This window comes from Xanthomonas campestris pv. asclepiadis (assembly GCF_020784175.1).
Lineage (GTDB): Bacteria > Pseudomonadota > Gammaproteobacteria > Xanthomonadales > Xanthomonadaceae > Xanthomonas > Xanthomonas campestris_D.
Genome location: NZ_JAJGQM010000043.1, coordinates 1 through 41,420 on the forward strand (window position 1 = coordinate 1; position 41,420 = coordinate 41,420).

The following is a 41,420-nucleotide window of genomic DNA, read 5'->3' on the forward strand; positions in this document are numbered from 1 at the left end:
CTTCATGGAACCTCCTCGGGAAAGGGGACGAGAAAATTCCACTTCTGGCGTCAGCTAATGGGCGGGGGGATTACCCATCCCTCTCCGTTTGAGCGCGCCTTGTTGTGGTCATGCTTCCAGCACGCCCGATGCTTGATGGCCTCCCCGCCAGCCAGTTCCAGCTCCCGTCCGGCCCCTGGTCCACGGTGTTGGAGGCGTTATGCGCGTGCTTTCCGGGTGTGGATGCCGCCATCTGGCAGGACCGCTTCGCGCGTGGGCGTGTGCTGGATGTCGAAGGCAGCGCGCTTGATGTATCTGCGCCGTATAGCTTAGGTGCCGAGATTCTGTACTTCCGCGAGGTAGTGGACGAGCCGGTCATTCCATTTGCCGAGACGGTGGTGCATGCGGATGCGCATCTGGTGGTGGCGTGCAAGCCGCACTTTCTGCCAGTGGTGCCCGCGGGCGCATATGTGCGCGAGACGCTGCTGACGCGATTGGTGCGACGCTTCGATAATCCCGCATTGGTGCCGCTGCACCGCATCGATCGCGACACTGCGGGGTTGGTGTTGTTCTCGGCCAACCCGTCCACGCGCGGGATCTACCAGGCGCTGTTCCGCGAGCGGCGTATCCGCAAGCACTATCTGGCAGTGGCACCGCCGCTGCCGGGGCTGACGTTTCCGTATGTGCATCGCAGCCGGCTGGAGCCAGGCGAGCCGTTCTTCCGTATGCGCGAGGGCGTGGGCGAGCCGAATAGCGAGACGGTGATCGATGTGGTCGCGCGCGGCGAAGACATGTGGACGTACCGGCTGGAACCGGTCACCGGGCGCAAGCACCAGTTGCGCGTGCACATGGCCGCGCTGGGCGCGCCGATCCTGCATGACCGTTTCTATCCAGAACTGGAAGATCAGCGGCCCGATGATCCGGAGCGGCCGCTGCAGTTGTTCGCGCATACGTTGGCGTTCGATGACCCGATCACTGGTAAGCATCGGCGCTTCACCGCGACGATCGAACCGACAAAATCGGCTTGAGACGCAAACCTGTGTTTCGCTAAAAAATCAGGCGAATATCTGGTTTTCAGATATCCGAAAAAGCGCGCTACGGTGGCTTTGCGGACATCCCGTCCGCTCACGTCGAGGACGGAGGCCATGACTACTTCGAGAGCCCTTACGACCAATAGCCGGCAGCGCGTGCGAGCAGCGGCCAAGATACAAACGCACGCAGAGGCTTTTACCTTCGGCGTCACCCTGCAGCAGATCGACCAGTTCCATACGCTGCTGCGCACGATCACTGCGCAGAGCGATATGGTGGCGGTGTGCAGCGGCAATCCGCTGGATGCCACCAGTCTGTCGGTTCTGGGCGAAAGCATCTTCAACGCTGCCCGCGCGGTGCGCAGTGTGGTCGACGAGATTTACGAGCAGCGGCTCGGTGTTGATGGCCCGGCCGATGCGGACGAAGCGAGCAGGTAGCGCGGCGCCAGGGTCTGACTGGGCGCCGCGTGCAATCGCGTCAGCCTCAACGCACCTTGTACAACACCGCCGCACCCGGCCTGGGCTCGAACATCGGCACGGTCTGCTGCTTGAGCGCGGTGCCCTTGGCGTCCCACACCAGGGTCTCGACGGGGTAGTCCTCGGCGCGAGTCATGCTGCCGATCTGCTTGACGATCACCGCCGAGCTGGCGGGCACTTCCGGGTTCCAGGCGAACACGCCCAGGCGGCCGTAGAACACAGCCGGCGCAGCGGCGTCCAGGCAGCGGTCGGGGCACATGACCAGGCCGCGTTCGAGCATCACCCGCAGCGCGCCCACGGGCACGGCCTTGACGGTGGGCGAGGTGCGGTCGGTGCTGTGGCCGGGGCAGACATTGGCCGAGCGGGTGAGCATGTCTTCGACCACTTGGCGGTCGGGTTGGGCCACGGCCGGCAGGGTGGCGGTGGACAGGGCAAGCACGGCGAGAGCGGATTTCCAGGGCATCTGACAACTCCTCATGAGGTGACACTCCAAATACTGCAGCCCTGCAGGCGCGGGCTGCTGCCAGTGACGCGCCCGGATGCTAGCAATCCGGGCGTTAAACACGGCCCATGGTCGGCGCCGCTTGCGGGTAGGCGCGCACAAGCGGGAATCGGCCGCCGAAGCCGCCGCCGGCTCGCCAGCACCGCCCACGCCGGCCGGCGCGGAATATAACGGCGCTGACGCTCATCGCCGCTGTCAGGAGTCTCCTGATTGAGCGGCGAGGGCGAGGCAGATAGCGTGCGCGCTATCACACCGCTGGACTGCTTTATGGAACGCGCCGACCTCATTGCGTCACTGCTCACCGGCATGCGGCGTGCCGAAGATTTCCGCGCGCAGGCGTCGATCTACAGCACCGCGCATAGCCAGCAGATGGCGGTCGACCACGGCAAGGCGGCCGATGCCGAGCTGGTGCTGTCGCTGTTCGCCTTCACGCCGGAACACCTCAAGCTGCTGGGCAACGTCGGCATCGAAAACCTGGGCGAGATCGTCTGCCACGCCTGGGCCTTGAACGGCGGCAACAACGAGGCGCTGATCGGCTGGTTCCGCAAGCCCATGAACGCGCTGGACGGGCAGACGCCGGCCGCCCTGGTCCGCGGCGGCCGCCTGCAGGTGCTGCTGCTGGTGCTCAGGCAGCAGCTGGAATGGGAGTTGCCCAAACGCTCGGCCTGAGGATCGGCACCGGCCACCGTCGCGCTGGGGCATGCGCGCGGCCGGCCCGCCGTATCGGCAGCGCCGGCCGTGCGTCGGCGCGCTTACTGCTTGGGTCGCGCCACGGCGTACATCTCCCAGGCGATCTTCTTCATCAAGGCGTTGCTGTCCTCGCCCTCCTTGTACAGGTCGAAGTGGCTGCGGCCTTCCAGGTAGCGGAAGTCGCTTTTGGCGCCCAGGCCGTCCAGCACCGCCTGGAACTTGCGCGCCGCCCCATCCAGGTAGAACGTGTCGGCGGTGCCGACGATCAGGTGAATCTTGCCGTCCAGATCCGGCTTGAGCGTGGGCCACTGCGCGGCCACCCGTGCGGAAATGTCGTAGTGCGTGCGCCAGTAGGCCACCACGGCCGGGTCGACGGTGCCGGTGTCGCGGTCGAACATCGGCAGCGGGCGGCCGTCGGGCCCGCGCGGCGAAAACACCCACTCGAACGAGGTGAGCTGGCCGCCGTACGGGCCGAGCACGCGCTCAAGCTTGGCGAAGGTTTCCAGGTCGGCCACCACCTTGCCCTGGTCGCGGATCAGCGGGAACTGGCTGCCGTCCGGGCGGCGGTAGACGTTGGCATTGGGCGCGTACAGATCCGGCCCGGTGAAGTCGTGGAAGTCGCTCGAGTCGGGCGAGGTGGACCAAGTACCGCCGAACAGCTTGGGGTAGCGCGTCTGCAGCCACAGCGTGGCCCAGCCGCCGGACGAATGCCCGTTGAGGAACCGGCCCTCGGCGTTGCCGTCCATCTTGTACTGGCGTTCGAGCGCGGGTATCAGCTCTTCGGTCAGCGCGGTGCCCCAGGGGCCGTTGTTGACCGAGTCGGCGAACTCGTGGGTGCCGGTGGGTGTGGCCTGATCCAGGAACACCCAGATCATTGGCGGCATCTGCTTGGCCGCCATCGCGCTCCAGGTCGCCGCGATGCTGCCGGCAAAGCGGTTGTAGTTGCCGCCGAAGCCATGGGTGACATACACGGTGGGATAGCGGGCGGCGGCCTTGGCGTCGTAGCCCGGCGGGGTCAGCACGCGGGCGCGGATGGAGATCGGCCGGCCCCAGAAGGCGCTCAGCGACGGGCTCACCATCGAGGCATCCGCGCTATGCAGCCTTGCCTCCGGGATGGCGTCGCGGATCGCCTGCGGTGCCCGCGGCGACACCTGCCACGGGTCGTCCGACACCGGCACCTGCTTGCCGAGCGTCAGCGTGGGCAACGGCTTGCCCTTGCCCTGCGTCACCGCGGTGACGGCGCTCAACAGGTCGCCGCCATCGCGGCCGCTGTAGCCGTAGCTGTGGTCCGGATCCAGCACGGCCTGGAACAGGTACTCGCCGGCCGGCAGCGCGGAAAACCCGCTGGGGAAGGCGATGTTGTCCAGGTCGATCTCGACACTGGCCCCGGGGGCGAGCGCAGTCACCTCATGCGCCGCCACGGCCACCGCCGTCGGGCGGAACGGGCTGACGTCCACCTCTTCCACCTTGCCGGCTTTGCCGTCCTTTCCATCCTTGGCCGCGGCCTGGGCGTCCTTGGCCAGGGTGGCGAAGACCAGCAGGCGCCCGGACACGGGCTGGTCGCTCGCCCCATCCAGCGTGACGCGCAGCAGGCGATGGGCCGCTGCCGGTGCGGCGGCGTGCGCGCAGCAGGCGCACAACAGGCCAACGGCCAGACCCAGGCGGGGAACAAGACGATGCAGAGACATGCAGATCCTTGGGAACGCAGGTGGATGGAGCGGGCGCATGGCCCTGCGCAGACTGTAGCCAGTTCCCGGCCCACCGTGCGCCGCCATCGCGAGGTCTGGTCAACGTATCCGATCTGCCTGCTCTAGGGCTCACATCATCAACCGGACGCGACAACGACTCCGGCCGGCATCGCGAGCGGTAGCGTGAAGTTAGGCCAGCCCCAAGTAACCAAAACGAAAGCCAGCGTCAGTTTCAACCCAGTAAATGTCTGACATACAGCCAATCTAATGTCGGCTTTAGATTTCGCTTGTTCCCGGTGAGGCGCGCTTGCTGCGGCAGATTATGTTTGCTCCTGTGGTCAATGCGTTACGTGCGGTCTCAACTGATGTCTGACTCGAGAAACAGACACGGTGTTCGCTCCCGAATTCCAAACTGCATCACGCAACGACGTTGTTGAGACGATTTGCCGGGTTTGCGAGGCGTTGGTCTTCAACGATGAGCACACCAGCGGCGTGGCCAGCTGGGTGGCGTAGGTGTGGTGCTTCCCCCACACACACACGCAGGACGTCATCGTACGCAATCGATCATCTGCCGCTTAGCGTTATGCACAGGTGCCGTTGCGATTATCCATTCAAGGCGCAAGCGGCAGCCGCGCGAACAGCCGCTGCCGGCACCTTGCGTTACAGACCAAGGAGTGATCGAAAATGAAACGTAAAACCAGCTATCGCGGTGCGCTTGCGGCATGTGGCCTTTCACTCGTCGTGGCCGCGCTGTGCATGGACGCTGCTGTTGCAGCACCGGTCAGCAAGACGGACAAGGTCACGCTGACCCATGTCTTTGCCACGCTGCAGACCGGTCAGCAGGATCAGAAGCCCGAAGACATCGCGGCGTGTCGCAAGCAGGTGTCGGCACCAACGTCCAAGTATCTGGGTGTGGCGGTCACCACCAAGTATTCGATCGACGTGCAGTCCAAGATCATGTCTGCCTCCTCGTCGCTGCCCTCTCCCGTGGCCACTCAGCCGCTGATGCTGACAGTGCCGCTAGCGCCGTTGGGCGTGGCTGGGGAGTATGCCTTCGGCGCGTTTCGGCCGACCGCGCTGCCCAATACCTATGTGCTGTTCTCGGTCGGGCTGGATTTCAAGGGGCCGCAGTCGTCTGTGCTGGTTCTCAACAGCGACAAACCCTACAACTGCCTGGTGACCAGCAATCCGGCGCCGTTCAAAGGAGCACTGGGTACGAAGCTGGGACAAGACCAGGGGCGCTGATGTCTGCGACCGCCGGGTAATCGGCGAACGAGCCGAAGGCAGCTTCGGCTCGTTCGGCTCGGTGCTGCGGCCGTGCAGTGCAGCCCTCGCGCGGATCGCGCGATGCACGTCGTCGGGATATTGCGGACGGTGAAAGAAGGCATGTCGCCCTCCCGGTGAAATCAGGTTGCTTGCACGTTAGGAAAGTGCAAGCACTCAAACAACGTCACCCGGTATCGAAGCAGTCATCCCCGCACCAGCAATAAGTGAAATCCGGGGCCAACCTAGCCCCACCAATCACCGATACGGCCCCGGCCCGCGCCATACCGGCTCGCCTTGCTTGTAGACCTCCATCATGTTGATGACCTCGCGGGCATCGCCGATGTCTTTGAGTTCCGGCGAGTCCGGCGGCAGCAGGCGGCATTTGCTGGAGCCGCGCTTGAGCGCGACTTCCAGCGGGCAGACCATGCGGTACTGGGTGCCGGGCAGGATGATGGCCACTTCCTTCATGCCCTGGTCGCGCCAGTTGCGTAGCTGGGTTTCGCTGCGCACTTCGTAATAGACCTGGTAGCCGCCCACATCCATGCTGGGTTGGGCGTTGTTGCGGTCGCGGCGGCGGCCTTCGCTGATGGTGGGCGTGTTGGACATGCCGTCTTCGGCGGCATCGGCTTCTTCTTCGAGCATGCCGGGTGGGCGGCCGGTCCAGGTTTCGGGGCGGCGCTGCGGCGGCGATGAGGGTTCGGCCGGCGGTTGCGGCGGGGTGGGGCGCTGCACCGGCTGGGTCTGGCGTTGCTCGACCAGGCCACCGCGGCGGGTGTTGCCTGCCGGCGGGATCGGGTTCTTGGCGGTCTTGACCAGGGTGGACTGCACCGGCGAGGCGGCCGGCGGCGGCTGCACGGGTGCTGGCGTTTGCGACGGCGGAGTCGGGGTCGGCGAGGGCGTGGGTTGTTCGGGCGTGGAGGTGTCGCCGACGAAATCCACCTTGGTGCGGCCACCGCTGGCCGAGCCCTGCGGCGGGGTCATGGTGGGCGTGGAGGCCGACAGCAGGATCAGCAGCATCAGCACATGCAGCAGGGCGCTGATCAGCGCGGCGATCCACGGTTCGATGCGCTCGATCAGCGGCTCGGTGCGCGGCAGCCAGTCCTGCGTCTCCAGGCGGACGTGCAGCAGCTGCAGCGCGTCGTCGCGCACGCGGTAGACCAGCACGTAGGGCGTTTGCCTGACCACCCATTCGCGGGTGCCGGCGACGCGGCCGGCGCGGCCGCGCCCGGGTTGCTCGGCCAGGGTGCGGGTGGCTTCCAGCACCTGCCGCGCCATCGCGGCGGCGGCGGTGGGATTGAGCGCGTGGTAGTGATCCTGGGCGTGTGCGAGTTGCCTGGCGGCCGGGACGGTCCAGTCACGCCGCAACATCAACGCCCCATCTGGCGAACAGTGCCGCCACCTGTGCCGGGGCGGCAACCGCGCCCTGATCCGCTGCGGCCATGCCCTCCAGCACGGCCGCCTCGAAGCTGGCGGTGTCCACGACGCGGACCACGTCGTCCCATCCTGCCGTTTCGGGCAGCGTGTCGATCAGCGTATGGGCTTGTTGCTTGATGGCGGACATGGCACTGCGGTGGGGGAGCTCTGCCGGCAAGTCTACCCGTGCGGCTCTGGTTCGCGTGTGGCAATGGCCGGCGCGGTTGGAGCGTGCATCGCCCGTGGCGGGGCGCGGCGCCTTGTGTGGATGCGGAGGTCGGTCGTCTGTCGCAATCGGCGGCGGCAGCTCGGGCAACCCGCCTGCACGCGCAGAAAGTGACACTTGGCACCTTGTTCGCCACCGGGGCTGGTTTCATTCTGCGTCGGTCACCTCACCCCGCAAAGGAATCGCCATGCCCGCTGCTGCCATCGCACCGCTGACGCCGTATCTGTCGATGGCGGCCATCGCCTTCCTCTACTACCGGCGCATCCGCCGCAGCTTCGGCCGCCAGCAATGGAAGCCGGTGAGCACGGCGCTGCGTGCCGTGGTGCTGGTGGTTGCCGCGGCGGCGCTGGCATACGCGGTCTATGGCCTGCCGCAGGTCCGGCCAGGGATCGCCGCGGGAGCGCTGGTCGGCATCGGGCTGGGCGCCGCATCGCTGCGCTACACGCATGCCGAATGGGTGGAGGGACGCGGCTGGTATACGCCCAATCCGTGGATCGGCGGTGGCTTGATGCTGGTGCTGCTCGGGCGCCTGGCCTGGCGCTGGGCCGATGGCGCCTTCAGCGCGGGCGCGGCGGCGGCCGGATCGCAGGCCAGTCCGCTGACGCTGGGCATCGCCGCGGCGCTGGTGCTGTATTCGCTGGTGCATCTGGGCGGGCTGTGGTGGCGGCTGCGCCAGCTGCGGCTGCAGGCTGCGCCGATCGCGGTGCCGCCGCCACTGTCGTGAGGGTTGTCGGGCGCCGCCGCTGCTTGCGGCGTCCGCGCTGCATCACACCTGCGAGCGGAACGGAAGGACCAGCTTCTCGCCCAGCTTCTGCCGCAGCGGCCGCTTGCGCCAGCGCTCCAGTGTGTACGGTTCGGCCCGTTGCAGGTCGCGCTCGAACACCTCGGTCATCTGCGCGGCCAGGTTACGGTCGTAGACATTCAGGCTGGCCTCGTCGTTGAGGCGGAACGAGCGGATGTCGAAGTTGGTCGAGCCCACCGAGACCAGCAGGCCGTCGATGATCAGCAGCTTGGTATGCAGCATGGTGGGCAGGAATTCGTGGATGGCGATGCCGGCCTGCAGCAGCGGCTCCCAGCTGGCCTTGGAGGCCAGCCGCACCGAGACCGCATCGATATGCTTGCCCGGCAGCAGCACGCGGATGCGTACGCCGCGCGCGCGCGCTTCCAGCAGCGAGCGGGTGATCAGCGCATCGGGGACGAAGTAGGCCGCGGCCAGGTCGATGGAGTTGCGCGCCGCGGCGATGGCGATCAGGTACATCAGGTGCATGCTCTCGCTGCCGCCGGCCGGCGAGGCCACGAACAGCTGCGCGTCGCTGTCGCCGGCCGGTGCCAGCTCCGGGTAGTACTCGGCGCCGTTGAGCACGCGGCCGGTGCTCTTGATCCAGTTGTCGTTGAAGGCGGCCTGCACCTGCGCCACCACCGGGCCTTCGATGCGGTAATGCGAGTCGCGCCAGTGCTCCGGGTCCTGCGCATCGCCCATCCACTGGTCGGCCACGCCCACGCCGCCGGTGAAGCCGATGCGGCCGTCGATCACCAGCAGCTTGCGATGGGTGCGGTTATTGACGCGGTGCAGGTTGTACCAGGTCAGCGGGCGGTAGCGATGCACTTCCACCCCGGCCTTGGTCATGTCCTCGACCAGCGACGCATCCATCTTCAGGCTGCCGCCCCAGTCGATGGTGACACGCACCTTGACCCCGGCGCGCGCGCGCTCGGACAGCGCCTGGCTGAACTCGCGGCCGATCTCGCCCGACCAGTAGATATAGGTTTCGAAGGTGATGGTGCGCTGCGCGCTGCGGATGGCCGCCAGCATCGCCGGGAAGATCTCGTGGCCGTTGTGCAGCACCTGGATCTTGTTGCCGGGCAGGATCGCCGGACCCAGCAACACCGACATCTCGCGCTTGAACTGCGGGTCGGACACGTCGTAGCAATGGCTGGGGATGTGCTCGAGCTTTTTCTCGGGCGTGGCGAAGTTGAGCAGCAGCAGCCCCACCACCAGCGTGGTGACGACCGTGGCCACGATGATCCATGTCATGCATCCAACCCCTGTTCCCCTGCCATCGACGGCCCCAAGCGGCCGGCATTCTGGCAAGCCGGGCGGCATGGGGGCCGTGAAGGGTGATGCGTCCGGCGTCTGCGCGTGTACGAGCCGGCCCAGGTGCTGGCCGGCACTGCGACCGATGCCAGTGGCCGGCAGGCGGTGGCAGGCTTGCAGCGTGCGTCAGCTCAGCGGGGTCGGGTCAGGAACGCTGCTGGAACCTGCGCGGTGAGCCATACGCCGTTGTCGGCCTGGAAGAACAGCAGGCCGTCGCGATGCATGCGCCCGGCGTCGACCTGCAACACCACCGGCTCGCCGTAGCGCTGCCCCACCGATGCGGCGGTCTGCGTGTTGTCGGATAGATGCACATGGTGACGCTGGCCGGGGCGCAAGCCCTCGGCCATGATCGCTTCGAGAAAGCGCGTGGCGGTGCCGTGATACAGCAGCTCGGGCGGGACCCTGGCTTCGAGCTGCAAGGCCACGGTTGGCGTGGAATGCCCCTGCACTGCGCGGATCCGTCGCCCATCGGCAGACAGCGCAAACCGTTTCTTGTCGCTGCCGGGGACCACCGCCTGGATCAGCTCCAGATCGAGCGCGGTGCCGTGTGCCTGGGCGCCGGCAATCAACGCGTCCAGCTCGGCCCAGCCCTCCGAGTCGAGCGTGAGTCCGATCGCCTGCGGTTCGTGGCGCAACACGAAACTGAGGAACTTGCTGATGTCGGTGTGGTGCTTGCTCATGCGGTGGCGCCCGAAGCGTCCTTGCGGCCAGTGATGCAGGCGATTTTGACGCATCCACGTAGCCGACAGGTGCCAACGCTGTGCAGTGACTGCGTGGCGACCCCGTCGTCGACGTCAGACAGCAGCAGCCGGGCTGTCGGTGGACAACGCGATGTCGCGCTGCTCTTCCAGCGCAGCCAGCCGCGTGGTCAACGCTTCGCGGATCGCGTGGTAGGCCGCCGTGCCCATGACCAGGCGAAAGGGCGGGGGGGATGACTCGGTGCAGGCGATCATGGCCGCGACCATGCGCTGCGGGTCGCCGACGATGACCCAGCTGCCGTCGTCCAGCGCGCGGCTGAGTGCGTCGACCGGTGTGCCGAGGTAGTAGGACGGGATGTCGGTCCTGACCAGCGAGGCGCCGAAGTTGGTGCGTGCCGGGCCGGGTTCGGCCAGGGTGAAGTGGATGCCGAAGCCGGCGACTTCCTGCGCGGCGGCTTCGACGAAGCCTTCGATGCCCCATTTGCTGGCGTGATACAGGCTGAAGCCGGGATAGGCGATCTGGCCGCCTTCGGAGGACACCTGCACCACGTGCCCGGCACCTTGGCGGCGCAAGTGCGGCAGCGCGGCCTGGATCAGCGTGATGGAGCCGATGAGGTTGGTGTCGATGACATCGCGCACCTGCGCGTCGGTGGCGGCCTCAGCGGCACCGAGCGTGCCGTAGCCGGCATTGCTGACCAGCACGTCGATCCTGCCCAGGGTCCGGAAGGCCCGGGTGGCGACCTCGCGCACCGCTGCGCTGTCGCGCAGATCCAGCTGCAGGACGGTCAATGCGTCGCCGTGCGCGGCCTGCAGATCGGCAAGCGCCTCTGCGCGCCGCACGGTGGCCGCCACGCGATCGCCGCGCGCCAGCAATGTTTCGACCAGGCCGCGGCCGAAGCCGGAGGATGCGCCTGTGATGAGCCAGCTCCGGGACATGGGGTTTGCCTTTGCACGGAAGGGAATTCCACTCTAGGCGCGGGGAATTGATGGGTCTATGCCATAGAATCCGAATGAGTTGATGTGAAATGGCCACCAATGCCGAAGCCGACCTTCAATGACCTGGCCGCGTTCACCAGCGTCGCGGTGCATCGCAGCTTTCGGCGTGCGGCCGCCGAGCTGGGGCTGGCACCGTCCTCGCTCAGCCATCTGATCAGCGCGCTGGAACGCAACCTCGGTGTGCGCCTGCTGCATCGAACCACGCGCAGCGTGTCGCTGACCGAAGCAGGCGAACGGCTCTACGCGAAGCTGGTGCCGGCGTTGCAGGACGTCGAACAGGCGCTGGGCGAACTGGATGCCTTCCGGAGCGGGCCCACCGGCACGGTGCGCATCAATGCACCCGAAGTGGTGGTGCGGCTGTTGTTGCAGCAGGTGGTGCCGGAGGTGCTGGCGCGGTATCCGGCGCTGTCGGTGGACCTGGTGAGCGAAGGGCGGCTGGTGGATATCGTGGCGGCCGGTTTCGATGCCGGCATTCGCCTGAGCGAGTCGGTGCCGCAGGACATGATTGCGGTGCCCTTTGGTGGCCAGACGCGTTTCATCGCGGTGGCCGCACCTGCGTATCTGCAGCGTGCCGGCTGCCCGGACACGCCGGACGATCTGCATCGCCACGCCTGCATCCGGCATCGCATGCCCAGCGGCAGGCTGTATCGCTGGGAGTTCGAACGGCGCGGCCAGGAGGTGGCGATCGACGTGCCCGGGCGGCTGACGCTGGACCAGATCCTGATGATGAGCGAAGCCGCCGAGGCCGGCCTTGGCATCGCCTATGTGCCCGAGCATGCGGCAACGGCTGCACTGGCGCGCGGCACGCTGGTGCGCGTGCTGGAGCAGTGGTGTCCGGCGATTCCGGGACTGGCGCTGTATTACCCGGGGCATCGACAGGTTCCGCCCGGGCTGCGCGCATTTATCGAGACGCTCAAGCAGGTGTTGCCGTAGCCTTCGATCGGCATGCAGGCGGTCACGCCCATGATGGGCCGCAGGCGTGGCGGCCGACCTCGAAAGCGGGCTGAAGCGGGTGCGCCGACGCCGGTTGCGGCGCCTGCATATGCGGCGAAATGCTTACATGCGTCACACAAGCACGCACCTATACTTCCGGGGTGTCCCACCCCCACAAGGTTCTGACTGCATGAGCGCACCCCCAACGTCTCCGATCGCCGCCGGTTCTGGCGCAGCCCCCGGTAGCCTTCGCCGTTCGGTGTCCAACACGCTCAAGGGATCGGCCGGCAATCTGGTCGAGTGGTACGACGTCTACGTCTACTCGGTGTTTGCCACCTATTTCGAATCGCAGTTCTTCTCCAAGGAAGACAAGAACGCCACGATGTTCGTGTGGGCGATCTTTGCGATGACCTTCCTGATGCGCCCGATCGGTGCGTGGTACTTCGGCCGCTTCGCCGACCGCTACGGCCGCCGCCTGGCGTTGACCATCTCGGTGTCGATGATGGCGCTGTGCTCGTTCGTCATCGCAGTGACGCCCACGGTGGCCACGATCGGCATCGCCGCGCCGATCATCCTGTTGCTGGCGCGCCTGCTGCAGGGCTTTGCCACCGGTGGCGAGTACGGTACCAGCGCGACCTACATGTCCGAGGCGGCCATTCCGGGCCGGCGCGGGTTCCTGTCCTCGTTCCATTACGTCACGCTGGTCGGCGGCCACGTGCTGGCGCAGACCACGCTGCTGGTGATGCTGCATTTCTTCGATGCGTCGCAGGTGTCCGAGTGGGGCTGGCGCGTGGCGTTCGGCCTGGGCGGCATCGGTGCGCTGGTGGTGTTCTGGCTGCGCCAGACCATGGACGAGTCGCTGAGCTCCGAATCCATCGCCGATTCGCGCACCGGCAAGGCCAAGGCGTCGGGCTCGATGCGCGAGCTGTTCGTCAACCAGTGGCGCCCGCTGCTGCTGTGCTTCCTGATCACCGCCGGCGGCACGATCGCGTTCTACACCTATTCGGTCACCGGCCCGAAGATGATCCAGACCGCGTTCGCCGGTGGCGACGTGATGGCCGGCACCATCATCAACCTGGTCGCGCTGACGGTGCTGATGCTGATGCAGCCGGTGGGCGGCTGGTTGTCGGACATCGTCGGGCGCAAGAGCCTGCTGGTGTTCTTCGGTATCGGCGGGGTGCTCTACACCTGGTTCCTGGTGATGGAGCTGCCCAAGCAGACCGACTGGCTGACCGCGTTCGCGATCCTCACCGTGGGCTTTGTGATCCTGACCGGCTACACCTCGATCAATGCGGTGGTGAAGGCCGAACTGTTCCCCACCCATGTGCGCGCGCTGGGCGTGGGCCTGGGCTATGCGCTGGCCAACTCCGCCTTTGGCGGCACCGCGCCGCTGCTGTACCAGGCCTCGTTGAAGACCGGCCACGTCAGCGAGTTCGTGATCTACGCCACGGCGGTGATCGCGGTGTCGTTGGTGGTGTACATGTTCTTCCTGACCAACAAAGGCAGCAACTGGCTGGACGACGAAGCGGCGATGCATCAGCGCAAGCGCTGATGCATCGCCCTTCTCCCTGCGGGAGTTGATTTTCCTTCTCCCTGCGGGAGAAGGTGCCCGAAGGGCGGATGAGGGGACGTGCGTCGCCTCGTGTCATTTACCGCGAGTGGCTTCGCCTCGTCCCTTCACTGCAACCCCCGCGCCCCGGCCCGCGCCAGCCGCGCGGGCGCTCCAGGGCACGCGCACCCGTGGCGCGCAGGCAGTGCCTTATCGCCCCGCAGGGAGAGGGGCCAAGGGCGGCGCGGTACCGGTGTTTCTCTGGGTGTGCGGCGCCGTCTGCGCAAACAAGCTGTAACGCAGCCCGATCAACCCCAGCAGCGCCTCATCGCGATGCGCACCCGCCGGCACCTTGCCGACGCGCGCCAGCGACGCATCCAGCCGCGCACGTAGCGCATCCGGCGCAGGCAGCGGACGCTTGTGCGCGATCTGTTGCCGGTAGTGCGCGGCAACATCGACCAGGATCGCGTCCACCGCCTCGATACTCGGCTGCGGCAAACCATGCCGCGCGCTGCGCAGCTGCAGGATGTTCAAGCCCACACGCACCTCGTTGAGCATGCCCACCGAGGCCAGGTCGCTGCCTTCCGGCGTCAGGGCCAGCCGTGGCGCGAGCAGGCCAAGCAGATCCAGCATGCGGGCGGCAAAATGCTGCCGGTCCTGCGCGCCGCGGCCGTCGGCGGCCTCGGCCAGCGTGCGCCAGCCCTGGCGCACCAGCCGGCGCGCGCTCCATTCGGCGCCCACCGAGCGGAACAAGCGCGTCAGTACCACGGCAAATCCAATGCCCAGCACCATCGCCACCGCCGCGTTGACGAAGCTCTGGATATTGGCGTTGTAGGTGTTCTGCAGGCTCAGCAACGCGGTGAGGTTCACCACCAGCGGCAGCGCGATCAGCATGGTCTTGGGGCGGTGCAGCAATGCGCCGATCGGCAGGAACACCGCCGCCAGCACCAGGACCAGCATCGGGAAATCGTGGATGGCCGGGAAGATGCCGAACAGATAGATGCCGGCAACCACGCTGGCCACCACCGCCCAGGCCAGGAACGACAGCATGCTCGGCGCCGGGTCGTCCTGCGCGGCGAAGAACGCGGCGGTCACCGCGGCCATCATCGCGCCGTTGCCGCCGCCTTCCCAGCCGATGCCGATCCACAGCACGCAGTACGCCATCAGCGCAAAGCCCGCGCTGAGTGCGGAGAAGGCGACCATGCCGAAATCGATATGGCGGGTGCTGCTGGCAGCTGCCAGCGCATCGGTTGTGTCGCGCGGTGACCAGGTCAGCCGCTGCAGCAACGAGGGGTGCATGCGCGAACGCACAGCAGGTTGGTTTTGTGCAGCGTCAGCCCGTTCGGATGATTCCGCCGTTGCAGCTTGTCTCGCCGCAGCCGGCATCGCGCGCAGCACCGGCATCGCCGTGCCGTGCACCATCGCCTGCTGCAGCGCGCGGCAGTCCTGCCAAAGATCAAGCAGCTCCTCCAGCCGCAGCAGTAAACTCGCCAGCAGCAGATGCTCGATGTCCTGATCCACCACCGGGCGCAGGGCGGCGATACGTGCGCGCAAGGCGTCCACGTCCGCATCGCTGCGTGCGTCCTCGCCCTGGTCCACCCAGGCTGCGACGTCCTCCAGCAGCGCGGCGGTGGCGAGCGGCAACGCAGACCCATCGCGCTGCAACGCATCCAGCCGGTCGGCCATCGACGACAGCACTGGCAGCAGCATCAGCATGCGTGCGCGCAGCTGCTCCAGCGTGGGTACCGCACCGGCATGGCGTGGGTCGTCGTGGCGCACGAAGGCGATCAAGGCCTCGAACTGCACCAGATCGGCGGCCAGCCGATTGCGCGGTGCCTGCGACGGGCCGCGCTGCAGCACCTGCCGGCACCATTGCGCGGCGTCGCGCATCCAGTTGCCGATGCGCGCGGTAAGCATCGGCTTGACCGAGGCGGGGAACACCAGCGCGGCGAACAGCACCGCCATCACCGTGCCCAGGATGATCTCCTCGCTGCGCGCCACCACGGTGTCGAAGATGCCCTCCGGCGCGGTCACTGCCGGGAAGCCGATGAAGGCGGTGGTGTAGCCGGCCAGCAGAAACGCATAACCGCGCGGGCCGCGATTGAGCAGCGCCAGGAACAGGCAGGCCGACAGCCACAACGCCATCGCCGCACTGAGCAGCAGCGGCGTTTCCACCAGGTTCGGCAGCATCACCAGGGTGGCCGCGCCGGCCAGCAAGGTGCCGAGCACGCGGTACACGCCCTTGGCGCGGGTGGGGCCGAGCAGCGGCTGGGAGACGATGTAGACCGTGGCCATCGCCCAGTACGGCCGCGACAGATTGCCGGCCAGCCCCACGTACAACGCCGCGATCGAGGCGGCGAAGGTCTTGGCCGAAAACAGCCAGGCCTGGCGATCGCGCAGCAGCGCACTCATCGCGCGGCCGTGGCGTCGGTGCGGCCGGCGGTCGTTTCCCAACCGCCACCCAATGCCAGGAACAGCTGCAGTTGATCCTGCGAGACCTGCGCCTGCGCATTGGCCAGCGTCATGTCGGCGGTGGCCAGCGTGCGCTCGGCATCCAGGCTGGACAGATACGGCGTGCGCCCGCCTTGATACAGGCGCCGGTTCTGCGCCGACGCCAGCTCGGCCTGTTGCTGCGCCTGCTCCAGCAGGTGCAGGCGATCCAGATCCTGCGCGTAACGCGACAAGGCGGTCTGCACCTCGCGCAGCGCCTGCAGCACGGTGTTGTCGAACTGCGCCAACGCCGCGTCCGCGCCGGCTTCGGTGGCGCGCACGCGCGCACGCGCACCACTGGAGGGCAGCGTCCACGAGATCAGCGGGCCGAACGACCAGGCATGCGTGGCCGGCTCACCGACGTCGGCCAGCAGGCCGGTGGCACCGATCGAGCCGCCCAGACGGATCTCCGGATACAGCTCGGCGGTGGCCACGCCGATGCGCGCGGTGGCTGCCGCCAGCCGGCGTTCGGCCTGGCGCACATCCGGGCGACGCGCCAACAGCGCGCGGCCGTCGCCGATCGGAATCGGTTGCTGCAAGGCCGGCGCGTGCGCACAGCCGTCCACCCCGGCCGGCACCTCGCCGGGCGTCCTGCCGAGCAGCGCGGCCAGTTGATACCCGGCGGCCTGGCGGCGCGCGCGCAGCGGCGGCAGCGCCGCTTCCAGCATCGCCACCTGCGCGGTGGCGCGGGCCAGATCGGGCGGGGTGCCGCGGCCGGCAGCGATCAGGCGCTGGGTGATGTCGCGGCTGCGCTGCTGCAACTGCAGCGAATGCTCGGCCACGTGCAGCTCGTGGTTGGCGTGGCAGATCTCCACGTAGCTGCCGGCCACCTGCGCGGCCACGTTGACGCGCGCCAGGTCGATCGCGGCCTGGGCGACCTGCGTATCGGCCTGCGCGGCCTCGGCGCCGCGTTGCAGCTTGCCGAACAGATCGAACTGATACGACACCCCGAACTTGCCGTCGGCCAGGTTGAACACCGGCAGCTTTTCCTGTTGCAGGAAGGCCTCGGCCGAGACCTGCGCGCGGCTGACGCCGGCCTCCACCTCGTAATCGAAACCGCCCGCGTCCAGCGCCTGTTCGTACACCGCCGCGGCGCGGCGCAGGTTGGCACCGGCCACCTTCAACTCGACGTTGTCGCGCAAGGCCTGTTCGATCAGGCCATCCAGCATCGGGTCCTGGTACAGCGCCCACCAGCGTGCCGGCAGCGGCGCGCCGGCCTCCACCTGGGCGTTGCCGGTGTCGAGAAATGCGGCGTTGGCGGCCGGGCGCTGGTAGGCCGAATCGTCCGGTACGGCATAGTTCGGGCCAACCGTGCTGCAGGCGCTCAATGCGGCCAGCAGCGTGGCCAGTCCCAGGGGACGCAATACGGCGCGGTTCATGGCGCGGCCTTGGCCTGCACGCGGGCAGGCGCGGTGGCGGCGTCGCGCACGGCGTCCGGCAGGATGCTCACGGTGGCGGTGCGCCCGGCGATCAGCTGCACATGCGCCGGCACCCGATCCAGCACGATGCGCACCGGGATGCGCTGCGCCAGCCGCACCCAGTCGAACGCCGGTGTGACGTTGGGCAACGCGCCGGCGCTGCCGCTGCGGTAACGGTCCTCGATACCGGCGGCGATGCTCTGCACATGCCCGTGCAAGGTGGCCGGCTCGCCCATCAGGTGCACGTCCACGCGCTGGCCGGCATGCACGCCCTGCAGGCGGGTCTCTTCGAAATAGCCATCGACGCGGAACGAGCCGGTATCCAGCACCGCCACCACCGGGCGTCCGGCGCTGACGTAATCGCCCACGCGCACGGTGCGGTCGCTGACATGGCCGTCGGCCGGGCTGCGCACCTGGGTGCGGTCCAGGTTGAGCTGGGCCAGGTCCACCGCCGATTGCGCGGTGGCCACCGCCGCCTGCGCCTTTTGCACATTGGAGCGGCGCACCTCGGCATCTTCGGCGGCCACCAGGTCCTGCAGGCTGCGGTCGCGCGCGATCTCGCGGCGCAACTGGTTCAAGGTGGCCTGGCGCTCTGCCAGCGCGGCGCGCGCCTGTTCCAGCGCGATCGCATAGCGCGCGCGGTCCACCACGAACAGCAACTGCCCGCGCGTCACCGCCTGGTTGTCGGCCACCGCCACCGATTCCACCAGCCCGGACACATCCGGCGCCACCTGCACCACATCGGCGCCCACGTGCGCATCGCGCGTCCACGGCGCCTCCATGTAATAACGCCACAGGTGCTGCAGCACCAACGCGGCCACCACCACCATTGCCAGGGTCAGCAACGCCGGCCCCGCGTTCTTGATCAGTTTTTTCACGATTGCATCCAACGGGTCAGGGAAAACAGGCCGCCCAGCAGTGCGATGTACAGCGCCAGGTTGAACAGCGCCGGGTGCCAGATGTGGCGATACGCGCCGGCCCGCGTCAGCAGCGCGCCGATGGCGCTGTTGAGCAGATAGGCCAGCGTCATCAACGCCAGCAAGGTGGGAACGAACACACCGTAGAGACTGAATTCGCCGTACATCGGGACGTCCTGCAATAGCTAAAGAAAAAAACCACCACTGGGCAGCGCAGGTACGCCGCCTTGCACGCTCACCGCGCATGGCGACCAACAGGCCTGCTGCGTGGCCGCCAGGCCGGCGCGGCCAGTGCGGAAGCGGCACGATCCACGCATGGGGACGATGCCTCCGCACTGTCGGCTGCTGCCGCACGGCCGCTTGCCGCGTTCCGTCAGCCGCTCGGGTCGGATTGGCCCAGCCGCGCGTGCGCCTGCGCGATCTGCTCCCACAAGGTCAGCACCACCTGCACCTGCGCCTCGCTGAGCGCGCCAAACACTTCTGCGCGCAGTGCATCCAGGCGGATCTCGATGCGCCCGACCAGCGCCTGGCCTGCGTCGGTGAGCCACAGCTGGTTGGCGCGGCGGTCGCTGCTGTCGGCCTGCCGGCGTACCAGCGCCTGCGCGGCCAGCTTGTCCAGCAGCCGCACCAGGGAGGGGCCTTCCATGCCCAGTTGCTGGGCCAGCGCCACCTGGCGGATACCGCCGCCGGAGCGGCCGATCATCAACAACGGCCCGGTGCAGGCGCTGGACAGCCCGAAGTCGGCAAATGCCTGGTCGGCCAGCCGCTGCCATTGGCGAGCGGCGACCAGCAGGCCGGAGCTGAGCTGGGCACGGGAAGAGAGAACGCTGTTCGTCATAATAGATAGGATGCTATCAATTCAACAATGAATCAATAGTCACTGAACCCGGGCAAGCCGGCGCAACCGCCACTGGGGCGGCCGGCCCGTCCTCGGGTACCATGCTCGCCCCCTTTGGGTGCACCTGCGCATGAGCCAGTCCGACCAGCCCGATTCCCCCGTCACCCAGGCCCAGGCCGAAGATGCCGTGCGCACCCTGCTGCGCTGGGCCGGCGAAGACCCGGCCCGCGAGGGCCTGCTGGATACCCCGCGCCGGGTCGCCGAAGCCTATGGCGACTGGTTCAGCGGCTACCGCGAAGAACCGCGCGAATACCTGGAACGCACCTTCGAAGAGGTGGCCGGCTACGACGAGCTGATCGTGCTGCGCGACATCTCCTACGAAAGCCATTGCGAGCACCACATGGCGCCGATCATCGGCAAGGTGCACGTGGGCTATCTGCCGCGCGGCAAGGTGGTCGGCATCAGCAAGCTGGCGCGCGTGGTGGAAAGCTATGCGCGGCGCTTCCAGGTGCAGGAAAAGATGACCGCGCAGATCGCCCAGTGCATCCAGGACGTGCTGCAGCCGCGCGGTGTCGGCGTGGTGGTGGAAGGCTCGCACGAATGCATGACCACCCGCGGCATCCACAAGCGCGGCGTCAGCATGGTGACCTCCAAGATGCTGGGCAGCTTCCGCGAAGACGCGCGCACCCGCGCCGAGTTCCTGCAGTTCATCGAAGTGGGCGGCAAGCGTTGAGGCAGCCGTTGCCGTCGCCATGAAGCACCAGGCACGTATCGCCGGCTATCGCCAATTGCGCGAGCAGCCGGTGTGGAAACTGCTGGCCGCCGACCACGCGCCGGAGCTGATCGGCCTGCTGCAGACGGTGTTGCTGGACGGCGAACGCCGCCTGCCCGCGGCCGTGCTGCACGAGCGTCTGCAGCGCCAGCTCGACGCGCTGCGCGCCGACGAACTCTCGCGCGAGTTGCCGCGTACCGCGCAGGCCTATCTGGCGCATTGGCTGGCGCAGGGCTGGCTGGAACGCCGCCTGCCCGAAGGCGCGGCCGAAGAAGAATACGAGTTGTCGCGCGCGGCCACCCAGGCCATCCGCTTCATCGTCGGTCTGCGCGAGAGCAGCAGCAGCGCCACCGAAAGCCGCCTGTCGCTGGTGATCCAGCAGCTGGTGCAGCTGGCGGGCCAGACCGAAGCCGACCCGGAGCTGCGCCTGGCCGCCCTGCGCGAAGAACGCGCGCGCATCGATGCCGAGATCGAACGCGTGGCCTCGGGCCGCGTGGCGGCACTCGACGGCAAGCGCGCGCTGGAGCGCGCCCGCGACCTGATCCATCTGTCCGACGAGCTGGCCGAGGATTTCCATCGCGTCCGCGACGATTTCGAACAGCTCAACCGCCAGTTCCGCGAGCGCATCATCGACGACGAGGGCGCGCGCGGCGACGTGCTGGAGCAGCTGTTCAACGGCGTGGACGTGATCTCCGACAGCGAGGCCGGGCGCACCTTCGAGGCGTTCTGGAGCCTGCTCAACGACACCCAGCAAAGCAGCCAGCTCGATCAGGCGCTGGATGCGCTGCTGGCACGCGGCTTCGCGCGCAAGCTGGACCGGCGCGAGCGCGCCTTCCTGCGCGGGCTGACCGGCACGCTGCTGGAGCGCGGCGGCGAGGTGCACACGGTGATGCAGCACTTCGCGCGCAGCCTGCGCGGTTTCGTGCAGAGCCGCGGCTATCTGGAACAGCGCCGGCTCAATCAATTGCTCAGGCAGGCGCAGGGCGAAGCCCTGCAGCTGCGCGACAGCCTGCACGCCACCGCCGCCACCGGCTACACGCAGGCGTTGAGCGCTGCCCGCCTGCGGTCGCTGTCGCAATGGCGCCTGCACGACCCGCGCCTGACCCAGGTCGATGGCCGCGTGCAGGCCGCCGATGCGGCGGACATCTCGCTCGACAGCGTGGGCGATCTGGTCGCGCAATCGGAGATCGACGTGCGCAGCCTGCGCCGCGACCTGCACGAACTGCTCGGTCAACGCCCGCGCCTGACCATCGGCGATGCGCTGCAGCAGCGCCCGGCCGTGCAGGGCCTGGGCAGCGTGATCGGCTACCTGTCGTTGGGCACCCGCCACGGCGTGGTGATCGACGGACAGATGGAAACGGTGCAATGGGAAGGCGGCGACGGCGCGCTGCGGCGCGCGCGCATTCCCTTGGTGTGGTTCACCCGGGAGAAACGCAATGAACTGGTCTGAGGACACCCGCCTGGATGCGGACGAGGACAGCGGCGCGTCGGCCGATGCCGGCCGCATGCCGCTGACGGAGCCATCGCCTGCACAGCCGCGCGGCGAGCTGTTTCTGGGCGACACCGGCACGCTGCCGTTCGATGCGCGGCGCGCGCTGTGCCAGCTGCTGGCCGGCCCCAGCATCGACGCGCAACGCCACGGTGCGTTGTGGCCTGCGCTGCTGCGCAACGAAGCGTCGATCCGCCAGGTGTTGTGCGAGCTGTTCCTGGAGCTGGTGCTGGACCGCGAGGGCGGGGTGGCCTTCACCCGCCAGGCCGACACCGCCGAGCTGGAATCGCCGACCCTGCTGCGCAGCGCGCCGCTGACCTTTATCGAGTCGGTGTTGCTGCTGTTCCTGCGTCAGCAACTGGCCGAGGCCGATACGCGTGGCGAGCGTGCGGTGGTGGACGAGGCACAGCTGGTGGAGGCCTTGTCGGTCTACGAGAAGAACGTGTCCACCGACCGCGCGGGATTCGCACGACGGGTGATGACGGCGATCGGCAAGATGCGCGACAACCAGTTGCTGTCGCGCCTGCGCGGCAGCGAAGAGCGCTATGAGGTCTCGCCGGTGCTGAAGTTGTTGTTCTCGGCCGAGGACGTGCAGGCTTTGGTGGTGGCGTATCGCGGCTTGCGCGAGGGAGACGTCGCGCTCGACTAAGTTCCTTCTCCCATCGGGAGAAGGAACCCAAAGGGCGGATGAGGGGACGGCCGATCGCAATGCCTGGAGATGTGACGTCTGGAGTGCGTGTCGCCGCGGTGCGCGATGAACGTCGGCAACTCTCACGCCCTGACGAACACGAGCGACTTTCTTCATGGGTGGCACTGCGGCATCAGCTTCCCCTCATCGAATGGCACGCGGTCTGGTCATCGCCCATGTCGACGCAGACCATCGCGCCACGTAGGAGCGGCCCAGGCCGCGAAGGGACGTCCCCAATCACCGTCAGCCACCGCAGTCCATGCCGTCCAGCAACACCCCGCTTCAAACATGCGTGATGTGATTCGTCTTCAGCGTTACCCGTCATCCCGTTTTGGTGAGTGAGCCATGAATTCCCAGTCCAACCTGTCGCCGGCGCAGCCGGGCGCGTCCCTGTTCACTGATTCGCTTGCCGAGCAGCGCGCGCAGCAGTTCCGCATGCGGCGCTTGCAGGTGCACAACTGGGGCACGTTCAATGGCTTGACCGAGGTACCGATCGCCGAGAAGGGCTTCCTGTTCGTCGGGCGCTCCGGGTCGGGCAAGTCGACCCTGCTGGATGCGATGTCGGCACTGCTGACCCCGCCCAGCATCGTCGACTTCAACGCCGCCGCACGCGAGGCCGAGCGCAGTGGGCGCGATCGCAGCCTGGTGTCGTATGTGCGTGGTGCCTGGGCCGATCAGCAGGACAGCGCTTCGGGCGAAATCGCCACCCAGTACCTGCGCAAGGGCGCCACCTGGTCGGCGCTGGTGCTGGAGTACCGCAACGCGCATGGCGAGACGGTCAGCCTGATTCGCCTGTTCTGGATCGCCGGCAGCGGCAATGCCGCGGCCGATGTGCGTCGTCATTACATGGTCGCGCCGCGCAGCTTCGATGTGGCCAGCGAGCTGGATGGCTTCGACCTGGACCTGCGCAAGCTCAAGGCGCGTCTGGGCGAGGAGGTCGCGCATTTCGACGGTTTCGCCGGCTACGCGGAGCGTTTCCGGCATGTGCTGGGCATCGGCAACGAGATGGCGTTGCGGTTGCTGCACAAGACCCAGTCGGCCAAGAACCTGGGCGATCTCAACGTGTTCCTGCGCGGCTTCATGCTGGACGAGCCGCGCACGTTCGAGGCCGCCGACCGGCTGGTGGAAGACTTCGCCGAACTCGATGGCGCCCATCATGCGGTGGTCACCGCACGGCGCCAGGTGGAAACGCTGAGCCCGGCACGCGAACACCATGCGGCACTGATGGCCTTGCGCCACAGCGTCGGCGAGCTGCGCGAGCTGCAGCTGGGTGTGGACAGCTATCGCGAACAGCAGCGTCTGGCCTTGCTGGAGACGCGTCTGCAGGAGCTTGACAGCCAGGACCGCGGATTGGCCGGCGAGGAAGGCCAGCGGCGTGAATCACTGGACAATCACGAACAGAAACTGGCCGGGCTGGAACGCGAACAACGCGCCGCCGGTGGCGAGCAGATCGAGGAACTGGAGCGCGAGCGCGTACGGGTCGAACGCGAGCGCGACGAGCGTCTGCGGCGGCGCGCGCAGATCGAACAGGCCTGCCGCCAGCTCGGCACGGCCCTGGCCGCAGGCGCCAGCGGCTTTGCCGCCCAGGTAGAGCATGCCCAGACCGTGCTCGAGAACGGCAAGCACGACGCCAGCGCGCTGGATGAGGCGATTGCCGAGCGCATGGGCGCGCGCCGCGACGACGAGCGGCGCTTTGCCGAGATCCGCGCCGAACTGGAGGCGTTGAAGCGCGCGCCATCGAGCATGCCGGCACCGATGCAGGCCTTGCGTGCGCGCCTGTGCGAGGACACCGGCATTGCCGAAGCCGCGCTGCCGTTCGTCGGCGAACTGGTGCAGGTGCGCGAGGATCAATCAGCCTGGCGCGGTGCGATCGAGCGCGTGCTGAGCGGTTTCGCGCAGTCGCTGCTGGTGGATGACCGCCATTACGCGCAGGTCAGCGAATGGGTCAACCGCACCCAGCTCGGCACGCGGCTGGTGTATTTCCGGGTACGTCGCAACGATGCGCTGCATGCGCGCACGCCGGATGCGCGTGCATTGCCGGGCAAGCTGCAGTTGCGCGAGCACGCCTTCACCGAGTGGCTGCGCAACGAGTTGATGCGTCGCTTCGACTACGAATGCGTCGACAACGCCGCCGCGCTGCGCAATGCCGACCGCGCCATCACCCGCGAAGGGCAGGTCAAGCATCCGGGCGATCGCTATGAGAAGGACGACCGCCACGCGGTCAACGACCGCAAGCGCTGGTTGCTGGGTCACGACAACCGCGACAAGCTCAAGGTGTTCGAGCGCGAAGCGCAGACGCTGGCCCAGCGCATCGCCGGTTGCGATGCCGACGTGGCCGCGCTGCGCAAGCAGCGCGAGCAGGACCAGGAACGGCAGCTGGCCGCGCACACGCTGGTGGAGCGCGACTGGGACGAGATCGATGTCGGCCCCAAGCTGCAGCGCCTGAGCGATATCGACGAACAGCTGCAGCAGCTGCGCGAAGGCAACAGCGGCCTGCGCGCGCTCGGCCAGGCGATCGAGACCGCACGCACCCTGCGCGACCAGGCCAAGCGCACCTACGAGGACGTGCGGCTGGAGCGCGCACAGCTGGCGCGCGAGCGGGTCCGGCTCGAACAGCAGCACGCCGCCTGCGCCAGCCGTGCCGGCACCGCCGCGCTCACGCCCACCCAGCTGCAGGGCCTGCGCGAACGCCTGGCGGCGCTGGCACCGCTGTCGCTGGACAACCTGGAAGCGCATTTCCGCGTGGTCGAGCGCGGCCTGGCCGAGCAGCTGGCCGAGAGCCAGGGCCGCGACAGCCGGCTCAGCGCGCAGCTGCTCGATTGCTTCCGCAAGTACTGCCAGCAGTGGCCGGAAGACAGCGGCGATTTCACCGTAAGCCTGGCCAGTGCCGACGATTTCCTCGCGCGGCTGGATCGCCTGGAGAGCGATGGCCTGCCGCGCCACGAGCACCGCTTCTTCGACCTGCTGCAGACCCAGAGCAAGAACAATCTGCTGGCCCTGCAGCGCCATACCGCCGAGGCCCACAAGGGCATCAAGCAGCGCATGGACGAGGTCAACGCCAGTCTGGAGCAGGTGCCGTTCAATCGCGGCACGCTGCTGACCATCGAGGTCAGCGACCGTCGCCTGGGCGAGGTGCAGGAATTCCAGCAACAGCTGCGTGCGGTGCTGTCGCATCAACAGACCGAAGACCGCGCACTGGCCGAAGCGCAGTTTTCCACCTTGCGCGCGTTGGTGGCACGCCTGGGCGCGCAGGAACCGGACGCACGCCGCTGGCGCGAGCAGGTGCTGGACGTGCGCCAGCATGTGGAATTCATCGGTGTCGAACTGGACGCACAGACCCGCGCGCAGGTGGAGATCTACCGCAGCGGCGCCGGCAAGTCCGGTGGTCAACGCCAGAAGCTGGCAACCACCTGCCTGGCCGCCGCATTGCGCTACCAGCTCGGTGGCGAAGACGGCGAACTGCCGCGCTACTGCGCGGTGGTGCTGGACGAAGCCTTCGACAAGGCCGACAACGAATTCACCGCGCTGGCAATGAACATCTTCGAGAACTTCGGTTTCCAGATGGTGGTGGCCACACCGCTGAAATCGGTGATGACGCTGGAGCCGTTCATCGGCGGTGCCTGCTTTGTGGAAATCAGCGGCCGGCACAACTCCGGCGTGCTGCTGATCGAATACGACGCGCAGGCACAGCGACTCCAGTTGCCCGAGCGCTCGCGCGGGGACGAGGCCGCTGCAGCGGTGACGGAACAGGCGGTGAGTGCTGCGCAGCGCGAGGATGCACCGCGTTCGACGCAGGGCCAAACGCGTGCGGACAGCACCGGTCCTGTCTCTGGCGCTGAGGGCGCGCCACTTCAGGACGTCCCTGCACAGGACGACGTAGCAGCCGGGGCGAGCAAGCGCGCCAGCAAGGTCGCGCCGGCATCGACGCCGGCTGTTCAAGCCGCGCCGAAGCCATCAAAAACAGCCGCTGCCAGCGCACGTGCGGGATCAGGCAAGTCGGCAGCGGCGAAGACCGCAGCGGCGAAGACCGCAGCGGGCAAGGCCGCGTCCGCCAAACCTGTACCAGCCAAACCTGCATCAACCAGGCGTGCATCGCCTGCAGCGGGCACCGCGCGCAAGTCGGCAACACCGACCAAACCGGCCAGGACGCCGGCAAACACCGGGACGGCACCCAGGCGCGCGACCGCGTCCGCCAAACCGACTGCCAGGCCGAACAAAGCCGCGACAACAGCGGCAGCGCCGAAAAAGCCTGCTGCCAAATCGACGGTGGCGACCAAGCGCGCCACCACTTCGCTGGGTGGCGCAACCAAGGCAACCAGGACAACTGCGGCGCGCAGCGCGGCCAGGCCCGTGCCAACCAAGCCCGTGCCAACCAAAACCGCAGCCAAGGCACGTCCTGCGCCCACGCGCGGATCTGCAGGCAAGCCGCGCGGAAAACGCTGAGCGCGCCACCTGGATGCCTGCGTCACCGCGCTGCGGTCGCAGGCGTCGCGGAGAAGGGCACCGCAAGCCGGCACGTGCAGATAAGAATCGTTATCATTAGCGGCCCGGATGTGTCCGCCAGTGTGCCCATCTCTCGCTGAAGATCCCGATGACCCCACTGTCTGCGCCTCGCCACCTGTTGTTCGTGTCCCTGTTTGCTGCATTGCCGGCCTCCGCCCAGGAGGCCAGCCTGCTCGATGCCATCGTGGTCAGCGAAAAGCGCGCCCTGTACCGGCCGGAAAAGGCTGCCGGTGCCACCCGCACGCAGACGCCGGTGGAGCGCATTCCGCAGGCGATCCAGGTGGTGCCGCGCTCGGTGATCGACGAACAGCAACTCACCCGGCTGGTTGATGTGGTGGCCAATGTCTCCAACGTGCAGCCCGGCGGCACCCAGGGCAATCGCTCAGAAACCTTCGTCATCCGCGGCTTCGAGGCGTCTTCGTATGCGGTCGACGGCATCCTGCTCAACCCGGCGCAGAACTTCACCGAGACCGTGCGCGATCTGGCCAATGTCGCCCAGGTGGAAGTGCTCAAGGGTCCGGCCGCAGTGCTGTACGGCCGCGGCGAACCCGGCGGGGTGATCAATCTGGTCACGCTGCGCCCGGACGCGGTGTTCGGCGGCAACGCATCGGTGCAGGTGGCCGAACATGGCCTGCGCCGCGTGCAATCAACCGTCACCGGCCCGTTGAGCCCGACGCTGTCGGCACGGCTCAGCGCCGCCGCGCAGGAGACCGGCAGCTTCCGGGACGCGCAGGCCGATGGCGATCGCGTGTTCGTCTCGCCCTCGTTGGCCTGGCGGCCGAACGCGCAGCTGCGCGCCGATCTGGATCTGGAATACACCCGCCAGACCAGCCCGGGCGATCGCGGCCTGGTCGCCATCGACGGGGTGGTACGTGGCCCGGCGCAGCGCAGCTTCGGCGAGCCATGGTCGCGCAATCACGGCAGCGCGACCACGGCTCGCGGCCGCATCGAATACGACGCCACCGACTGGCTGACGCTGCGTCAGATCCTCAATCACCAGGACGGCGACAGCGGCCGCGACGTGGCCGACTTCACCGGCTTCAGCACCGACCGCGCCTTCCTGCAGCGCCGCGCCGTGCGCCAGGACCAGCAGGTGCGCGCCACGACCTCGCAGACCGAAGCGCTGGCGCGTTTTGCCACCGGCCCGCTGCGCCATCAGCTGCTGGCCGGTGCCGAGTACGTCGATGCGCATCGCCACACCGACGAAGCGCGCGCGCCGCTGGCCCGCATCAGCGTGCGCACTCCGGTGCAGGGCGCCTTGCCGGGCACCTATGTGCCGGCCCGCGACATCGACGTCGATGCGCGTTATGCCGCCCTGTATGTGCAGGACCAGATCAGCATCGGCGAGCGCTGGGACGTGCTGGCCGGCGTGCGCTGGGACGACGTGCAGCAGACCACCATCGACAACGGCGCGCGCACCCGCGAAGACGGCCGGCGCGCCTCGCCGCGCATCGGCGTGGTGTGGAAGGCGGCGCCGCAGCTGTCGCTGTACGCCAATACCTCTACCTCGTTTCGACCCCGCAGCGCCAGCCTGTTTGCCGGCGGCAGCGCACCACCGGAGACCGGCCGCCAGTACGAGCTCGGCCTGAAAGGCGCGCTGTTCGACAACCGCGTGCTCGCCACCGCCGCCGCGTTCCAGATCACCAAGGACAACGTCGCCACCAGCGATCCGGACAACGATGGCTTCGTGCTGGTCACCGGCCAGCAACGCGTGCGCGGGCTGGAGCTGGACATCACCGGCGAGCTCACCCGCAACTGGCGGCTGATTCTGGGCGCCGGCTATCTGGATGCGCAGGTCACCCGCGATACCGTCATCCCGGCCGGCAACCGCCTGCGCGGCGTACCACGCGTCAGCGCCAGTCTGTGGAGCACCTATCACGTCGCCAGCGGGCCGCTGTACGGCCTGACCCTGGGCGCCGGCGCGGTGCATGTGGGCGAGCGCGAAGGAGATCTCGCCAACAGCTACCGCATTGCCGGCTACACGCGTTTCGATGCCTCGGCGGCGTACCGCTTCGGCGGCCGTTACCAACTGGCGCTGATGCTGCGCAATGTCGCCAACCGGTTCTACATCGAGCAACCGGTGACGCAGACCACCAACTACCCGGGTGCACCGCGCACCTTGTCGGCAACATTGAGTATGGATTTCTAAGCGACTAAGAGTCGCCAACAAAACTGTACGCAGTCGGCTGATCTGTAGCTTGGCCGCAGGGCCCTTGCCCGCCCACCAGCGCGGGACACGCTGCAAGTACGTCCTTGTAAGCTCTTACGCGGCATCATGCCGCGTAAGGTCCCGCGCTGGTGGGCGGGCAAGGGCCAGTCGAGAGGGTCGGTGTGCATGGTTGCGGGCAGTGCGCGCCGCGTGGCCGTTCGATGCGGTGCGGTCTGGTTCGCGGTCGTCAACGCAGCAGATCCCAGCCCATCTTGCCGATCAGCACGATGACCAACACAAGAAACAACTTGCGGATCAGCGGCGTGCCACCGCGCAACGCCATTCGTGTACCGGCCACTGCACCGGCCACGTTCGCCACTGCCATCGGGATGCCGATCGCCAGCATCACCTGGCCGCTGGGCAAAAAGAACGACAGCGCCGCCAGGTTGGTGGCCAGGTTCACCACCTTGGCCGCGGCCGAGGCGCGCAGAAAGTCCAGCCCGAAAAAGCGGATGAACAGGAAGATCAGGAAACCAGTTCGCGCCGGCCGATCTGGCGTGGCCGATGCAGCGCACCGAAGTCCTTCTTGATCAGCGTGTAGACCAGCATCGCGATCAGCAGCGCCAGGATCAGCGGCCGCACTGCCTGCCTGGGCATCAGGCTGACTGCGGTCGCGCCGAGAAACGAGAACGTAAACGCCGCCACCGTGGCGTACAGCACCGGCCGCCACGGAAAGCGCACATTGCGCGCATAGCGCCAGGCCGATGCAGCGGTGCCGAACATCGCACTGAACTTGTTGGTGCCCAGAATCAGCGACGGCGCCTGCTGCGGCAGGGTCGCAAACAGTCCCGGCAGCTGGATCAAGCCACCGCCGCCGACCGCCGCATCCACCAGCCCGGCGACGAAGGCGATGCACAGCAGCCACGGCAACTCGGTGGGAATCAGGTCCAGCAAGGCGGCGCTCCGCACGACGGGGGCGACAGCATAAACGCGCAGAAACCCCGTTCCCCACTTCCCGCTTCCCGCTTCCCACTTCCCAACTCCCAACTCCCAACTCCCAACTCCCAATTCCCAATTCCCAACTCCCAACTCCCAACTCCCAACTCCCAACTCCCAACTCCCAACTCCCAACTCCCAATTCCCAATTCCCAATTCCCAATTCCCAATTCCCAATTCCCAATTCCCAATTCCCGCACAATCGCCCGATGCCGACCTCCATTCCCACCGATCCCTGTCCCTGCGGCCGCGCCGCCGACTACGCGCAGTGCTGCGGGCAATACCACGCCGGCGCGGCCGCGCCCGATGCCGAGACCCTGATGCGTGCGCGCTATAGCGCCTATGTCCGCCGCGATGTGGCGTACCTGCTCGCCAGCTGGCATCCGTCCACGCGCCCACCCGCGTTGTCGCTGGACGAGGGCGGCCGCACCACCTGGCTTGGCCTGACCGTGCAACGCGCCATCGTCACCGGCACCGACACGGCCGAGGTGGCGTTTCTGGCCCGCTACCGCATCGGCGGCGGCAGTGCAGTGCGCATGACCGAACACAGCCGCTTCGTGCGTGAAGACGGCCAGTGGTATTACCTCGACGCGCGCTGAGCAGCGCCCGGCACTGTTGCTGCCGGGACACCAGGACACGGCAACGCCCAACGCGCGTCGGCACCTGTGTGCCGGCACCACGCGGCGGCGCCAGCGCTCTGGACGCTGCGGCCGACCTCAGCTTGCCAGACCCCCATCGGTCCTCGACTACGCCGGTAGCCGGTCCTGCTAGTGGGCAAAGGCGTGCAGGCCGCCGTCCACCGCAATCACCTCACCGGTCAGATAGCGTGCCAGTGGCGAGGCCAGATAGGCGACCAGATGAGCAATGTCGTCGGGTTCGCCGAAATAGCCGATCGGCACGTGGCGCGCGATGAAGGCCTGGCGCGCTTCCGGCGTGGGATGGAGCGTGTCCAGCACCTGTTCGGAGTTGATGCGTCCCGGTGCGATGGTATTGACCGTGATGCCCTCGGCCGCCAGCTGCGAGGCCATTCCCTTGGCCCAGAACTGCAGCGCTGCCTTCGCCGCGCCGGCGCCGTTGACCTCGCGGGGTTCCATGCTGCCGCTGAAGTTGATGATCCTGCCCCAGCGCCGCTGGCGCATGCCGGGCAGCAGGGCCTGGGTCATGCGCCGGGCACTGCTGAAATTGAGCGCGAAGGCTTCCTCCCAGACCGCATCGCTGGCCTCCACCGCAACCGGGCGTGCGCCGCCGGCAGTATTGACCAGGATCTCGATCCGGCCCAGCGCCTGGCTGGCGTCCCGGGCGATGCGCGCGATCTCGGTCGCGCTGGTGATGTCGCCGGGGATCACCAGCGGGCGCGGGTGCCCCTGTGCCGCGATGTCGCTGGCCAGCTGTTCCAGCCTGTCGGCGCGGCGGGCCGTGATCGCCACCTGTACACCCTCGGCCGCCAGCACGCGGGCGATGCCAGCGCCGATACCGGTGCTGGCGCCGGTCACCAATGCCGTGTGGTCACGCAATTGCAGATCCATTGACAACATCCGTCTGAGGGGGGCCTTAGCCTGATCAGTTATCGAGCCGAGATAAACGCCGATATCCTGTGTTGATTGGCAATCAGGAGTGGTGAATGGATCTGCTGGACAGCATGCAGGTGTTCGTCCGCGTGGTGGACGGCGGCAGCCTCGCCGCAGCGGCGCAGGCCCACGGCATTTCCCCGACCATGGCAGGCAACCACCTGCGCGCCCTGGAGCAACGCCTCGGTCTGCAGTTGCTGGTGCGGACCACCCGACGGCAACGGCTGACCGCGTTTGGCGAGGCCTACTACGGGCGTTGCCGGGAAATTCTCGAGCTGGTCGCCGACACCGAGCTGCAAGCCGACAGTCAGCGCCTGGAACCGGCCGGGCCGTTGCGGGTCGCCGCGCCGGTGTCGTTCGGAACCTATGGGCTCACGCCGGTGCTTGGCGAGTACCTGCAACGTCATCCGCAGGTGAGGCTGGATCTGCAGCTCAGCGATCGGGTGCAGGATCTGGTCGAGGAGGGCATCGACGTGGCCATCCGCATCGGGGCGCTGGGCGAGTCCTCCCTGGTGGCGCGCGCGCTGCAGCCTTATCGCCTGTGGTGCTGCGCGACGCCGGCCTATCTGCAGCGCAACGGCACCCCGCAACGGCTTGCCGAGCTGGCCCGGCACCAATGCCTGGGGATGGATGCCAAGGCGCTCGGCCAGTGGCAGGACTACACCGGCGAGCGCATTGGCCCGCTGTCGCGCGGGCAGTTGCATCTCACCAGCGGCGCCGCCCTGCACCTGGCCGCCTTGCAGGACCTGGGCATCGTCCTGCAGCCGGCCTTCCTGCTGCATGCCGATGTCGAAGCGGGCCGGCTGGTGCGGTTGTTCCAGGACCAGGAGCTGCACCGTCCGCTAAGCGTGCTCTATCCCCAGACCCGCTGGCGCTCGGTCACGGTACGCAGCTTCGTCGCGTTCCTGCTGGAGCGGTTTGCCTGATGCCGCCGGGTGCCAGACGGACCCAGTGGCTGCGCGCGCTGGCGGAGCCTGGCCGGTGCGGCGATCGTGCAGGGCGATCCGTGCGCCGTATTGCCGCCGCGATCACCCGGGATTGGCTCCATCGCCAGTGTGATCTGACGCTGGCGATGGCACCCCGTTCGTTCCGACGAACGGCAGGCACAGCCGTGTTTTCTCGACATCACGTTCGCAGCCGATCCCGGAAGCTTGCCGCCTCGGCGGAGCTCGCCGCGGGGCGGACACGATCATGGCAACCTTCAATCTCTGGCAGTGGGTGCTTGTGGCCATCGCGGTGTTTGCGATCGTGCTGCCGGCGTGCCTGGCCACTGCACTGATCTGGTTCGGTCCCCGCCACGACGCCCCACGCAAGGCCCGCGCCCGCCGTGTGTCCGACACCAGTCCCTCCAGCCCGGCCTTGTCACTGCTGACCGGCATCACCGGCGACGGCAGCTAAGCGCGGCGATCGACGCCGCTGGGCTGCCGCAGCACATCCACCAGGCGCGCCGGTTCGACATCTCGGCCTCGGCACGCGACATCGCTCGCTGGAAGGTCATCACCTAAAAGGTCATCACCTAAAAGGTCATCACCTAAAAGGGTCAGATAGCGTCTTCGCTGCGCTCACCGGTTTGAAAAGCGCGCCGTATAGTCACTCCCGCGTTTCGCCACCGACGAGCGCAGCGCACCCTGATGCGGCGACATCGCCACCTGTACGCCTGTACGCCTGCAACCCGCCAGGTTGGCTATCCTCGTCGGCTCGACTTGCCGCAGGAGCGCTCCACCGCATGACTTCCGTCCACACGCCGGCCACCGCGCCGTGATGCGGTCCCGGCGCGTCCTGCCCGCGCTGTTGGCGCTGCTGCCGCTGATCGCCTGCGCCGATCCGGCCTTCGACCGCTGCCTGGCCGGCCTGCAGACCCAGGCCGCCGCCAAGGGCGTGGGGGCCGCCGACTTCCAGCGCTTCACCGCCGGCCTGGCGCCCGACCCCAGCGTGTTGCCGCTGCTCGATGCCCAGCCCGAGTTCACCACCCCGATCTGGGACTACCTCGCTAGCCTGGTCGACAGCCAGCGCGTGGCCGACGGCCGGGCGATGCTGGTCACCCATCGCGACCTGCTCACGCGCCTGTCCGAACAGACCGGCGTCGATCCGGCCACCATCGTGGCGGTCTGGGGCGTGGAGAGCGACTACGGCCGCGTCACCGGCAAGCGCCCGCTGCTGGTCTCGCTGGCCACGCTGTCGTGCGCCGGCCGCCGCCAGCCGTTCTTCCGTGGCGAATTTCTCGCCTTGCTCGGCCTGCTGCAGCAAGGCGACCTGTCGCCGGATGGCTTGACCGGCTCCTGGGCCGGCGCCTTCGGGCAGACCCAGTTCATGCCCTCGACCTATGCCCGCATCGCGGTGGACGGCGACGGCGACGGCCGCCGTGATCTAGTCGCCAGCATTCCCGACGCGCTAGCGTCCACCGCCAACTATCTGGTCAAGGCCGGCTGGGAGCGCGCCCGTCCCTGGGGCATGGAAGTGCGCCTGCCCGCCGGCTTCGATGCCAGCAAGGCCGGCCGCACCCGGCGCCAGCCGCTGCAGGCCTGGCAGAACGCAGGGCTGCTCGGCACCGACGGCAAGGCCCTGGCGCCGACCGGTCTGCCCGCCGACGCCCCCGCTGCCCTGTTGCTGCCGGCCGGCGCGACCGGCCCGGCATTCCTGGTGTTCCGCAACTACGACGCGATCTACACCTATAACGCCGCCGAAAGCTACGCGCTGTCGATCGCCTTGCTCGCCGACCGCCTGCGCGGCGGCGCCGGCCTGGTCGCCGCCTGGCCCACCGACGACCCCGGCCTGGGCCGGCCCGAACGGCGCGAACTGCAGCAATTGCTGCTGGCTCGCGGCCACCTGATCGGCGAGGCCGACGGCATGATCGGAACCGCCAGCCGGCGCGCCATCCAGGTCGAACAGACCCGCCTGGGCCTGCAACCGGCCGACGGTCGCCCCGGGCAACGCATCCTCACCGCCCTGCGCGGCGCCCCGCCGGCCACCGGCGCGGCCGCCGTCCGCGCCACTGCGTTCAAGCTGCCGGCCGCCTATCCCGCATTCGCCCAATCCCCCATCGTCCAGAAGGCACCCCCCATGTCCGACCTCACCGGCCTGCGCACAGGCGATTTCCATGGTTTTCCCTCGCTGTTGATCGACACCCCGTTCTCCACCGCCGCCATCAGCCTGTTCGGCGGCCAGTTGCTGTCGTTCGTGCCCAAGGGCGGGCAGGACGTGATGTGGCTGTCGCCCACCGCCAAGCAGCCGCCCACCCCGATCCGCGGCGGCGCCCCGGTGTGCTGGCCATACTTCGGCCGCCAGGACCAGACCGGCGAGGTCCCTGCGCACGGCTTTGTGCGCACCGTGCCCTGGCAGCTCACCGAGAGCCGGCGCGAGGACGACGGCACCCTGGTGCTCACGCTGACCCCGCCCAGTTTCGATGACCTGGCGCTGCGCCTGCGCATGACCCTGCGTATCGGCCGCACCCTCGAACAACGCCTGATCACCGAAAACACCAGTCCTGCCCCGGTGCGCTTCACCCAGGCGCTGCACAACTATTTCCGGGTCGGCGACGCGCTCAAGGTCAGCGTGCAGGGCCTGGACGGGCTGGACTACCTCGACAAGTACGAGAACTACGCCACCGCCCATCGCCAGCAGGGCGACTGGAGCCTGCGCGACCCACGCGATCCCGGCCGCAGCGACCGCATCTATACCAACGCCGGCGGCCGCTACACCCTGACCGACCCTGTGCTCGGCCGTCGCATCGTCATCGCCACCCAGGGCAGCCGCTCGCTGGTGGCCTGGAACCCGGGCGAAGAAGCCGCCGCCAAGATGGCCGACGTGGGCGAGGGCTGGCGCGACTACGTCTGCCTGGAAGCGGCCAATGCCGGCCCGGACGTGATCGAACTCGCCCCCGGCGCCAGCCACACGCTGACCCAGACCATCAGCGTCGAATAAGCGCAAGATTCGCCCAAGGCACGCGCAGAGCCCGCGCTGCTTTCCCCAAGACAGTAAGAGGCAGAGATGCTCCCTTCTCCCACCGGGAGAAGGTGCCCCGAAGGGGCGGATGAGGGTACGCGCGAAGCCTGGTGGAGTTTGAGTGCACATGTGGTTTCGCCCCCCGTACCCTCACCCCAACCCCTCTTCCGGCGGGAGAGGGGCTTGAACGACATCGCAATGATCTTGCGCTGGACGCAGAGACCAGGCTCTTCTGATGCACAGGCCAAGCGCTTCCCTTCTCCCCTCGGGAGAAGGTGCCCGAAGGGCGGATGAGGGTAGGTAAGCTCATCCCCACCGCTCAATCCGCCGCTACACTCGCCGCTTCGCCCCTGCGTGCCGCGCGATGTCCATCTCTCCCGATTCCGCATCCGCTCCTGCCACGGGCCGGCGCCGCGCCGCGCTAATCTTCATCTTCATCACCGTGCTGATCGACGTGCTGTCCTTCGGCGTGATCATTCCGGTGCTGCCGGATCTGGTGCGCCAGTTCACCCGGGGCGACTACGCCGTCGCGGCCGGCTGGATCGGCTGGTTCGGTTTCCTGTTTGCCGCCATCCAGTTTGTCTGCTCGCCGCTGCAGGGCACCCTGTCCGACCGCTACGGCCGCCGCCCGGTGATCCTGCTCTCGTGCCTGGGGCTGGGCCTGGATTTCATCCTGATGGCCGTCGCCCATTCCCTGCCGATGCTGCTGCTGGCGCGGGTGATCTCCGGGGTGTGTTCGGCCAGCTTCTCCACCGCCAATGCCTACATCGCCGACGTCACCCCGGCCGACAAACGCGCCGGCGCGTTCGGCATGCTTGGCGCGGCGTTCGGTATTGGGTTTGTCGCCGGCCCGTTGATCGGCGGCTGGCTGGGCAGCATCGGCCTGCGCTGGCCGTTCTGGTTTGCCGCCGGGCTGGCGCTGTTGAACGTGCTGTATGGCTGGTTGGTATTGCCCGAATCGTTGCCTGCCGAACGCCGCACGCCACGCCTGGACTGGTCCCATGCCAACCCGCTCGGCGCACTCAAGCTGCTGCGCCGTTATCCGCAGGTGTTCGGCCTGGCCTCGGTGGTGTTTCTGGCCAACCTGGCGCACTACGTCTATCCCAGCATCTTCGTGCTGTTCGCCGGGTATCAGTATCACTGGGGCCCGCGCGAGGTGAGCTGGGTGCTGGCCGGCGTCGGCGTGTGCAGCATCATCGTCAATGCGCTGCTGGTCGGCCGGCTGGTGCGCTGGCTGGGCGAACGCCGTGCGCTGCTGCTGGGCCTGGGCTGCGGGGTGGTCGGTTTCGTCATCTACGGGCTGGCCGACAGCGGCGCCGCGTTCCTGGTCGGCGTGCCGATCAGCGCGTTCTGGGCGATCGCCGCACCGGCCGCGCAGGCCTTGATCACCCGCGAGGTCGGCGCCGATGCGCAGGGCCGCGTGCAGGGCGCGCTGACCAGCCTGGTCAGTCTGGCCGGCATCGCCGGTCCGCTGTTGTTTGCCAACGTGTTCGCCTGGTTCATCGGTCGCGGCGCACCGCTGCATCTGCCTGGCGCCCCCTGGTTGCTGGCGGGTCTCCTGCTGGCCGCAGGCTGGGTCATGGCCTGGAAGCGGGCAGGGCGGGGTGCCGGCGCGGCCCCCGCCGTCCAAGGCTGACGCCAACCTATTCAGCTTGTGCTCGCGCCCGCTTTATCTGATTTGCGCAGTCACTGCTAGGCTGATGCACTCCGTGCTGCCGCACCGCTTCGACTCCCTATGTGTCCTGACACCCTGGCTGTTCCGCCCTCGGCTGCGCTCGCGTTGCGCCATGCCACGCAGGACACCCATCGCCTGGTCGAAACGGTTCCGCTGATGCAGGCGCTGGGGCAGGGGCGGGTCGATTGCGCCGCCTACGCGCTGATCCTGCGCCGGCACCATGCACTGCTGGCCGGCTTCGAAGTGCAACTGGGCGACTGGCTCAGCACCCTGACCGGCAGCGGCTGGCAGTATCGCCGCCGCGTACCGGCCTTGCGCGAGGACCTGCACACGCTCGGCCAGCAACCGCAGACAGCCATCGCAGCGCCCACCGCCGGCAGCGATGCCGCGCGCTGGGGCATGCTCTACGTCATCGAAGGCTCGCAACTGGGTGGACGGATGATCGCGCGCATCTTGCGCAAGCAGCAGCCTGCGCTGGCTGACGCCTTGCGGTACTTCGAACTGGCCAACGACGATCCGGCCGGCTGGCGCCATTTCCAGGCAGTGCTCGATCAACGCCTCGACACTGCTTCCGCGCGCGAGGCCGCCATCGACGGCGCGCAGCGCATGTTTGTCCACTTCCACACCTGTCTTGCAGCGGAGCCGCGCGCGTGAATCAGCCTACCGAACCCCTGGACATGGATGTCTGCGCGCGTGAGCCGATCCATATCCCCGGCCTGATCCAGCCGTACGGCGTGCTGCTGGTGATCGAGCCGGCCGACGGCCGCATCGTGCAGGCCAGCACCACCGCCGCCGACCTGCTCGGCGTGCCGCTGGCCGAGCTGCTGGGCATGCCGTACACGCAAGTACTCGAACTGCCCGGCGAGCAGCCGTTCGTGGTCGAGGACCAAGCGCAGCACCTGCTGCATGCCGATGTGCGCTTCCCCCGGCGCGCAGCGCCGACCGAGCACCCGTGGGTGGCCGCCTGGCATCTGTATCCGGAGCAATGGCTGGTCGAAATCGAGCCGCGCGACGCACGCCTGATGGACGTCACCCTGCGCGAAGCGCTGCCGCTGTTGCGCAGCATTGAGCGCGATCCCGGCATCGCCGAAGCCGCCGTGCGCGCTGCCAAGGGACTGCGCAGCATGATCGGCTTCGACCGGGTGATGGTGTATCGCTTCGATGAAGAGTGGAACGGCGACGTCATCGCCGAAGCGCGCCAACCCGAGCTGGACGCCTATCTCGGCCTGCATTACCCGGCCACCGACATCCCGGCCCAGGCGCGCGCGCTGTACCTGCGCAACCGCGTCCGCCAGATCGCCGATGTCGGCTATCGGGCCTCGCCGATCGAACCCACGCTGCATCCGCGTCTGGGCACCCCGGTGGATCTGAGCGATGTCAGCCTGCGCAGCGTCTCGCCGGTGCATCTGGAATACCTGGCCAACATGGGCGTGACCGCCACGCTGGTGTCCTCGATCGTCGTCAACGATGCACTATGGGGGCTGATCGCCTGCCACCACTACGGCCCGCACTTCACCAGCCATGCCATGCGCGATGCCACCGATGCGGTGACCCGCGCGCTGGCCGGGCGTATCGGCGCATTGCAGGCGGTGGCGCGTGCGCACATGGAATCGGTGCTGCTCACCGTGCGCGAGAAGTTGATCACCGACTTCAACGACGCCGACCAGATGACCGTGGAAATGCTCGCCGACATGGCGCCGGACCTGATGGACGTGGTCGACGCCGATGGCGTGGCGATTTTCCACGGCAGCGAGATCAGCCGGCATGGCAGTACCCCGGACGCGGCCGCGCTGCGCCGCATCCGCGACCACATCGAATCCGAACACCATGACGCCCTGCGCGAAGACGCGGTCGGCGCCCTGCATGTGGATGCGATCGGCGAGGTGTTCCCCGAGCTGGCCGACCTTGCCCCGCTGGCCGCCGGCTTCATCTTCGTGCCGCTGATGCCGCAATCGCGCAGCGCCTTGCTGTGGACCCGCCGCGAGCAGGTGCAGCAGGTCAAATGGGCTGGTAATCCACAGCTGGCCAAGCTGGCGGACATCCCCAACTCACGGTTGTCGCCACGCAAGAGCTTCGACCTCTGGCAGGAGACCGTGCGCGGTCGCGCGCGGCGCTGGTCGCCGCTGCACCTGGAATCGGCGCGCAGCCTGCGCGTGCTGATCGAACTGATGGAGCGCAAGCGCTTCCAACAGGATTTCACCCTGCTCGAAGCCTCGCTCTCGCGCCTGCGCGATGGCGTGGCCATCATTGAACGTGGCACGGCCGCGCACCGGCTGATGTTCGTCAACCCGGCCTTCGCAGAGCTCAGCCAGACCGAAGTGGCCGACCTGATCGGTTGCGACATCCTGTCCCTGCTGGCCAGCGATGCCGCCCCGCCCAAGGTGGAACTGCTCGAAGACGCGTTGCGGCAAGGGCGCGCCGCCTACGTCACCCTGCCGTTGCGCTCGCAGGACAGCGCGCCGGTCTACCGCCAGTTCCATCTCGAACCGCTGCCCAGCCCCAATGGCGTCACTGCCCACTGGTTGTTGCAGCTACGCGATCCCGAATAAGCCCGGTCGACAACCGGATGGCCTGCCGCAGCTAAGCGTGGCCAGTAAAACGTGGCGCGCAGTCGTAAGGTGGGTGCGGACGGCGCACAGGAACCGCAGTTTGCGCGTGATACAGAACGTGTTCCGCGTGGGCCTGGTCCGCGTCGAGCGCGCGGTCAAGGAGCGGTTGTCGATGGCCGAATCCGAAGGTCTGACCCCGCAGGAATTGATGCCGATTCCGGGCACCGCGCGCCCGTCTGGCGGTTTGACGGTCGCTAAGCCCGCCGCTGCAACACCAACAAGGTGACCGTTCCGGCCACCAGGCCCCAGAACGAGGCGCCGATCCCGCCCAGCGTCAGCCCCGATGCGGTCACCAGGAAGGTGATCAAGGCCGCTTCGCGCTCGCTGTCCTGCTGCAGGGCCGCCGCCAGGCTGTTGCCGATCGTGCCCAGCAGGGCGATCCCTGCGATCGCCATTACCAGCTCGCGCGGGAAGGCCGCAAACACCGCCGCCACGGTCGCGCCGAACACGCCGATCAGCACATAGAACATGCCCGCGCTTACCGCAGCGGTGTAACGCCGCGCCGGATCCTCGTGCGCCTCGCGGCCCATGCAGATCGCCGCGGTGATGGCCGCCAGGTTCAAGGCATAGCCACCGAACGGCGCCAGCAGCGTATTGACCACCCCGATCCAGCCGATCGTCGGCGAGATCGGCACGCTGTAGCCGGAGGCGCGGATCACCGCCACGCCCGGCACGTTCTGCGAGGCCATGGTGACCACGAACAACGGAATCGCCAGCCCGAACAACGCCGCCCACGACAACGACGGCACCACCAGCACCGGGTGGGCCAGTTCAAGCTGCACGCTCCTCCACTGCATCGACCCGCTGCCGGCCGCAATCGCCACGCCGACCAGCAAGGTCGCAATCACCGCATAGCGTGCAAACCAGCGTCGCCCGGCCAGATAGGCTGCCAGCATCGCCAGCGTCAGCAACGCCTGGCTCTGCATCGCCACGAACAGGTCCAGCCCGAAGCGCAACAACACCCCGGCCAACATGCCCGAGGCCAGCGAGATCGGAATGCGCCGAATCGCCCGCTCGAACAATCCCGAGAAGCCGGCCGCCGTGCCAAGTACCGCAGCCACCACAAACGCACCGACCGCCTCGCGCAACGGCACCCCGGCCGCACTGCCGATCAACATGGCCGCACCCGGCGTGGACCAGGCCGTCACCACCGGCACCCGGTAGCGCAGCGACAGGCCGATGCAGGTCACGCCCATGCCGATGCCGAGCGCCCAAATCCACGAAGCGATCTGCGCCTGGTCCGCCCCCAGGTGACGCGCCGCCTCGAACACGATCACCGCAGAACTGGCAAAGCCCACCAACACCGTGACAAAGCCCGCGGCAATCGCAGGCAGGGACAGATCGCGAAGCAGGCTGCGGGAAGGAGGCATCGTGAGCTCTCTATCTAGTGCACGCATTCTCACCGAGCGCGCCGAGGATCGATACCACTGCACCTTGTGTGGTTGGCGCTCTATCGACAGTCTTTGTCTGCATGGAAAGCGCTGCTTTACCGGGTACACGCGGTGCCGTGTCTTAGATGGAGAGAGCAGCCCCGATCCACCGCATAGTGCGTGGAATCAGGGCCCGCGCATGGGCGCAATGATGCCCCTGTCATGCCAGTGTCAAAAAGTGCTTGCACTTCTGCACAGTCTCGATAAACTGCGCGGCCTCGCTCAGGACGGCGGCGCTTCTCGAAGCACCGCAACAACGAACGGGGCGAATCGGAAACATCACAAGGTGTTGACGAAACGGAAAAGCCGGCTATGATGGGCAGCTCGTTACACGGAAAGATGCTTCGGCAGATTGAAGTGCGGCGGCGGCAACTTCCTCTTCACGAGGGGTTGACGAAG

Annotated in this window: 33 protein-coding genes, 1 other RNA gene and 2 pseudogenes; 20 read left to right on the plus strand and 16 right to left on the minus strand. The window is 67.8% G+C overall.

All coding sequences use genetic code 11. The annotated features are described in order from the left end of the window. Positions 1 to 128 precede the first annotated feature (128 nt). Both LL972_RS16790 and LL972_RS16795 read left to right on the plus strand, forming a co-directional pair. Complete coding sequence (locus LL972_RS16790) at positions 129 to 1,007, plus strand: RluA family pseudouridine synthase (protein WP_228328558.1); 879 nt, start codon at positions 129 to 131, stop codon at positions 1,005 to 1,007. A gap of 117 nt (positions 1,008 to 1,124) precedes the next feature. After that, complete coding sequence (locus LL972_RS16795; RefSeq protein WP_228328559.1) at positions 1,125 to 1,445, plus strand: hypothetical protein; 321 nt, start codon at positions 1,125 to 1,127, stop codon at positions 1,443 to 1,445. Between the two features lie 46 nt (positions 1,446 to 1,491). Here LL972_RS16795 and LL972_RS16800 read toward each other — a convergent pair whose 3' ends face one another. Continuing rightward, complete coding sequence (locus tag LL972_RS16800) at positions 1,492 to 1,947, minus strand: hypothetical protein (RefSeq protein WP_228328560.1); 456 nt, start codon at positions 1,945 to 1,947, stop codon at positions 1,492 to 1,494. Positions 1,948 to 2,253: 306 nt separating this feature from the next. On the opposite strand from LL972_RS16800, the gene LL972_RS16805 reads away from it, so the two are divergent. Then, a complete protein-coding gene (locus LL972_RS16805) occupies positions 2,254 to 2,655 on the plus strand; it encodes an antitoxin Xre/MbcA/ParS toxin-binding domain-containing protein (RefSeq protein ID WP_228328561.1) in 402 nt (133 codons plus the stop codon). An 83-nt stretch (positions 2,656 to 2,738) separates the two neighbouring features. On the opposite strand, the gene LL972_RS16810 is transcribed toward LL972_RS16805, so the two are convergent. Beyond that, positions 2,739 to 4,364, minus strand: coding sequence for an alpha/beta hydrolase (locus LL972_RS16810; RefSeq protein WP_228328562.1), 1,626 nt, complete (start codon positions 4,362 to 4,364; stop codon positions 2,739 to 2,741). Positions 4,365 to 5,048: 684 nt separating this feature from the next. Here LL972_RS16810 and LL972_RS16815 point away from each other — a divergent pair. Continuing rightward, positions 5,049 to 5,609 carry a hypothetical protein gene (locus LL972_RS16815; RefSeq protein WP_228328563.1) on the plus strand — a complete coding sequence of 187 codons (561 nt, stop codon included), beginning with the start codon at positions 5,049 to 5,051 and terminating at the stop codon, positions 5,607 to 5,609. Positions 5,610 to 5,885: 276 nt separating this feature from the next. Here the strand turns inward: LL972_RS16815 and LL972_RS16820 are convergent, their stop codons facing one another. Further along, complete coding sequence (locus LL972_RS16820; RefSeq protein WP_228328564.1) at positions 5,886 to 6,998, minus strand: type II toxin-antitoxin system RelE/ParE family toxin; 1,113 nt, start codon at positions 6,996 to 6,998, stop codon at positions 5,886 to 5,888. After that, complete coding sequence (locus tag LL972_RS16825; RefSeq protein ID WP_228328565.1) at positions 6,985 to 7,191, minus strand: hypothetical protein; 207 nt, start codon at positions 7,189 to 7,191, stop codon at positions 6,985 to 6,987. Before LL972_RS16825 ends, LL972_RS16820 begins: the two co-directional genes overlap by 14 nt. A gap of 265 nt (positions 7,192 to 7,456) precedes the next feature. Here LL972_RS16825 and LL972_RS16830 point away from each other — a divergent pair, with 265 nt between their 5' ends. Then, positions 7,457 to 7,993, plus strand: coding sequence for a hypothetical protein (locus tag LL972_RS16830; RefSeq protein ID WP_228328566.1), 537 nt, complete (start codon positions 7,457 to 7,459; stop codon positions 7,991 to 7,993). Between the two features lie 42 nt (positions 7,994 to 8,035). Here LL972_RS16830 and LL972_RS16835 read toward each other — a convergent pair whose 3' ends face one another. From LL972_RS16835 to LL972_RS16845, 3 genes are all read right to left on the minus strand, one after another. Then, complete coding sequence (locus tag LL972_RS16835; RefSeq protein ID WP_228328567.1) at positions 8,036 to 9,301, minus strand: phospholipase D-like domain-containing protein; 1,266 nt, start codon at positions 9,299 to 9,301, stop codon at positions 8,036 to 8,038. 191 nt (positions 9,302 to 9,492) lie between these two features. After that, complete coding sequence (locus LL972_RS16840) at positions 9,493 to 10,041, minus strand: RNA 2'-phosphotransferase (RefSeq protein WP_228328568.1); 549 nt, start codon at positions 10,039 to 10,041, stop codon at positions 9,493 to 9,495. A gap of 114 nt (positions 10,042 to 10,155) precedes the next feature. Beyond that, complete coding sequence (locus LL972_RS16845) at positions 10,156 to 10,995, minus strand: SDR family oxidoreductase (protein ID WP_228328569.1); 840 nt, start codon at positions 10,993 to 10,995, stop codon at positions 10,156 to 10,158. Between the two features lie 99 nt (positions 10,996 to 11,094). Here LL972_RS16845 and LL972_RS16850 point away from each other — a divergent pair, with 99 nt between their 5' ends. Together LL972_RS16850 and LL972_RS16855 are read left to right on the plus strand one after the other, a co-directional pair. Then, complete coding sequence (locus LL972_RS16850) at positions 11,095 to 11,988, plus strand: LysR family transcriptional regulator (RefSeq protein ID WP_228328570.1); 894 nt, start codon at positions 11,095 to 11,097, stop codon at positions 11,986 to 11,988. 190 nt (positions 11,989 to 12,178) lie between these two features. Next, positions 12,179 to 13,540: an MFS transporter gene (locus LL972_RS16855; protein WP_184630985.1), complete on the plus strand. Its 1,362-nt coding sequence runs from the start codon at positions 12,179 to 12,181 to the stop codon at positions 13,538 to 13,540. A gap of 207 nt (positions 13,541 to 13,747) precedes the next feature. On the opposite strand, the gene LL972_RS16860 is transcribed toward LL972_RS16855, so the two are convergent. From LL972_RS16860 to LL972_RS16880, 5 genes are all read right to left on the minus strand, one after another. Beyond that, positions 13,748 to 15,949 (minus strand): FUSC family protein, encoded by a 2,202-nt coding sequence (locus LL972_RS16860; RefSeq protein WP_228328571.1) that lies wholly within the window; start codon positions 15,947 to 15,949, stop codon positions 13,748 to 13,750. Continuing rightward, the gene (locus LL972_RS16865; RefSeq protein WP_228328572.1) at positions 15,946 to 17,406 is read right to left on the minus strand and encodes an efflux transporter outer membrane subunit; all 1,461 of its coding nucleotides are present in this window, start codon (positions 17,404 to 17,406) and stop codon (positions 15,946 to 15,948) included. The genes LL972_RS16860 and LL972_RS16865 overlap by 4 nt, the downstream gene beginning before the upstream one ends. After that, the gene (locus tag LL972_RS16870) at positions 17,403 to 18,323 is read right to left on the minus strand and encodes an efflux RND transporter periplasmic adaptor subunit (RefSeq protein WP_228328573.1); all 921 of its coding nucleotides are present in this window, start codon (positions 18,321 to 18,323) and stop codon (positions 17,403 to 17,405) included. The genes LL972_RS16865 and LL972_RS16870 overlap by 4 nt, the downstream gene beginning before the upstream one ends. Continuing rightward, a complete protein-coding gene (locus LL972_RS16875; protein WP_016902171.1) occupies positions 18,320 to 18,529 on the minus strand; it encodes a DUF1656 domain-containing protein in 210 nt (69 codons plus the stop codon). The genes LL972_RS16870 and LL972_RS16875 overlap by 4 nt, the downstream gene beginning before the upstream one ends. Positions 18,530 to 18,735: 206 nt before the next feature. Further along, complete coding sequence (locus tag LL972_RS16880) at positions 18,736 to 19,200, minus strand: MarR family winged helix-turn-helix transcriptional regulator (protein WP_228328574.1); 465 nt, start codon at positions 19,198 to 19,200, stop codon at positions 18,736 to 18,738. A gap of 130 nt (positions 19,201 to 19,330) precedes the next feature. On the opposite strand from LL972_RS16880, the gene folE reads away from it, so the two are divergent. From folE to LL972_RS16905, 5 genes and pseudogenes are all read left to right on the plus strand, one after another. Beyond that, positions 19,331 to 19,933: a GTP cyclohydrolase I FolE gene (folE, locus tag LL972_RS16885; RefSeq protein ID WP_016902173.1), complete on the plus strand. Its 603-nt coding sequence runs from the start codon at positions 19,331 to 19,333 to the stop codon at positions 19,931 to 19,933. A 19-nt stretch (positions 19,934 to 19,952) separates the two neighbouring features. Then, on the plus strand, positions 19,953 to 21,422 hold the full coding sequence (locus tag LL972_RS16890) for a DUF3375 domain-containing protein (RefSeq protein ID WP_228328575.1): 1,470 nt from the start codon (positions 19,953 to 19,955) through the stop codon (positions 21,420 to 21,422). Continuing rightward, on the plus strand, positions 21,409 to 22,110 hold the full coding sequence (locus tag LL972_RS16895) for a DUF4194 domain-containing protein (protein WP_228328576.1): 702 nt from the start codon (positions 21,409 to 21,411) through the stop codon (positions 22,108 to 22,110). Before LL972_RS16890 ends, LL972_RS16895 begins: the two co-directional genes overlap by 14 nt. 384 nt (positions 22,111 to 22,494) lie before the next feature. Continuing rightward, a pseudogene (locus LL972_RS16900) lies at positions 22,495 to 25,888 on the plus strand (ATP-binding protein); the annotation flags it as partial. Positions 25,889 to 26,740: 852 nt separating this feature from the next. Continuing rightward, the gene (locus LL972_RS16905) at positions 26,741 to 28,801 is read left to right on the plus strand and encodes a TonB-dependent siderophore receptor (RefSeq protein ID WP_228328578.1); all 2,061 of its coding nucleotides are present in this window, start codon (positions 26,741 to 26,743) and stop codon (positions 28,799 to 28,801) included. Between the two features lie 247 nt (positions 28,802 to 29,048). On the opposite strand, the pseudogene LL972_RS16910 reads toward LL972_RS16905, so the two are convergent. Then, positions 29,049 to 29,755: pseudogene (locus tag LL972_RS16910) on the minus strand (sulfite exporter TauE/SafE family protein). 251 nt (positions 29,756 to 30,006) lie between these two features. Here LL972_RS16910 and LL972_RS16915 point away from each other — a divergent pair. Then, on the plus strand, positions 30,007 to 30,396 hold the full coding sequence (locus LL972_RS16915; RefSeq protein WP_228328579.1) for a YchJ family protein: 390 nt from the start codon (positions 30,007 to 30,009) through the stop codon (positions 30,394 to 30,396). Positions 30,397 to 30,564: 168 nt separating this feature from the next. On the opposite strand, the gene LL972_RS16920 is transcribed toward LL972_RS16915, so the two are convergent. Next, on the minus strand, positions 30,565 to 31,323 hold the full coding sequence (locus LL972_RS16920) for an SDR family NAD(P)-dependent oxidoreductase (RefSeq protein WP_228328580.1): 759 nt from the start codon (positions 31,321 to 31,323) through the stop codon (positions 30,565 to 30,567). Positions 31,324 to 31,418: 95 nt separating this feature from the next. Here LL972_RS16920 and LL972_RS16925 point away from each other — a divergent pair, with 95 nt between their 5' ends. The 6 genes from LL972_RS16925 to bphP all read left to right on the plus strand — a co-directional run bounded on the left by LL972_RS16925 (position 31,419) and on the right by bphP (position 39,531). Continuing rightward, a complete protein-coding gene (locus LL972_RS16925; protein ID WP_228328581.1) occupies positions 31,419 to 32,291 on the plus strand; it encodes a LysR family transcriptional regulator in 873 nt (290 codons plus the stop codon). A 265-nt stretch (positions 32,292 to 32,556) separates the two neighbouring features. Beyond that, positions 32,557 to 32,763 (plus strand): hypothetical protein, encoded by a 207-nt coding sequence (locus LL972_RS16930; RefSeq protein WP_228328582.1) that lies wholly within the window; start codon positions 32,557 to 32,559, stop codon positions 32,761 to 32,763. Between the two features lie 363 nt (positions 32,764 to 33,126). Next, positions 33,127 to 35,286 carry a lytic murein transglycosylase gene (locus LL972_RS16935; RefSeq protein WP_266104672.1) on the plus strand — a complete coding sequence of 720 codons (2,160 nt, stop codon included), beginning with the start codon at positions 33,127 to 33,129 and terminating at the stop codon, positions 35,284 to 35,286. Positions 35,287 to 35,671: 385 nt separating this feature from the next. Continuing rightward, positions 35,672 to 36,943: a TCR/Tet family MFS transporter gene (locus LL972_RS16940; protein WP_228328584.1), complete on the plus strand. Its 1,272-nt coding sequence runs from the start codon at positions 35,672 to 35,674 to the stop codon at positions 36,941 to 36,943. 99 nt (positions 36,944 to 37,042) lie between these two features. Further along, a complete protein-coding gene (locus LL972_RS16945; RefSeq protein ID WP_228328585.1) occupies positions 37,043 to 37,636 on the plus strand; it encodes a biliverdin-producing heme oxygenase in 594 nt (197 codons plus the stop codon). Further along, positions 37,633 to 39,531 (plus strand): bacteriophytochrome BphP, encoded by a 1,899-nt coding sequence (gene bphP, locus LL972_RS16950; protein ID WP_228328586.1) that lies wholly within the window; start codon positions 37,633 to 37,635, stop codon positions 39,529 to 39,531. The genes LL972_RS16945 and bphP overlap by 4 nt, the downstream gene beginning before the upstream one ends. Positions 39,532 to 39,570: 39 nt before the next feature. Here bphP and LL972_RS16955 read toward each other — a convergent pair. Continuing rightward, positions 39,571 to 39,646: non-coding RNA, sX9 sRNA (locus LL972_RS16955), on the minus strand. On the opposite strand from LL972_RS16955, the gene LL972_RS16960 reads away from it, so the two are divergent. Further along, positions 39,632 to 39,817 carry a hypothetical protein gene (locus LL972_RS16960; protein WP_228328587.1) on the plus strand — a complete coding sequence of 62 codons (186 nt, stop codon included), beginning with the start codon at positions 39,632 to 39,634 and terminating at the stop codon, positions 39,815 to 39,817. The two genes, LL972_RS16955 and LL972_RS16960, sit on opposite strands and share 15 nt — an antisense overlap. On the opposite strand, the gene LL972_RS16965 is transcribed toward LL972_RS16960, so the two are convergent. Beyond that, entirely contained in the window at positions 39,786 to 40,961 is a 1,176-nt protein-coding gene (locus LL972_RS16965; protein WP_228328588.1) for a benzoate/H(+) symporter BenE family transporter, read from the minus strand. The genes LL972_RS16960 and LL972_RS16965 overlap by 32 nt on opposite strands. Positions 40,962 to 41,420 lie beyond the last annotated feature (459 nt).

Bases quoted from the DNA above. Each gene is read 5' to 3' on its own strand.
- LL972_RS16790 (WP_228328558.1), top strand. From the start codon at position 129: ATGCTTGATGGCCTCCCCGCCAGCCAGTTCCAGCTCCCGTCCGGCCCC.
- LL972_RS16795 (WP_228328559.1), top strand. From the start codon at position 1,125: ATGACTACTTCGAGAGCCCTTACGACCAATAGCCGGCAGCGCGTGCGA.
- LL972_RS16800 (WP_228328560.1), bottom strand. From the start codon at position 1,947: ATGCCCTGGAAATCCGCTCTCGCCGTGCTTGCCCTGTCCACCGCCACC.
- LL972_RS16805 (WP_228328561.1), top strand. From the start codon at position 2,254: ATGGAACGCGCCGACCTCATTGCGTCACTGCTCACCGGCATGCGGCGT.
- LL972_RS16810 (WP_228328562.1), bottom strand. From the start codon at position 4,364: ATGTCTCTGCATCGTCTTGTTCCCCGCCTGGGTCTGGCCGTTGGCCTG.
- LL972_RS16815 (WP_228328563.1), top strand. From the start codon at position 5,049: ATGAAACGTAAAACCAGCTATCGCGGTGCGCTTGCGGCATGTGGCCTT.
- LL972_RS16820 (WP_228328564.1), bottom strand. From the start codon at position 6,998: ATGTTGCGGCGTGACTGGACCGTCCCGGCCGCCAGGCAACTCGCACAC.
- LL972_RS16825 (WP_228328565.1), bottom strand. From the start codon at position 7,191: ATGTCCGCCATCAAGCAACAAGCCCATACGCTGATCGACACGCTGCCC.
- LL972_RS16830 (WP_228328566.1), top strand. From the start codon at position 7,457: ATGCCCGCTGCTGCCATCGCACCGCTGACGCCGTATCTGTCGATGGCG.
- LL972_RS16835 (WP_228328567.1), bottom strand. From the start codon at position 9,301: ATGACATGGATCATCGTGGCCACGGTCGTCACCACGCTGGTGGTGGGG.
- LL972_RS16840 (WP_228328568.1), bottom strand. From the start codon at position 10,041: ATGAGCAAGCACCACACCGACATCAGCAAGTTCCTCAGTTTCGTGTTG.
- LL972_RS16845 (WP_228328569.1), bottom strand. From the start codon at position 10,995: ATGTCCCGGAGCTGGCTCATCACAGGCGCATCCTCCGGCTTCGGCCGC.
- LL972_RS16850 (WP_228328570.1), top strand. From the start codon at position 11,095: ATGCCGAAGCCGACCTTCAATGACCTGGCCGCGTTCACCAGCGTCGCG.
- LL972_RS16855 (WP_184630985.1), top strand. From the start codon at position 12,179: ATGAGCGCACCCCCAACGTCTCCGATCGCCGCCGGTTCTGGCGCAGCC.
- LL972_RS16860 (WP_228328571.1), bottom strand. From the start codon at position 15,949: ATGAGTGCGCTGCTGCGCGATCGCCAGGCCTGGCTGTTTTCGGCCAAG.
- LL972_RS16865 (WP_228328572.1), bottom strand. From the start codon at position 17,406: ATGAACCGCGCCGTATTGCGTCCCCTGGGACTGGCCACGCTGCTGGCC.
- LL972_RS16875 (WP_016902171.1), bottom strand. From the start codon at position 18,529: ATGTACGGCGAATTCAGTCTCTACGGTGTGTTCGTTCCCACCTTGCTG.
- LL972_RS16880 (WP_228328574.1), bottom strand. From the start codon at position 19,200: ATGACGAACAGCGTTCTCTCTTCCCGTGCCCAGCTCAGCTCCGGCCTG.
- folE (WP_016902173.1), top strand. From the start codon at position 19,331: ATGAGCCAGTCCGACCAGCCCGATTCCCCCGTCACCCAGGCCCAGGCC.
- LL972_RS16890 (WP_228328575.1), top strand. From the start codon at position 19,953: ATGAAGCACCAGGCACGTATCGCCGGCTATCGCCAATTGCGCGAGCAG.
- LL972_RS16895 (WP_228328576.1), top strand. From the start codon at position 21,409: ATGAACTGGTCTGAGGACACCCGCCTGGATGCGGACGAGGACAGCGGC.
- LL972_RS16905 (WP_228328578.1), top strand. From the start codon at position 26,741: ATGACCCCACTGTCTGCGCCTCGCCACCTGTTGTTCGTGTCCCTGTTT.
- LL972_RS16915 (WP_228328579.1), top strand. From the start codon at position 30,007: ATGCCGACCTCCATTCCCACCGATCCCTGTCCCTGCGGCCGCGCCGCC.
- LL972_RS16920 (WP_228328580.1), bottom strand. From the start codon at position 31,323: ATGGATCTGCAATTGCGTGACCACACGGCATTGGTGACCGGCGCCAGC.
- LL972_RS16925 (WP_228328581.1), top strand. From the start codon at position 31,419: ATGGATCTGCTGGACAGCATGCAGGTGTTCGTCCGCGTGGTGGACGGC.
- LL972_RS16930 (WP_228328582.1), top strand. From the start codon at position 32,557: ATGGCAACCTTCAATCTCTGGCAGTGGGTGCTTGTGGCCATCGCGGTG.
- LL972_RS16935 (WP_266104672.1), top strand. From the start codon at position 33,127: ATGCGGTCCCGGCGCGTCCTGCCCGCGCTGTTGGCGCTGCTGCCGCTG.
- LL972_RS16940 (WP_228328584.1), top strand. From the start codon at position 35,672: ATGTCCATCTCTCCCGATTCCGCATCCGCTCCTGCCACGGGCCGGCGC.
- LL972_RS16945 (WP_228328585.1), top strand. From the start codon at position 37,043: ATGTGTCCTGACACCCTGGCTGTTCCGCCCTCGGCTGCGCTCGCGTTG.
- LL972_RS16965 (WP_228328588.1), bottom strand. From the start codon at position 40,961: ATGCCTCCTTCCCGCAGCCTGCTTCGCGATCTGTCCCTGCCTGCGATT.